The following is a 57,671-nucleotide window of genomic DNA, read 5'->3' as shown; positions in this document are numbered from 1 at the left end:
TCCGGTATCGGGCTCGATCCGGTGTTCTTCCTCGGAGACGGCAACTGGTTTCGCTTCACGGTCGTTGTCAGCGACGTGTGGAAGGAGTTCGGCTTTTCTACGATCATCTATCTAGCCGCGTTGACCGGCATCAACATGTCGCTGTACGAAGCGGCCGAAATCGATGGCGCCACGCGCCTCAAGCAGACGCTGCATGTCACGTTGCCTGCGATCGTTCCCGTTATTCTGGTCGTCGGCACGCTGTCGCTCGGCAATATTTTGAATGCGGGCTTCGACCAAATCTTTAATCTGTACAATCCGCTCGTATACCGCGAAGGAGACATTATCGACACGTTCGTATACCGCGTCGGACTGATGAACGGCTCATTCAGCTTTGCGACAGCCGTCGGTTTGTTCAAATCGGCAGTCAGTTTCGTGCTGATCGTGACGGCATACAGACTGGCCTACCGGTTTGGCAATTATCGCATCTTTTAAGGAAAGGCGGCTTATTCCATGTATCGCAATACGATGGGTTATCGTTGGTTTTCAAGCATCAATACGATGCTGCTGGCTTTGATCGCGGTACTCTGCATCCTGCCGTTGGTTCACGTGGCCGCGGTGTCTTTCAGCTCCAGCTCTGCCGCAACGGCCAACCAAGTGTATTTCTGGCCGGTCGGCTTCTCCGCGGAAGCGTATGCGAGAACGCTCGACAATCCGCTGTTTTTACGCTCGCTGCTGCTGTCCGCGGAAAGGACGTTAGCCGGCACCGCGCTCTCCATGGCGCTGACGGTATCGGCTGCGTTCGTGCTGTCCCGCGCATTTGCCGGCAGAGCGTTCTATTCCTGGTTTTTTGTGTTAACGATGCTATTCAACGGCGGCCTGATCCCGACCTATCTGGTCGTGACGAAGCTCGAATTGACGAATACGCTTTGGGCGCTCATTCTTCCTTCGGCCGTCAACGTGTACAATACGATTTTGATGATGCAGTTTTTCAGGGCCATCCCCAAGGAGCTCGAAGAAGCGGCCTACATCGACGGCGCAGGCTATATGCGCTCTCTGACCAAGATTTACTTGCCGCTATCGCTTCCGTCGCTGGCTACGCTGTCGCTGTTCGCCATGGTATGGCACTGGAATTCCTGGTTCGACGGATTGATCTACATGACCGACTACCGGGAATATCCGCTGGCGACTTTTCTTCAGACGATCATTCAGAGCGGAGACATGCGCAATACGAATATCGATCCGTCCCAATTGCAAATCTTATCCGAGAGAACGGTTCGTTCTTCGCAAATTTTGATCGGAGCGCTCCCGATCCTGCTGGTCTACCCGTTTTTGCAGCGATTTTTCGTGCACGGGTTGACGATGGGCGCCGTTAAAGAATAAAATGGGCAAAAACTCGGGAGCCGAAGCGAATGAGTCATAAAGAACGAAGTCTCTTCTCCAAGCTGGTCGGCTCTCTGATTTTGTTATTGCTGCCTGTCCTGATTTTGTCCGTCTATTCCCACAGCATCAACGAGAAGGTCATTACGTCGCAGATCAAGCAATCGAGCATCGGGCAGCTGTCGACCCTCGCCGCTCAAATGGACAATATTTTCATGCAGCTCGAGACGTTCTCCCGCATTTTGCTGCGAGACCCGAACGTCATCGAATTTCAAGACATGTCTCTGCTCAACTACAGCTACTATGAGCAAATCAGCCGCAAAAAAATTATCCAGGACAAGCTGTACCTGCAGGTCGCTTCAACGGACTGGACGCAGGAGATCACGGTGTATTCGCCGCGCACGGGCCAGACGATCTCGACAGCGCGAGGCCAAACGTACGATCCTTCGCGCCTGCGGAAGCTCTCGGAAGGGAGCTGGAACTTTCCTGCGGCCGACGCCGGGGACGAGGACGTGAATGACTCCCCGCTCCTGTTGGTCACGGTCGAGCCCTATGAAGCGGAAACGGATATGTCCAAGGCCAATTCGATCGTCGAGATCAGCTTCGATCGGAACAATATCGTGCGTATGCTCAATCGGTTCGAAGATCAAGGAGGCGGCGATGTCTTGTTCTATAAGCCCGAGGCGGCTTCGCTCGCGTCAAGCAACTGTCCGCAGGCGCTGTGCGAAGAAGCTGCAGCCGCGCTCGGAGCGAAGCGCTTGCCGCCGCAGGGCGACATGACCCTCTCCTTGGGCGGCATCTCCTATTTGCTGACCTATTCAGAGGTGGCCTCGCTGCAGGGGTACGTAGTCAACGTCGTTCCTTTATCCGATATCCTGACGCCGCTTAGAACGACCAACCGTTTTTCCTATCTCGTGTACGCGTTGTTGCTCGTCGTCGGCATCGCCGTCGCCTGGGTACTGTACCGCAACGTCCAGGTGCCGCTGCGCGAGCTTGTCAAAGGCGTGCAGAAGATCAAGATGGGACAGTACAAGACCCGAATTCCGCTGAAGGTCAAAAACGAATTCCGGCTCATCATCTCCCGGTTCAACGAGATGGCGGGCGAGATTCAGCGGCTCATCGAGAACGTGCTGGAGCAAAAGCTTCATACGCGCGAGGCCGAGCTCAAACAGCTGCAGTCGCAAATCAATCCCCACTTTTTGTATAACAGCTTGTCCTATATCATCGGCATGACCAAGCTGGATCGAAAAGACGCCGTGCTGGAAATGGCTTATCATCTGTCCGATTATTACCGGTATTCGACCCGGGTGCAGAACCAGCAGGTCAAGCTCCGCGACGAGCTTAAAAATGCGGCCGATTACCTGAGCATTCACCGGATGCGCATGAATCGCATCCGCTATGAGATCGATGTCGAAGCGGACATGCTTGAACTTAAAGTTCCCAGGCTTATTCTGCAGCCGATCGTGGAGAACGCGCTGATCCATGGGATCGAATCGCTGGAAGGCATCGGCAAGATTACGATATCGGGGAGACTGGCGGACGGCGCCTGTTCGCTGTCCGTAGACGACAACGGCGGCGCGATGACGCCCGAGTCGCTAAGCCGCCTCAACCGATTGCTCGCGGGTCAGGTCGACGAACGATCGGAGAGCTGCGGACTCGTCAATGTGCATAGGCGTCTTCGGCTTCGTTATGGCGCCGAATCCGGCTTGAAGCTGTCCATCAACGCCGAATCCGGGCTGAGGGCAGAGCTGTATTGGAGGGAGGAGGCGGACGACGGTGAAGCTGTTGATCGTGGACGATGAGGAACATCTGGTGGAGAGCATGACCGAGAGCCTGCCCTGGTCAACGGTCGGCATCACGAGTCTAAGCGCCGCTTATTCCGGCAAGCAGGCGCTGGGGATCATGGAGCAGGAGCCGGCGGATCTCGTCATTACCGACGTCCGCATGCCCGGCATGAGCGGCATCGAACTGATCGGCGAGATCAAGCGCCGTTGGCCGCGAACGGTGTGCATGCTGCTGACCGGCCATGCGGAGTTCGAGTATGCGCAGGAAGGGCTAAAGCACAAGGTATCTCACTATTTGCTCAAGCCCGTTAAGGACGAGGAGCTGCTGGCCAACGTCAAGGAAGCGATCGACGGATGGCTCGCCGAACAGGAGCAGATGCGCACGCTCGTGCAGTCGCAGGCGATGGTTCACCGCAATCGCCCTATCCTGCGTGCCAATCTGCTGAACAATCTGATTCAAGGCCGCCCGTGGCATGATCGCAAGCTTGCAGAGGAGCTGGCGCTGTACGATATTCCGGTTCGCGTCGGCGACGAGACTTCGTTGATGCTCATCCGGATGGAAGACCGCGAGCAGCGATACGGCATATCGGATGTGCCGGTGATGGCCTTTGCCGTCACCAATATTGTGGAGGAATTACTGGGGGACGGTTACGGCAGCTGGAGCTGCGAGGATCTTTACGGTCATCTGCTGTTCGTCGTCGATCATAACCTGGAGAAGGAGCATCCGCAGCGGCAGGAGCTTGAGCGGCTCGCGGACGAAGCGAGGCGGATCGTCAGCCGGCTGCTGCGTCTGACCGTATCCATCGTGGTGTCCCCCGCAGGCGTTTTTCCGGACAGCCTGGAGGAATTGTATCAGCGGTGCGTTGCCACGATCCGGTCGCAGATCGGCGCCGACAGCGATGTCGTCGTTCGGCTGAGCGAGGACCATGAGAAAGCGGCTCCCCATATTGTCGCTTCCTTGTATACGCCGCCATTGTTCGCCCACCTGCTGGAAGCGGGCAACTGGTCGGCTGCGAGAGAGAAGCTTGAAGAAATATTTAGGGAGTGGAGAGCCCAATATAGCGGTTCGGGCGAGCATCTGTCCGAGATCGATTATGCGCTCAAGGCGGCTTTCTCCTATTTCGTGCACAAAAACGGAAGGCTGCTGGCCGACTATCGTCTGAATCAAGCATCGGATTTTAAAGGAATCGGGGAACTCGCGTATTGGGCTTTCGGCATGCTCGACAAGCTGCAGGAAGAGATGAATACGGAGATGTCCGAATCCCGTCATTCGCTGGTCAATCAGATTCAGCGTTTTCTTCAGACGCATTTGTCGGAGGACGTGTCGCTTCAGGCGATCGCCGATCACGTGTACATGCATCCGACGCATGTGTCCAAAGTTTTCAAAAAAGAGACCGGGGAAAATATATCCGAATACGTGCTGCGGCTGCGAATGGACAAAGCCGTTTTTTTGCTGAAGGAAAGCAAATATAAAATTTATGAAGTAGCCGGTCTTCTTGGCTATAAAAATCCGACCTATTTCATCAAGGTGTTCAAGGACCATTTCGGGGTCACTCCGCAAGAGTTCCGGGAGTAAACGCCTGAGCGTGCCGTCAGCGATTCAGTCGGCGGTATGGCTAGGGCGTTTTTTTGTACCGGCCGGCGGAAAGTCGATACGAAGCGGCGTGCCGCTTGACAATGTGGCGGGGGTTGGCTATATCTCAAATATCACTTCCAAATGGAAACGAAGGTGCGGAAAATTGAGCATTCGCGTCATGCTTGTCGACGATGAGCCGCTGGCTCTCGAAAATGTATATGAAGCTGTGTCATGGCAGGAACACGGGTTTGAAGTCGTGGCGCGTGCGACGAATGGAAAAATGGCGCTCGGCCTGTTCGAACGGATGCGGCCGCATATCGTCATAACGGACATCTCGATGTCGCCGATGGACGGACTGGAGCTGGGCAAGCGTATCCGCGAGCTCGGGCCGAATACACGCCTGATTTTCCTTACGGCATATCGGGATTTCGACTATGCCAGGCAGGCGCTCGATTTGAAGGCGGCGCACTACTTGTTGAAGCATGAGATCAGCCGCAATCGGCTTCTCGCGCAATTGTTGAAGCTGCGGGAAGGCATCGAGGCAGAGCAGGAGGAGGAGCGCCATCAGCGTCGTCGCGCGTGGAGAACGTTGTTCGACAGCAAGCAGGATGCGAAGGAGGAGCCCCAGACTCGCGAGAACGCAGGGCAGCCTTCGTTCGCCGCTTCATTGCTTTATTTTGAATTGAATTCTTGCATGAGGCTGGACGGCCTCCGCGAATGCGATCGATTGGAAGACACGGCCCTATTGGACACTTTGGCAGAAGAGACGATACGCGAGACGGAGGAGGCGAGGGAGATTTTGCTGCTGGAGACGGAAGGGGGCGGCTATGCGGCCGTCGTTGGGTTATCCGTGTCCAATAGTCTGCTGATTGCGCAATATGCGCTTCGGCAGGTCTCGCTTGCGCTTCAGCGAAGCTTGCAGCGTCATACCGGACACACGCCTCGCATGATGATCGCGACGAATCTGGAGCGCGATGCGCACCGGCATTGGCAGATGATCCGGCACCTGTACGCGTACTCCTATTTTCTCCCGGCGCGGTCCGTCTTTCTGTTCGAGCAGGCGCTGGCATCGAATGCGAAGCCCCCATCGGGCTCGGAAGAACGCATTCAAGCAGGAATAAAAGACGGCCCTGAATCGTTAACGGTCTGGAAGCGGCTGCTGGATGAAATCGTGGAGCGCGCCGCGACGGACGCGCTGTTGGCGACGGTCGCAGCCGCGGGCGAGAAATGGATCCGAGCGGGTGCCCGACGCCCCGATATGCGTCTGGGTTCCGATGCGCGCGAGATCGTAGCGGCGCTGAACCGCACGGCGGAGGCGATAGTGAACGCAGAGCGTCAGCGCTCGTCTTTTTCCCGATGGGTACAGAAAGCGATGGATCATGTTCGCGATAACTATGCCGATCCCGAGCTATCGCTCGAGACCGTCGCGGAGCACCTGCAGATCAGCGCCGTTCACTTGAGAACGACGTTCAAGAAGGAGACGGGCATATCGCTGCTGGATTACACGACGGAGTACCGAATGGAGATCGCGAAGCAGTTGCTCCTCAAGGAGGAACTGAAAATTTACGAGGTGTCCGAGCAGGTGGGATACCGGACGAGTCAATATTTCAGTCAAGTGTTCAAGAAAGCGACAGGTCTGCACCCCAAGGACTATGTGAGAGCGGAAGCGGAGCGATGAGCATGCGCCGGATTCGAAACAAAATTATGGGAAGCGTCATTCTGATCGTGACCTTCTCCATCACTTTGATCAGCGTGCTGGCGCTCGACCGTTTCTCCTCCATCTTGGAGGACCAGGCGCTGAACGAAGATATCATCCACATCAACCAGATTTCGGACCAGATGGAGCGGTTTATCGAAGATGTCAAGCTGTATGCGGGCAATATGGTCAATGACGAACTGCTGCAGAAGTTCGCAAGCCGGGCCTCCTACCCTTCCGTATACGACGAGATCAAGGCGTATCAGCAGGTCGTCGTTCAACTCACCAAATTCAACGTCCTGCGCAATTATCTGGCGAGCTCGGCGATCGTTCGCAGCGATGGCAAAGTATTCTGGTCGTCGTTGTATATCGATCCTTACTTTGAACAGGAGCTCCAAAAAAATTGGTATCAGGATGCGATAGGCACAGGTCGAAAGAGCGGCTTTACCGCGCCTCACCTCATTAGAGATAATGGCGAACAAAAGGTAATCAGTTTCTACATACGCTTCGCGCCTGAATTTGGAGGCGTGCTCCTGTTGAACATCAAGTTCGAGGCTGTCACCGAATTGTTCGAATCGCTGGCTCCGTCGTTCGAACGCTATGCCTGGACGGAAGACGGAGGGCGCGGCTATCTGTTGAATCAGAACATGACGAACGATATTTCGGCCTATCTTCGGGGCGGCCATGAAGCAGTCGAAGTTCATCGCACGAAGTCCGGGTATTATTTGACGCGCTCGTTCAAGGAGACGGATTGGTCCGTCGTCACGTTCACCTCCAAGAGCCGATTCTATCGGCTGCTAGGCTATGTCGTTCAGTACTGGGCGATCTTCCTGGCACTCTGTCTTGGTCTTTGCGCCCTGTTGTTTTTACCTATTATCTCCAGCATTACCCGTCCGATCTCGCAGATGTCCAGAGCCATGAAGCAGGTGTCGATGGGCAATTACGACGTCCGGCTTCAGTTCCGAAGCAACGACGAACTCGATATTTTGCGGACCGGCTTCCAATCGATGCTCCGCGATATTCAACTGCAGATGGACGAGAAAATCGAGCAGGAAAAGTGGAAAAGGCGCATCTCGACGGAACTGCTGTTCGCGCAGATGAACCCCCACTTTATTTACAATACGTTGAATACCGTCGTCTATTTGTCGCGAAAAGGCAATAACCGGGCGGTTGAGGAAATGGTCGAAGCGTTCATCGGAATCTTGCAGGACGCGGTGAAGCTAGGGGAGAGCGGACTGTACGTCCAAGTCGCGCAGGAGAAGGAATTGATCGAGCACTATGCGCTTATTCAAAAGTACAGGTATGCCGACAAGTTCAATCTTATCTGGCATGCGGAAGCGGACATGGCTTCGATCCTTATCCCGAAGAGCGTGCTGCAGCCGCTTGTAGAGAATGCGATTTTTCATGCATTTTCGGAGCACGAGACGCCCGGGTTGATCGAGGTTACGTTAAAACGGACGGCGGATCGCATCCTGATCGAGGTGAAAGATAACGGAACCGGGATGGATCCGGAGACGGCCTCGCGAATCGCGTCGAATTCGCTTCCGCAGGCCACCCCGCATACAGGCGGGATGAAGCATATCGGCATCGCGAATATCCGCGAGCGCCTTGCTTACTTGTACGGCGATGCGGCGGAATTTCATGTCGATACGCGCGAGGGGGAAGGGACGGCAATCCGGATCGTCCTGCCGTTTAAGCCCGAAATCGCGGATTGAAAGCGATTAAAAGTCGCCATCGTATTTTAAACAAAATCATCGGATCGTCATGTTGTTGCTCCAGGGCACCGAAGGTATCATACGAATTGCAAGACAGACCGGCGGCAGTCGAGCGCCGGCCATGTCCGTCGCAAGCTCAAACAAGGGGGATGCAACAAATGCAACGAAGCTCGCGCAAGAAATCGACCTGGAGCATGATGACCGCACTGGTGCTTGGCTCTGCGCTCACACTGTCCGCGTGCGGATCGAACAATGACGGCAATTCGGGCGCTGCGAGTCCGTCGGCGTCGTCGGCAGGCGGCTCCGCCGCGGCCGAGAGCGGCAAGCTGGTCGAATGGGGATGGGACAAGGGCAGCCATGACAAGCTGATGGCGGAATTCTCGAAAAATCATCCCGACATTCAAGTGGAATACGTCGAGGTTTCGGCAAAAGATTATTTGAAAAAAATCCAGACTTCGATCGCCTCCGGCTCCGATCTGCCCGACATCATCTGGGCAGAAGCCGCGCAGCGCGGCGCGATCTATGAGCTCAACGTGATGGACGATCTCGGCGCGGCGCCATACAGCTTCGACAAGAGCGCGCTCCTTGACTTCGAAGTTCCGCTGCTCACGAACGGCAAGGGCCAATTGGTCGCACTCGACCAGCAGGTCGCGCCGGGTGCCGTCGCCTACAAGCGCGAGCTGGCGAAGCAATATCTCGGTACGGACGATCCCGACCAGCTCGCTTCAATGTTCAAGAGCTGGGACGACTTCGCGCAAAAAGGCAAGGAGGTATTCGATAAGAGCGGCGGCAAAGTCACGATGTTCGCCAGCCTGATGGATGCCTACACCATACTGAGCAATCAGATGACGAAGCCGTTCATCGACGGCGTCAGCGTAAACAAGACGGATATGCTCGGCATATTCGGCCAGTTGCAGAAGCTGCGGGATATGAATAACGAAGCCAAGCTTAGCATGTGGTCGCCTTCGTGGAGCGCTTCCTATTCGCAGAACAACGTCATCTTTTATCCGGCCGCGAATTGGTCCCCCGAGTTCGTCATCAAGCCGAACGACAAGAACAGCAACGGGGCATGGGGACTGACGGTGCCTCCCGGCGGCGGCTTCACTTACGGCGGCACGTCCATCGGCATCTGGAAGGGCAGCAAGCAGAAGGAAGCCGCATGGACCTACCTCAAAGGCATGTACGGCTCCGCCGAAGGCGCCGATGTCAGCTTCAATGGCATGAAGTCCATTCTTCCGCTCAAGTCCGTTTTTGAAGATACATCCAAGCTGGCGTCCGGACCCGACGAATTTTTCGGCGGCCAGGATTTGAACAAGTTCTGGATCGAAAAGGTGTTCCCGAGCATCAAAGCCAAGCCGGTGACCAAATACGATCAGGATGTGTACGCCGCATCGGAAATCGTGCTTCAGACGATGGCGCAGGATCCGAAGTTCGACGCGAACAGCGCGTTCGAAAAGTGGACGGAGGAGCTCAAGAAGAATCATCCTGAGCTCACGATCGAATAACTGAAAAAAGAGAAAAAAGGAAGCGGCGGTCGGTGGTCAAGCCATCGCCCGCCGTTTTCGGATAGGATGTGGCACCCGTGATGAAAACAACCGGCATAAACCGTACGAATAAATGGCCGTACCTGTTCATTGCGCCTTATTTTTTATTTTATGCGGTATTCAGCTTGTTCCCGATTCTCTTTACGCTGTATTTGAGCTTCACGGATTGGGATTTATTCGGCAACAATAACTTTGTCGGATTTTACAATTACGTTCAACTGTTTGCGCATGATAAATTTTTCTGGAAGTCGCTGGGTAACGTGCTCCTGTTCATTGCCTGCTACCTGCCGGCGCTCGTCCTATTCGGCATGCTGATCGCCAGCCTAATCGAGAGCAGGATGATCCGGCGCAAAACCTTCTTTCGCCTGAGCTTTTTCAGCGCCTACATGACGACCCCGGTCGCCATCGGCATCATTTTCGCGCTTCTCTTCGACTGGCAGGGCGGCTTCATCAACAATCTGTTCGTCGAGCTCGGATGGATTCACGAAAAGGTGAATTGGCTCGGCTCGGCCGCCTGGGCGCGCTGGATCGTGATCCTGATGATCTTCTGGAAAAATCTTGGGTACTTTATTATGTTTTATACCGCAGGGATGGCGAGCATCGACACGTCGATTTATGAAGCGGCCCAGATTGACGGCGCCTCCGCCCGAAGCGTCTTCTTCCGCATCACGATTCCGCTGCTCAAGCCGATCAATCTGTTTCTTGTCGTCACATCCATTATCGGCGGACTTCAGCTTGTGGAAGAACCGATGCTGCTCTATAGCGGCTGGGCTTCCGGCACATCGATGACGGGGGGGCCGGACGGCTCCGTGTTCACCCCGATCTGGTACATGTTCGACGCTTCGTTCAGCGGCTCGTCGTTCAAATACGGCAAGGGTGCGGCGATCGCGTATTCGACCTTCCTCTTTATCGCACTATTCTCCCTGATAGGCATCAAATGGCTCAACCGGGACGGTGATTCGAAGTGAAAACGCAAAAAGGACTGCTGATCGCGGCATTAACGATCCTGTCGCTGATTTTCCTTTTTCCTTTCTATATGATGCTGACGATGGGCACCTATTACTCCGAGGATCTGTTCAAAAAGCTGCCCATCCTGCCAAGCGGCTATCTGCTGGAAAATTTTAAAACGATTCTGTCTGCGGACTTTTTGCGCAACTACTGGAACAGTTTCTATGTCTCCGTGTTATTTACCGCCGTGTCGGTGTTCATCAGCGCGCTGACCGGCTTCGCTTTCGGCAAGTACAGCTTCAAGGGGAAGACATGGCTGTACGGCTTCATTCTCGTCACGATGATGATCCCCGGCCAGCTCGGTCTGATTGCCTTCGTCATGGAGATGAAGTGGTTCCACCTGAACAACTCTCATGCCCCGCTCATTATCGCGGGTCTGAACAATGCGTTCGGCGTCTTCTTCATGACGCAGTTCGTACAATCGTCCGTACCGACGGAGGTCGTAGAGAGCGCGCGGATCGACGGCTGCACGGAGCCCGGCATTTTTTTCCGGATCGTGGTTCCCTTCCTCCTCCCGGCAGTCAGTACGCTTGGCCTGATCTGCTTCCTCGGTTCATGGAACAATTATTTGCTGCCGCTGGTCACGATCAACAAGCCGGAGCTGTATACGCTGCCGCTCGGCATCGCCAATCTGTCGACCCGATACCGGACCGACTATGCTGCCAGCATCCTGGGACTTACGCTCGGCACGCTGCCGTTGATCCTTTTGTTTTTGTTCGGGTCCAAGACATTGGTCCGGGGATTGACGGGCGGCGCGGTCAAAGGCTGACTGGAAATCAAGGGAGGACAGCGGCATGCTGAATGAACGAAAAGCATATCGGGGCAGCGACTTCCTGCTCGGCGTCTGCTATTATCCGGAGCATTGGAAGGAAGCGTGCTGGGCGGAGGACTTCCGCCGGATGTCGGAGCTTGGCTTTAATACCGTCCGGATGGGCGAGACCGCTTGGAACGTCATGGAGCCTGAAGAGGGCAAGTACGACTTCTCCCTGTTCGATCGGGCGATCGAGGGGGCAGCCGGCTGCGGTCTGCGCGTTATTCTGGGGACGCCCACCTACGCGCCGCCGGCATGGTTGACGGACAAGTATCCCGAGACGCTGCGCGTCGACTTCGGCGGTCGCAGGATGGCGCACGGGTCTCGCCGACACTACAACTATACGTCCGCAACGTACTTGCGGCTGTGCGACGGGATCGTGTCGGCCATGGCCGACCGGTACAAGGATCATCCCGCCGTCATCGGCTGGCAGATCGACAACGAGCTAAATTGCCACTCCGACGCCAGCTTTGCGCCTAGCGATCACGATGCCTTCCGCGAGTGGTGCCGGACGAGGTACGGTACGCTGCAAACGCTGAACGAAGCGTGGGGGACGGCGTTCTGGGCGCAGACGTACACCGACTGGGGCCAGGTCGCGTTGCCCAAACCTACGGTTACCTATCATAACCCGAGTCATCTGCTCGACTTTTACAGGTTCACGTCCGAATCCGCAATCGCGTTCGCCGAGCGCCAGTACCGCATCCTGAAGGGGGCAGCTCCGCATCAGTTCGCAACCCACAACGGCATGTTCGGCAATATCGACTACAAGCCGTTTACGGAGCGGGCGGTCGATTTCCTGTCGTACGACTCGTACCCTTCCTTTCAGTTGATGCGCAAGGATGTGCCGGTCCGCGAGAAGGACAAGCTGAGCGGCAAGCATCTGAGCCGGATGCGAGGCTATTCCGGAAAATATATGATTCTGGAGCAGCAGGCGGGACCGGGCGGTCAGACGGGCAACGGGCTGAACGACGATCGCGATGATTATCTGCAGGTCTCGCCGAAGCCCGGGCAGATTCGTCTGTGGACCTGGCAGTCGATCGCGCACGGCGCGGACGGCGTGCTTTATTTCCGCTGGCGGACTTGTCCCTACGGCGCGGAGACGCTCTGGCACGGCCTTAACGATTATGGCAACCAGCCGAACCGTCGGCTCGAAGAAGCGCGCGCCGTGGCATTGGAGACCGGGAGATTGTCGAAGCTGATCGTGTCGACCAGCGTTCATGCGACGGCCGCGATCTTAAGCGACTACGACAACGACAGCAACTGCAAGATTGATCGTCATACCGGCTCCGAGTATTGGAGAAGCGAAGAAAATATTTACCTGGCGCTGGCGTCCCGGCACATCGGCACGGATATGCTTGATCTCGGTGCGGCTTCGGAGCCGAATGTCCTGAATCGGTACGAGATCGTGTTCGCGCCGAACGTGAAGCTATTGGACGAGCATGAGCTTGAGCCGCTGCGAAGCTATGCGAGCCAGGGCGGCACGCTCGTGTTCGGTCCGCGCGCCGGATACAAGGATAGAAACAACCATGCGCATATGTTGCCGTTCCCGGGCGTCGTTCGTACGCTCGCGGGCATCGCCGTGGAAGACTTCACGATGGTCGACGGGGATGACGCTGCCCGGATCCGCTTTGGTACGCCGGATAAGGAAACGGCTGCGCCGCTGTTCCACGAGATATTGGAGCCGGAAGCCGACGGGTGTTCCGTTCTTGCCGAATACGTGCGAGATTATTATGCGGGCAGACCGGCGATCGCCGTACGGCCGTACGGACGAGGCCGGATCGTCTACGTCGGCACTTTTTTTACGCTTGATAATACGGAAGCGCTGCTTGACGCGCTCGGTACGACCGATCCTTCGTCGGATTGGGCCGACAATCTGCCCGCGGAGGTGGAGACGGTGTATCGGCGGGAAGGCGAGAAAAGCTATGTTATTCTCCTGAATTATTCCGACGAACCGAAGCGCATTCGTTTAAAGCGTCCGGTCTTGGACGTTCTCAGCCAAACGGAAGTGAAGACCGAGCAAACACTGCCGCCCTACGGCGTGAGCTGGTGGGCGTTGTCTTGACGGATTTCAGGAATCAGGCTGCCGCTTGCGGAACTCATCCGAATGCCGTCAACGATGCAGCCTGCGGAATTGCTCGGGCGTTTTTTGTTCCAGCCGGCGAAAAGTCGATACGAAGTGGCTGGCATCAAGAAAGCCGACCTGGGCAGCGATGGCTTTGATCGTCCGATCGCCCGGGCCGACGAGTTCCTCCTTCGCTTTTTGAATACGCAGATGAATTAGAAACTGGTAGGGACTCATGCCGGTCGCCGTACGGAACAGATGATTCAAATGCTGGGGACTGAGGCCGGCATACCGGGCCATATCCTCCAGTCCGACTGCCGGATCGTGATAAACCTCTTCCAGATAGCGCATCAGCGGCAGCAGCCGCTCATGATAGTGCGACAGCGAACGCATATTGTCGGCACGACCGAATTTTTTTATATCCGTCAGGAAGCGGTACAAGGTGACGGAACTGTCCAAGCCGGCGAACCCGTAGGGGGCGCCGGCTATTTTACTTGCCTTTTTGTGCATGCTTGCTATCGGCGAAGACGGCTCCCAACTGATGACGGTCGACTCGGCCAGGTCGAGCGCGTCCAGGATCGCGCCAATCTGCGCGCCTCCGAAGGTGATATACCAGGTGGACCAGGGATCGGTCAGCGGCGTGTAAAAATGCGGGACGTTCGGTTTCAGCAGAATACCTTCGTTGACCGACAAGGTAATTTTTTTCCCCGAAAAGCGAAATTCTCCGGACCCGGCAGTCGTATGCAGCCAATGATAGCAATGATAGCCGTCGGGACGATCGAACTCGCTCTCGCCGACATTCCATCCGAACGCCTCGACAAACATCGGCAGCTTCTTGTCCAGATGGGTTAGCATGATTTGTTTTCGGTAGTGATCCATCGGAAGGCCTGCCTTCATTATTTTATATGCTGAATCGATTGTATCATATAAGCAATGCTTTGAGCTTGCCTTTTGGCAGAGTACCGGAAATGAATCGGACTGGCAGTCGGCGCTAGACGAGCGCTTTCCCGAGGGCGTCGCCAAGAAGGCGTGGTCCGGCATGGCTTTTCCGATAGACAAGGCGCTTAAATAAACAGGGAAAGGGCTGCCGCTAGGTTTCACCCTTATCAGCGATTCACCTTTAACAACCGCAAGCTTCGCCTCCCTAATGAAATAGTAGTACCTTATTTCCCTATGTACTCTCCAATTCAATTAGGGGGCTTAATAGATTTCATCCATCTTAAAATTTTTTGTATGACATTGAGGGAAAGGGCGTTGCTTAAATTGGGAAAACCGATCTACGATCGTAGAGAGGAAGGGAGCGAAGCAAAGGGAAGTGTATTTTATGCCCAACTCCGCGGTGAAGGCCGCAATCATTGGCATTGTATTTTTCCTTTCCTTAGACATATTATGAGGCCGCCGCATCTCTTCGCAGCGGCCTTTGACAACTAGAAGGAAGTTGCTTTGCGGCATTACTAGCAATCAGATGTTCTGACCGCCCGAGACTTCGATTCTCTGCGCATTAACCCAGCGATTATCGGATCCAAGCAGGCTGGCGACTGCGGGACCGATGTCGTCGGGTACGCCGACACGACCAAGGGCAACCATCGCGGCAAATGCGTCATTGTAAGCAGGCGTGTCGCGTACAGCGCCGCCTAGAAAATCGGTTTCGATTGCACCAGGCGCAATGGTATTGGCGGTGATACCGCGATGACCGAGTTCTTTGGCCATATAGATGGTTAGTACCTCGACCGCTCCCTTCGCCGCAGAGTAAGCGGAGAATCCGGGATAAGATACACGAGTGAGACCTGATGAGAAATTCACAATACGGCCACCGTCTGCAAGAAGAGGTAGAAGGGTCTGAGTCAAGAAAAACACGCCCTTGACGTGCACATTGAACAGGCCGTCGAACTGAGCTTCCGTTGTTTCGACGAAGTCTATCATTTCTCCGTGGCCGGCATTGTTCACCAGATGATCGAAGGTGGCCCTATCCCAAGTAGAATGCAAGGTCGAACGGACTGTCTCGGCAAAGGCCGCAAAGCTGGCGATGTTTCCAACATCGAGTTGCAGAGCGACTGCTTTACGCCCCAGAGCTTCGATTTCGGCAACAACAGACTTTGCTTCTTCAGCTTGGCTACGATAGGTCAGGATGACATCGCCGCCATGACGCGCAATACTGATGGCCGTATTGCGACCAAGTCCGCGGCTGCCGCCCGTAACGATCGAGATAGTTGTCATTGTAACTTCATCCTCTCAAGAATCATTATTAATTACACCGTTATCTTAAAAGATAAAGTTTACTTGAAGTCAAGGTTTTTCTGATGAGATAATAAGCATATAATCGAACCGAAGAATTCTTTGATTTAATCATATTCCCACCATAACTCACAGCAAAAATGCGGCTAATTTAGTTTGAAAAGTCAAGATTTTATTTAAAGTACACTTTAATAGAGGGGGGAGAGTTACTTATGATGACTATAAGAGAAGTAACCGAATTGACAGGAATAGCGGCTCCCACACTTCGATATTACGAAAAGGAGGGGCTGCTTCCACATGTGAAGAGAAATGAAAACGGGAAGCGGTTATACGACGAAGAAGATTTAAGCTGGATACACTTTGTTACTGCACTTCGGGCAACGGGAATGCCTATTGCTCAAATTCAGAAATACGTTTATTTATACAAAGAAGGGGACTCAACAATTTCAGAACGGAAATTGATGATGCTCAATCATAAAAAAGAAATAGAGAGAAGCATAAGGGATCTCTATTTTAACTTGGATAAAATTAATTATAAGCTTGCTCTATATGATGTTTTAGAATCTCAGATTGAACGAACTAGTATTAAAATTTAGGCTCGATCTAACAATGGGCGGTTCCGGTTGCATTGAGGCGCTTATTTTTGACAAGAACCAAATCGGTAACGCATCTTGTTTTTTTGAAAATAAGGAGAGGACGAACAGAACATGAATGTGGAAGTGTATACGTTAAATGCGTTTGCGAAAGGGGAGCGCGGCGGTAATCCGGCAGGCGTTGTCTTGGAGGATGGCCATTCGTTGAATGCTGCCGAAATGCAGCTCATAGCGAAGGAATTGGGCTTTTCGGAGACGGCCTTTATGGAGAAATCCCTGCTTGCGGATTACAAAATCCGTTATTTCACCCCCGCCAGCGAAGTTGATCTGTGCGGACACGCCACGATTGCTGCATTTGGACTAATGTATTCGTTGGGTTTGGCTAAGGAAGGGGCTTCTTATACGATAGAAACCAAGGCAGGAATTTTGGATGTGGATATTAGCTCTGAGGGTCTAGTTTATTTATCGCAGGCTTTACCGCAATTTCTTGAAAGGATATCCAGTGAGGAAATCGCCCCATCTTTGAGGATGAATGCCGAGGAGTTGGAAACCGGATTGCCCATCCAGATTGTTTCGACGGGACTGCGGGACATTTTGATCCCGATCCGCAACAGGAAACTTTTGAATGAGATTCAACCAAATTTTGACGCCATAAGCACCATCAGCGACAAATATAATGTGGTTGGGTATCATCTGTTCACGATGGATACTCCGGACGAAGCTGCTGCGGAATGCCGGAATTTTGCGCCGCTGTACGATATTCCCGAGGAGAGCGCGACAGGTACATCCAACGGGGCCCTGCTCAGCTATTTGTACCAACATGGCCAACGATCTTTGCGAGAAGTGGAGCACGTCGTGTTCAGGCAAGGGTATTCGATGGATTGTCCTTCTGAAATCAAGGCAGGATTGCGCCTGAGCGAGAGCGGTGAAATCAACCAGGTTCGGGTTGGCGGTGCAGTGGCTGGCATTGAAAGAAGGCATATCAAGATATAAGCGGAATCGCAAAGCCTGTTTGCAGCCACCGTACCATAGGGGGCAGACGGGCTTTTTTTTGGCTTTTTTATTGCAAAAGATGCTGTTACAATAGGCACCATGATAGCGCTTACGATCTAGGGGGTCCCGGGATGAGGAAGAGATGGGCGATCGGAGGCAGCGTCCGCTCGCAGATCTTGATCCTGCTGCTGGTGTTCATTATTACGCCGACGACGATTATATCGGCGTTTACGATCGATAAGTTCTCGGAGATGATCGAGCGCAACGGGATCGACATGATGGAGACGGCGCTCGACCACTCCAAGGAGAACGTAACGAGCTTCATGGACGGAGCCGCGGATGCCGCTCTGAGGATCATGACCAACACGGCCATCATTGATCCCCTGCTCGGCACGGACGCTCCCGGGAGCGTGCAGCAGAGGATTACGGCGTCCAACCTGTTGGAGAAGCAATTGTACGAGCTCAAGATCCATGGGGTGCAGGCCAAGGAGATCGCGATCCTGAATACGGCCGGGGATAAAACGTATGCCGGCTCGAACAGCTTCGACTCGCGCTACGTCGACGATGCGGATTGGAGGGAGGAGCTGGACCAGTTGGACGGCAAGTCTTATTGGGGCAGCTATACCCATAATGGCAGTTACATCTTCGTCGCGCGCAAGATTCAGCAATATGTCAAGTCCGAGGATCGTTTTCGCCCGTTAGGGGTCGTGCTGATTGGCTTCGCGGAGCGAGACTTCGCTTCGGTCAATTCGTCCGTCAACCTGGCGAACGGCGCGGAGATTCTGATCGGCGGCGCGGACGGGACGGCGATATCCGGGACGGATCCGGACGCGGTCGGCAAGCGGCTATCCGACAAGGAACTGCCGCTGACAAAAGGGAGAACGCAGCTCGACCTGTCCGGCGTCTACGTGTCCGGCTCGGGCAGCCGGCTGACCGTCTACGACGTCATCCCCGGCAGCGATTGGAGCCTGATCGTCTCCTCGTCGTTCGAGCAGCTGCTGCAGGAGCAGCGCAACATCAAGAAGATCATCGTCCTGTCCACCGGGCTGTGCGTCGTGGGCGCGTTTATGCTGGCCGCGGCGCTGGCGCACCGGATGACGCTGCCGCTCAAGCGCCTCTCCAAGGAGGTCAAGCGGCGCATCGCGAACGGGGACTTCGCGTTCTGGCCGCTTCAGGCGCCTGCGAGGCAGGACGAGATCGCCGGGCTCGGCCAAGGCTTCTACCGGCTCGTCGCCGATCTGAACGAGACGAAGAACCGGATGCACCAAGCGGAGATGATGAAGCGGGAGGCGGAGTTCGATGCCATGAGGAGCAAGATCAAGCCGCACTTCCTGTACAACGCGCTGGAATCGGTTCGCATGCTGGCGGTCGTCAATAAGGACCCCGGCACGGCGGAGATGATCAAGGCGCTGGGACATCTTTTCCGATACATCATCACCGATCAGAAGGGCCATACGACGCTTGGAGACGAATTGGCCTACTTGCATAGCTACATCCAATTGCAGAAGCTCCGATACGAGGACCGGCTGGACGTGCGGATCGACGTTCCGGAGCCGCTTCTGAACATCGCTTTGCTGAAGCTGGTGCTGCAGCCGCTCGTCGAGAACGCGATCGAGCACGGCATTAACCGTCGCAGGGGCGCCAAGCGGATCTCCGTCACCGCTTCCCGGACGGAGACGGGCGAGGACGCGGTCATTCGCGTCTGGGACGAAGGGGCCGGCATCGCCCCGGACCGGCTGGCCGAGATCCAGAGCAGCCTGGACGATCCGAGCACGGATAAGGATCATATCGGGCTGATCAACGTTCACCGCAGGCTACGGCTTCATTTCGGCGAACCGTACGGCTTGACGGTCGACAGCGAACCGGGCAGCCATACGAGCGTATATGTGCGCATTCCTTGTAGTTGGCAAGAAGGGCCAGCCTGACGCCATGCCACGCAGCGCTGCTCAACGCGCGGCAACGCCGTTATCCACCACACTACGCATTCATGGGAGGTAGGCAGATGCACTCCGTTCTCATTATCGACGACGACGCGATGATCGTCAGAGGGCTAGAGCAATTCGTCGATTGGCCGAGCATGGGCTTCCGGATCGTCGGGACGGCGAGAGACGGCGAAGAGGGACTTCAGGCGATACGCGAGCTTCGGCCGGACATCGTGCTGACGGACATCAAGATGCCGTACAAGGACGGCCTGTCGATGATCGAAGATTGTCTGAACGACGGGCTGTCGCCCCATTTTGTCGTGCTGACGGGCTTCGACGAATTCGAATACGCCAGGCGGGCGCTCAAGAGCCGGGTGTCCGACTATCTTCTGAAGCCGGTCGAGGAGAACAAGCTGATCCCCGTCCTGAACGGCATTCGCGAGCAGATTCGCGAAGCCGAACGGAAGCGGGCGGATTGGTCCGCGCTCGAGAGCAGGGCGAAGGAGAACGATGCGCTTATCCGGGAAAAGTTGATCCTGGATCTCGTGTCCGGCCAGCTTCCGCCGGAGTCGATGGACGCGGACAAGCAAACTCTCCATGATATTCGCCTGTCGGGGAGGAGCAACCGCGTTGCGCTTGTCGAAGGAGACCGAACGCTGCTGGTCGATCCGAAGCTGACGGAAATGATGACGGCGGTCTTCGGCAAGCTCGGCGTACATGCGATGATCGCGCGGGCAGGGGACAGCCTGACGCTGCTTCTGAACGGCAAGCCGGACGGCGAGCGGTCGCTCGGAGAAGGGCTGGAGGAGATGATGACGAAGGCATCGGAGTGGCTCGGCCTGTCCCTGACCGTCGGCGTGTCGAACGCGGGGGCGGCGGCCGAGCTGCCCGACTTGTACAAGCAAGCGGAGCTCGCGCTGCAGTACAAGATGTACACCGGCAGCGGGAGCGTGAACATCTACCGCGAGCTGTCGCATGAGGCGGAGCGAATGCCGAACGACCCCCAGGAGCAGGCTCGCCGTCTGCTGGCGGCCGTAAGCGAGAACAACGAGCCGAACCTGCAAGCGGAGCTGGACGAGTTCTTCGGCCGAATCCGCCGGCAGGGCGGTCTCCCGCCGCAGTCCGTCTACCGGATGTGCTCGGAGGTGCTGTACGAGATCCGCAAAGGCTTGAACGAGATCGGCATGCCGGCCGACGATTTCGTCGGGGAGCCCGCCGCGTCCGTCGAAGGCATGGCCCAGCACGGAACGTTGGACGAGCTGAGGCAAGGGTTCGGCGCGATTTTCCAACGAATCGGAGCGTACTTCGACCGGAGTCCCGAGCATGCCGGCGGAGAGCAAATCGACAGCATCCTGCTGTTCATGAGAACCCATTACGCCGAACCGATCGACTTGGACGTGATCTCCCGGACGTTCTTTATCGACCCCAGCTACTTCTGCAAGGTGTTCAAGAAGAGCACGGGCGTGACTTATTTGCACTATTTGACGAAAATCCGCATGGACAAGGCCTGCCAACTGCTGAGCCATCCGGCCAGCAAGGTGTACGAGATCGCCGGCAAGGTCGGATACGAGGATCAGCGGTACTTCAGCCAGGTGTTCCGCAAGCATACCGGCATGACGCCCAGCGACTATCAGAAGAGCAAGACAAAAATTTAAACACGGACGACAGAATTGCCGCATTATCAATTTCCCGCCGAACGTTTAACGTTGAGGTAAGCGATTGCAACCTGATTCGAACCTCCATCGACGGGGGCGGCGGATTGCTCGCGAGCTCATATTCGGAAGGGGAACATAGACATGAAAGCGTCAGCCAAATCGATCCTCGCCCCGCTGGTCATCCTCGGCCTTACGACGTCGCTGATGAGCGGCTGCGGCGGCAACGGCAACGGGAGCTCCAGTGCTTCGCCGTCGAATGGAAGCGGTACCAACGGCGAACCCCAAGTCTCGTTCAAAATCGCCTCCTGGGCCGGCCCTGGCAAGAAGGAAGGCCTCGACCTGGCCATCGCCGAGTACAGGAAGATCAAGCCGAACGTCACCATCGCCTTCGAGGAAGTGGCGCAGTCCAACGCGGACTTCGACGTCTGGATGGCGGCCCAGCTCGCCGGCAACCAGGAGCCGGAAGTCGTCATGGACTTCAGCTACGACAATCCCTACCTCAAGTACAACGACAAGGGCTATAAGGTGCTGGAGATGGACCCGTACCTCGACAAGATCAGCCCTTACACGAACCAGAAGTGGGGCGACAGCTTCCGCGACGTCGACCTTAATCTGATGCGCTCCACGCAGAACGGCAAGCTGAACAACATCGCCACCTCGATGATAACCTTGAAGATCGCGTACAACAAGGACATTTACGACCAACTGGGGCTTCAAGTCCCGAAGACTTTCTCCGAGATGATCGCCAACTTCGATAAGATTCGCGAGGCGAAGATCGGAACGGAGCCGTTCTCCGGCTTCCTGAAGGTTACCTCCGCATGGGACTGGTTCGCGCGCTTCGCCGCTCAGCAGACGCAGGAGCAATACGTGCCGCTCATCGACACGCTGTTCAAGAACAACAAGTACCAGCAGAACGAATACGTCAGAGCGGTCGATCAAGGCATCATCGACTTAAGCAAGCCGGAAGTCCGCGGCGTGTACGAGCTGTTCAAGCAGTTCACGAGCTACTGGGCGCCGGGCGCGATCTCCATGACGATGACGGAAGCCCGCGACATGTGGCTGCAAGGCAAAGCCGTTCACACGTTCACGATCAACAACGACGCGAAGCCGTTCGCAAGCGACATGAAGCCGTCGTTCAACTGGGACACGTTCGAATTCCCGGTCATCACGAAGGATATCGCCCCGACCTCGAACGAAGATCCCGCGGAGTTCGGCGACCTGGCCGACGCGTTCGTCGTCATGCCTTCCGCGATCAAGAAGAACATTCAGGATGAGGTCATGGACTTTATCATGTTCTACACGTCGCCGGACATCGCCAAGCAGCTGGCCGAACTGAACTGGATTACGCCGACGATAACCGGCGTCGAGATGAACGCGAATCTGGAACGCTATCAGGCGAAGTACAGACCGCAGAACCAGATCGACTTGAACTCCCAAGCCATCCTCGGAAGCAACGCCAGGCAGTACGTTCTGCAGCAGATCCAGCGCTACGTGCTGAACGACATCGACACCGATCAACTGATCGACCTTCTGAGCAAGAACATGAAGGAAGAGGCGCAGAAGGCGATGAAGGAGAAGGGCTGGACCAAGGATAACGACTACGGCAACAAGTAATTCGCAATCCGGGAGCCGAACGCCGGATGCTGCCGACAGCGGAGTCCCTTCCTCTGTCGGCGTTGCCGGAGGCAGCGCGTCGGCCCGGTTTGCGGAAAGACGGGAGAGAATTCGCACGTGCACCCATACCGCATCAACGTGTTTCGATCGATTTATCGCTACAAGCACGCTTATCTTTTTCTGCTGCCGCTCCTCGTCCTACTCGGGATCTTCAGCTATTATCCGATCGTCATGGCGCTCAAGATGTCGTTTTATCAATGGAAGGGCGGCAACGAGGCGATCTTCATCGGCCTGGACAACTTCGTCGCGCTGTTCAAGGACAAGACGTTCTATGCGTCGCTTAAGAACGCGTCGTGGTTCATTCTGTTCGACTGCACGGTCGGCGTTCTGATGCCGTTGTTCATCGCCGAGCTGCTGTTCCATCTGAAGAGCGCGAGGGCGCAATACGTATTCCGGACGCTGTTCGTCGCCACGATCACGGTTCCGACCGTCATCGTCATTCTGGTGTGGGTATTCCTCTATAATCCGGTCGTGGGCGGCATGAACAGTCTCGTCTCCTTGTTCGGCATCTCTCCCCAGCTGTGGCTGGGCGGAACGAATACCGCTTTGTTCTCGATTATCTTCTCGGGGTTCCCGTTCATCAATCCGATCTACCTGCTCATCGTGTTCGCGGCTCTTCAGGCCATCCCGAAGTCGCTGATCGAAGCCTCCGTCATGGAAGGCTGCGGCACGTGGCGGCGCATTCGGTCCATCGACATTCCGATGATCGCGGGGCAGCTGAAGCTGATCTTCATTCTGGGCATTCTGCACGGCATGCAATCGTTCTACAAGCAGCTCATCATGACCAACGGCGGACCGGGCGAAGAAACGCTGGTTCCCGGCCTGTACATGTACCAATCCGGCTTCACGTACAACGATTTCGGCTATGCCTCCACGATCGGGTTCGTCATGCTGATTCTGATGCTGGCGCTGACGTTCGTATCCAACAAACTGATCAAATCCGGCAACGAATAGCCGCGAACGGGAGGTTGATTTATCGATGGCTTCAAGGGCAAGCAAGAAGGTGTCGTACGTATTGATCGGACTTTTGTCGCTGTTCGTCTTGTTCAGCTTCTTCCCGCTTTTGATTATGGTATTGACGTCCTTCAAGTCGAAAATGGACGTAAGCCTCGGCGTGTTCCATCTCCCGAATGCGATCCAATGGGACAATTACAGCCGGGCGTTCGAGACGGTCGTTCCGTTCGCGTGGAACTCTATCCTCATCGCAGTCTGCGCGGTCGCCGGAGTGCTGGTCGCCTCCTCTCTGGCCGCTTACGCTTTCGCGAGATACAAATTTCCCGGCCGGGAGATTCTCTACTACTTGGTCATCGCGCTCATGATGGTTCCGACCGTGCTCGTGCTCATCCCGATGTTCAAGCTCGTCGCCGCGCTGGGGATGCTGAACTCCTATGCGGTCGTCATTCTTCCGCAGATCGCGGGCGGCTGCATCATCGCCGTCTTCCTGCTCCGAAGCTTCTTCGCCGGATTGCCGGAGGATCTGTTCGAGAGCTTCCGCATCGACGGAGCCAAGGAGCTCCGCATCTTGAGAAGCCTCGTGCTGCCGCTGTCCAAGCCGATTCTCGGGACGATCGCGGTCCTCAACTTCCACTCCTCCTGGAACGATTACATCTGGCCGCTCGTGACGATCAACGACAAGGCGCTGAAGCCGATCGTCACCGGCATCATGTCGTTCTCGAACGATTATGCGACGGATTACGGTCCGATGATGGCGGCCTACGTGCTCGCTTCGGTACCGTTGATTCTGGTGATCAGCTTCGCGATGAAGTATTTCGTGGACGGCTTGACCAGCGGCGCCGTGAAGGCCTAACCTTGAAGCGTAGCGGTATTACAGGTTAGGAGGAGGAGGAATCTCATATGTCTTCGAAAATACGTTTTGCCCTGATCGGCTGCGGAGCTGTCGCCTCGGCGCACGCCAAGGCGATCGCCGCCCTGCCCGAGGCGGAGCTCGTCGCGGTTGCCGGAAGAACGGGCGATCGGCTGCGGGCCTTCGCCGAGACATGGGGAGGGTTGGACGCCTATCCCGATTATGAGGAGCTGCTGCGGCGCGAGGATATCGACGCCGTCGGCATCTGCACGCCGAGCGGGCTGCACGGGGACATTGCGCTCCGCGTCGCCGAAGCGGGCAAGCACGCCCTTGTCGAGAAGCCGATCGACATTCGGCTGGACAAGGCGGATGCGATGATCGGAGCCTTCCGCAGCCGAGGCCTGAAGCTGGGCATTATCTCGCAGCACCGGTTCGATCCCGATGTCGTCCGGCTCAAGGAACTGCTTGAAGCCGGCGTTCTGGGACGTCCGGTGCTGGCTTCTGCTTCCGTGCACTGGTACCGGAATCAGGCGTATTACGACAGCTCGGATTGGCGCGGGACTTGGGCGGGAGACGGGGGCGGCGTTCTGATCAACCAGAGCATTCACACGGTCGATCTGCTTCAGCACCTGATGGGCACCGTTGCGGAAGTGACCGCCCATGCCGCGACGATGACTCACCGGATGGAGACGGAGGATACGGCGACGGCCGTGCTCCGGTTCGCGAGCGGGGCGCTCGGAACGTTCTCCTGTACGACGTCGGCATATCCTGGCTATGCGAGCCGGATCGAGATTGTCGGCTCGGCCGGCTCGGCGGTGCTGGAGGGCGAAGCGCTGACGCAGCTTTATTTGAACAAGGGCGATGGAACCGGAGAGGTTAATGAAGCGGACGCGCATCGTGCGGCTTCGGACGGAACGAGAGCGGGAGGAGACCCGGCTGCGGGGATGGGCAAGGATGCGTTCATCGCGCAATACGCCGACTTCGCGAGCGCGATTCGGGAAGATCGCGAGCCGTCCGTGAACGGCGAGGCCGGACGGTCGGCGCTCGCCTTCGTGTTGGCGGCCTATCGGTCGTCCGCGGCGGGCGGCGGCAAGGTAACGGTAAACGACTTAAGCATGGACCAGGATACTGCTACTTGAAGGGAAGATGACGGATGAAGCAAGCGGATCGCCGACCGCGGCTAGGCATTCAGGGGCCAACCGTATCTTGGCTGGACCCTTGGGCGGAGGAGCCTTCGGCAGCCATTATGCGCACGGGCACGGGAAGCATCGTTCCGGCGCAGGACCCGACGCCTTCGCCGCGTGAATTTATGGAAGCGATCAAGGAGCTTGGTGCGGATTTCTATGTCCATCACGCGATTCCGGGACTAGAGAGTCACGCCGAGCTGCTCCGCGATGCCGAGGCTCATGGGCTGGACGTCTGCCTCGGCAACGAGTACGGCAACATTAACGGGCCGCATGCGGAAGGCACCAACCGGTTCGACGTGCCGGACGCCGCCGTGCTGGAGGCCGCCTCGAGCGGCCGTCTGATGGGGTTGCTGTACGACGAGCCCGAGCACCTGCAGATCAACGCGTCGCAGTATCGGAAGGACGGCTACTATCCGCATTGGGGAGCGACGGACGGGCTGACGCTGGAACGGAGCGAGCAAGCGGTGGCCGATGCCGCGGCGGCCCGGACGGCGCATGTCCGCAGGCTGTTGGAGGAACGCGGACTGGAAGCCGGCGGGGCTACGCTGGTGACCGAGCACGTATTCCCCGTGATGTTCCATGTATACGCTCGCGCCGGGATGGATCTATGTCCGAAGATCATGAAGGAATCGTTCCAGCCGCTGCAGCTGTCGACGGCTCTCGGAGCAGCGAAGCAGTACGGTCGCAAGCTGTGGATTTGCGCGGATCTGTGGGGGCCGGACGCGGGACCGTGGTTCACCCGAACGTCCGGTTTCCCGGGGCATTCGCCGGAGGAGTACGCTTCAGCGCTTCGGATGGGTTATTGGATGGGGCCTTCGCATCTGTTCGCCGAGAATGTCGACGCGCTGTTGCAGTATGGACAGGGGCGGTGGGCAAGGAAGGGCCAAGAGCAAGGGCAAAGTCAAGGGCAAGAGCAAGGGCGTGCATTCCGCAAGACGGAGTTCGGAGAGGTGTGGGAAGAATTCGCCCGCAAGTACGTGCCGGAGAACCCGCTGCCGTGGGGACACTTGGACGCGGAGCCCGATATCGCGTTCATTCACGCCGACGACAGCAACTACGGGCAGAATGAACGGCTCTACGGGAACCGCGAGCTGACGGCCGGAGAAGAAGGCGCCAGCGTGTTCCACGTCTGGCAACTGCTAAGCCACGGCCGGATTCCGGCGCACGGAAGCTGCCTGCACATCCCGGGCTACGCGTTCCCGCGGCACAAGCTGAAGGCGGATTACCCGCCGGAATCGTTCCCGCTCGTATCGGGCGTGCCGCTGCCGGAGGCGGAGCGGGTGCATCCGCTGTTCCAGCCTATGAACAACGTGCTCGTCTACGACGAGAAGGTCCGCGCCGACCGGCTTGGCCGGCCCAAGCTGATCATAGTCGCGGGAACGCGTATCGCCGAGGAGACGCTGGCGGCGGTACGCCGATGCGCGGACGACGGCGCGACGGTCGTCATCGCGTCGTGGCTGGTACCGGAAGCATGGAGGACGAGCGGCAGGTTAGGCGCGGGTTTCTGGCTGGCGACGGACGATTTTCTCCGCGACGACCGCGTTCGGGAGACGCTGCGACCCTTCAACGGGAGCGGCGACTGCTGGAGACAGCGGTTCGGCGGCGGAGAAGTGCGCATGTACCCCGGCGACTCCGCGGGCTTTACTCTAGAGTTCGAGATCGTGAAGTAGCAAACGACACGACATGCACGGCAACAAGCCGCCTTCCCTCCGAAGGCGGTTTGTTGTGATGATCCTTCCCCCAAACCAAGTCAACCGCCATGAAGCTTCCGATAAGAATCCGGAGTCATTCCTTCCAGGCGCCGAAACGTTGCGACGAAGTGGCTCGCGTCGCGGAACCCTACGGCTTCCCCGATTCGACGGACGGTCCAATCCTGCCGGGAGGGAAGCCATTCCTTCGCTTTCCTGATTCGCAGTTGAATTAAATAGGCATAAGCCGTTAGGCCGTAAAGCTCTCGGAATTTCTCATTCAGCTGCCTTTCGCCGATCTCAAGCAAATGCGACATCTCCGCTAATCCGATGGCGGGATTCGCAAATTCCGTTTCAAGCCAATCCAGCAGAAGCTGTATTCTCTCGAACCTCTTGGACATGGACGGCCGGTTGTCGGTTCTGGCGTTCGTTTTTAAGTGAGTAAGAAACCGATACAGATCCGAGGACGTTCGCCATCCGGAAGGGTCTCCTCCGGCTTCCGCGCGCGTTAGCATATCCGCAAGAATGGCCAAAAGGGAGTCATTGCCGGCTTCCCAATGGAAGCGTTCCGATTCCCGCCACCCGAAGGATTGGACGAAATGGGCCGCCAAGCTTCCGTGGAAAGTGATAAATGCCGTATGCCAAGGACCGGCAATCGCCTCGTAACGATGAGGGATATGCGGAGATAATAGGACTCCGGATCGCTTTGTCATTTTCCAGGTGCGGCCGTTCGCCGTGAACTCGCCTTCCCCTTCCACCGTCTGGAGCCAATGGTAATAGGGATAGCCTTTCGGTCGCACGATTTTCTCCTGTTCGGGACTCACTCCGATAGATTCCAGCTGCAAGGGGAGGGTCTCGGCGGGGGAAGATGGAACGATGCGGCGTTTCATAAGCGACCTCCATATTCTTATATGCTGCATTGATTTTATTATATAGAATCCGCTAATACAAACTCGTAGAATGAAAGAATAAACGGCGGTTTTATCCTATTTGGTTTGGAATTTCGAGCGATAGGAAAGGATGATTCTCTTGACGATTGAAGGGACTCCAAGCGAATTGAAGCAAATCGTCGGGCGCGTGGCGGATTATACGTTCGACATGGACCTCACCTGGGATTGGCCCGGCGGCGTTGCCTATTACGGGGTTAGCCGCGCTTTCGAAGTAACGGGCGAGCAGGCTTATTTGGATCGGATGATCGCTTGGGTGGACGAATATCTGGAAGCCGGGCTCCCGAATTGGACGGTTAACACCTGTGCGATGGGGCACATGCTGCTAACCTTATACGAACACACGAAGGACAAGAAGTACGAGGAGCTTATTTTCAGCAAAATCGACTATTTGGAAAACAAAGCCCTGCGATTCGGGGATCGAGTGCTGCAGCACACGGTGTCGGCCAAGAACGATTTCCCGGAGCAATGCTGGGCGGATACGTTGTTCATGGCAGCCTACTTTATGCTGAGAACCGGAATTGCCTTTAATAAGAAACCGCTCATTGAAGACGCCTTGCATCAATTTTTCTGGCATATTAATTACCTGCAAGACGAGAATGACGCGTTATGGTATCACGGGTATAACCATATTCATAAGGATCATATGTCCGGCATCTACTGGGCGCGGGCCAACGCATGGGCGGCTTATACGATGTCCAGAGCGGCCAAGATCCTGCCGGAGAGTTACTTGTATCCTCCGATGATGCATATCTGGAGCTCCTTGCGCGACCAGCTGGCGGCCATCAAGAAGCTGCAAAAGGACGACGGTCTCTGGGGCACCGTTCTCGATTATCCGGAAGCTTACGGCGAAGTGTCGGCTACGGCGGGCATCGCCGCGGCGATGGTCACCCAAGGCAATCCCTTGCATAAGAAATACGTGCGGAAGGCGCTCGACGGCGTTTTAGCCAATATAGCCGACAATGGACGCGTTCTGAACGTATCGGGCGGCACGGCGGTCATGAACGACATCGCCGGCTACCTGAACATCGACAGGAAATGGGCGCAGGGCTGGGGGCAGGGGCTGGCATTGGCGTTCCTGGCTTCGGTTCTGGAAGAAAAGAACGAACAGTAACTAGCGCAGATAGGTAAATTTAAGGAAAGGCTCGATCTTTAATGGTCGAGCCTTTATCTTTTCTGCTTGTTTTTACGCTGCCTATTCTTTTCTGCCGTTATGATTTTTGCGGTACTGACCGGGCGTGATCCCCTCCAGCTTGCGGAAGTAACGGATGAAGTTCTGCGGATTGTTGTACGTAAGCCGTTCGGCAATTTCCTTAATGGGAAGATCCGTCTCGATCAGCAGCTTCTTCGCTTTGTTCAATCGGTACATCGCCAGGTATTCGCTGAAGGTGACGCCGGTTTCTTTCTTGAAAATAGTGCTTACATAGAACAAGTTGTAGTGCAGTCTGGAAGCACACTCGTCAAGCGTAATATCCCGATCGTATTCGTTCTCTATGATATGGATGATTTGTTCGCTTAACCGATGATAGGTCGATTCTTGGCGTTCGCGGAACACTTCGATAACGGGAGCGATTACTCTTTTCCTAAACCAGACCTCGATCTCCGAACTAATATATAGGTGCAGCAATTGCTCGTAAAGCGACTGTTCCTCGCCGGCCATGCTTCTCGGGGAGATCCCCGCTTCCTGCATGAGAATCATGAACTCGTTCAGAAGGCAGATCAACGAGACCTGGTATTCATGAGGTTCTCTTTCTTTCTCGAATACTTCCGTCAACCATTGACGCAAGGCTTCATGCGCTCGGTTCTCGTCGGCCAGCCGAACCGAATCCATGAGCTCGCTCTCGATTTGTTTGGGATAGAAGACCACCTTGCGGTGATGTCCCGAATTCATGCTGAAATAAGGAATGATGACGCCTTTCCCAAGCTTCATGCGATGCTTTAACGCCTCCATGCCTTCGCGATAGGCACGCGAAGCATGAAGCAGCTGCTGGAATGGCAAGCTGATGCCGATACTGACATCCAAGTCGAGATAGCTTCTTATATTGCGCTGCACTTGTTCCGTCAGCTTATAAACGTGATCATTAAATGTACTCAGGTTTGTTTCCTGGCTGCCTATCAAGAGGACATGCGTCTGTTCAATGATAATCGTCGGCAATCGTTCTTCCGGCGGGACCATCTCTTCGATAATGTTCGTAATGGCGAATAGCAGCAGATCAAGATCCGTTTGTTCGTAGCGGGTATTCTCGAGCAAATCGATCTGAAGAGTGAGCACGCTGCAGTGATTCCAGGCTGACAACCGATCCTCGAGGCCGAATCTCCGAAGCTCGTCCTCGGTCTCGGATTTTTTGTTCGTGCCCAGATAAAGCTTGTGGAGAAAAAGGCTCACGGCCTGCTCGCGATGCCTGCCCAATTCCGTCGTCAAAGTCGAAATGGAAGCGAACATGTCCCGGAAGTGATCGTTGATGACCTGGATTTCGTTCCTTTTGGCTTTATGGCCTTCGGGCGAACGTTGAACCACGTCCTGGAACAGGCGCCGGATCGGCGAATAGACGTTGCGGCTGCCCAACCAGACCATGACGATCGATCCTACGACGATGAACATGCAGACATAAACGGTAAACCAGCCGATCTCGCGGGATTCTTGGGTCAGCTCCGACATCTCGGTAAAGGATACATAAGTCCACTGGTTGAATGGCGCTTTTAAATAGGTAACGGTATGTTGACCGTTCTTCGCGACGAATTGTCCGGAGTCGCCTTCCAGATTGGCAAGCTCGGCGGAATCCAAGTATCCCAGCTCATCGATACGGGCTCCGATCAATTCCTGCTGCGGATGAATAATGACTTGATTCGTTTGATCGAGCACCATAATATCGCTGGCGGACGGTTCGTTGATCAGGTCGGCCATATTGCAGGTCGGGATCGTGACGGCGGCGATTCCTCGTTTCTCCGCGGACAAATAAGGCGTCTTCTTGGCGAGAACGATGGAATATCGGCAGCTAAAGCTCGATTGATAGGTTGAGCTGATGGAATCGGTAGGGACGATCATCCAGGTCGTTACCGTTTTTTTGTTCATCAAATCTACAAGCTGGTCTTTGTATTTAAACGATTCGAACTTTGACAAGCCTTGATTGTTAATGAGCCAATCGGAGACATAGCTGGCCAAGATAACGTCGTCGACTTCCGTTATGGGCGATTTAAGCAAGGCCAGTTCTTGGGTGAGATTATGGAAACGAATGAATTCCCGATAGTTCAGCTCTTGATAAATGGATTCTTGTACGAGCTTGGTATTCACGATATAACTCAAAGTGTAGTCGAGCGATCGCAGCAGCTGTTCCATGCTTCCCCTTAACTGTTGCAGAGAATCGAGCCGGCTTTCGTTTACGTGCCTCTGGATCGATTCCGATGATTTCTGGTAGGAGAAGAAACCAAGCATCAATAACGGGATGATGCTAACGGCGCATCCGAAAATGATCATCTTAGTATGTATGCTGTATCTATTCATTAGGACCGCCTTTCTGCGAATAAGAAAGTGCTTACAATCCCATTGTATCGTCCGATCGCGAAGCGCGACAATAATCACTTTCGAGGCGGTAATCCGTATATTTGATAAGCGCCGGACAAATGATCGGATTATTTACGTAACGAGCCGCCGACCCCAGAATGGGAATTGTTCAAGCTATTCCATATACAAAACGGAGGTCATGATATGAATCGGAAAAGGTTAGCCGTGTTAGTGCCGACAAGCGTTGCATTGGCGCTAATCGTTGGTTGCGGGAATAACGAGGAAACGACGTCTTCTCCATCGCCTGCCGCCAGCGGTTCCGCAAGCGGAACCAAGGAAGCATCGGCCGAAGCTGCAAAACCGACGAAAATAACCATCATGGCGGGGCTTAATTCCGCCGAAGTTCCGACGGACAAAATCGAAAAGCTGATCGAGGAAAAAACGAATACGGAACTCGAGATTCAGTGGGTGCCGGCAACGATCTACAACGACAAGGTGAATGCGGCTTTCGCTACGGATGCCTTGCCGATGGTATTCACCGGGGATCTCAATAAATTCAGCGAGGCGATCGTGGACGGACAGTTCTGGGAGATCGGCCCTTATCTAAGCGAATATGAGAACCTCAGTCATCTGAGCCAGTCCGTCATCGACGTTATGAAGGTAGACGGCAAGCTGTACTCTCTCTATTCGGAGAGGCCGTTCGCGCGCCAAGGCTTGACCTATCGGAAGGACTGGGCCGATAAACTCGGGTTGTCGGCTCCGACAAACCTGGACGAGTTTTATGAAATGCTTAACCAATTCAAGAACAACGATCCGGACGGCAATGGCAAGAACGATACGATCGGACTAACGGACCGCAGCGATTTGATCTTCGGCGCGTTTAAAACGGTCGCCTCTTGGCATGGCACCCCGAACTATTGGGGAGAGAAAGACGGCAAGCTATTGCCTGAGTTCATGTTCCCGGAGTACATGGAGACGATGAAGTTCTTCCAGAAGCTCCATCGAGAAGGATTGATTAACCAGGACTTCCCCGTCACCAGCAAAGAGGATCAACGCGCGTTGTTCATCAATGGCACCGCGGGGGCTTACGTCGGTTCTCTGCAGGATGCAGCCGGGCTTAAGACCGAAGTGACCAAATCCAATCCTAATGCCGTACTGGATGTTCAGAACCGCATTGAAGGACCTAAAGGACCCGGCGTATGGGAGCTTACTCAAGGGGGAGGCACCGTATACCTATTCCCTAAATCCGCCATCAAATCCGAAGAGCAACTCAAGGAAGTGCTCGGCTTCTATGACCGGCTCATGTCTCCGGAGCTTGCGAATCTTCTGCAGTGGGGCGTAGAAGGAGAGCATTACACGGTAGTCGACGGACTCGCGAAGGCCGTTGACGATAAGAAGCTGCTGGATCGCGAAGTGAGTCCGTATCGCACCTCCATCGCAGTGGGCGGGGATATTTCGATCCCGGAACGTCTCAGAGAGAAAGTGGAGGATCCGCTTGCGCAAAAAGCGAATGAGCTGATCCTCGACAACGTTAACTTTATGATCAGCGATCCGACGGCGCCGCTGGAATCGAAAACCTTTGTCGAGATGGGTCCGCGCCTGCAGCAATCGATTAACGATGCGACGTACCAGTTTATTCTTGGGGAGATCGACGAAGCCGGATTCCAGAAGGCCGTGGATAAATGGCTTGCCGACGGAGGACAAAAGATCATCGACGAGTATACCGCTGCTCAGGCGGCCTCTCAATAAGATCGTTATAGAAACCCGGAGACGGGGTTGCCGTATGCAGCCCCGTTCTCTCTTACGGAGCAGGAGAAGGAAGGAGCTGAGGCCGAGCTATGAATTCAGCGAATGCGCAAGCCAAATATCCAGGGCGTCTCTCGGGCCAAGAAAGCTTGGGTAAGAGCATCGTCAAGCATGGCGCTTTGTATTTGATGATCGTTCCCGGGCTGCTGTATTTTATCATATTCAAATACCTTCCGATGTTCGGTTTAGTGATTGCCTTCGAAGATTACAAACCGTACAAAGGGATTTTCGGCAGCGAGTGGGTGGGGTTTGCCCATTTCGAACGTTTGTTTTCCGAGCCTATGTTTTTAACGATCCTGTTCAATACGTTGACTTTGTTTTTTTTGAACCTGATCTTCTGTTTTCCGGTACCGATTCTTTTAGCCCTCATGCTGAATGAAGTCAGGCAGCATCGGTTTAAGCGAGTCATTCAAACGTTGGTCTATATCCCGCATTTCATGTCCTGGGTGATCATCGTCTCGATTTCTTTCGTATTGCTATCGATGGATCGGGGCTTGATCAACGAGCTGTTGGTCGCGGCGGGCTTCGATAAAGTGAACTTCCTCATGAATCCGGATTGGATGCGGCCAACGTACATTTTGCAGATCATCTGGCGCGAGTCCGGCTGGGGAACGATCATTTTTCTCGCGGCTATGGCTTCCATCGACCCTGAGCAATATGAAGCGGCTAGACTCGACGGCGCAGGGCGGTTTCGGCAAATCTGGCACATTACCCTTCCTTCCATTCGAAGCGTCATCGTCGTTCTGCTGCTCCTTAAGATCGGAGACGTGCTGGAGGTAGGGTTCGAACATATCTTCCTGTTGTTGAACGCGATGAACCGGGAAGTCGGCGAAGTATTCGATACTTACGTGTACGTAGCCGGCCTGCAACAGGGTCAATTCAGTTACAGCGCCGCGGTAGGGTTCTTCAAATCGGTAGTAGGACTGATCCTGGTCATGGCGGCGAACTGGCTGTCCAAGAAATTCGGCGAAGAAGGAATTTATTAATCCGTACGATGGAAGGCGGGCAGCGGGATGATTCAAGACAAATCTTGGGGAAGCCGGTTATTCGACGGGGTCAATATCGCCTTGTTGGCCTTAGTGGGGCTTGTTACCGTTCTTCCTTTTGTTCATGTATTGGCCGGCTCTTTCACCACCACGGCAGAGCTTGCCCGGAAGCAATTAGTGCTTATTCCGACCGAATTTTCTTTCGATGCCTACCGATATATTTTCTCGACGAGCACGGTCATTCGATCCATAGGCGTATCCGTTTTTATAACAGTTGCCGGCACCCTCTTCAGCATGCTGCTTACGGTATTGATGGCGTTCGGATTGTCCAAAAAAACGCTGCGCGGGCGACAAACGATTATGTTCCTGGTTGTCTTCACGATGCTGTTCAACGGCGGGTTGATCCCATCCTTCATCGTCGTGAAAAGCTTGGGCCTTATCGATAGCTACGGCGCTTTGATTATCCCTTCCGCGATGAGCGCCTTTAACTTGATCATCATGCGCAACTTCTTCCAGAACTTGCCGGAAGGGTTGGAGGAATCGGCCAAAATCGACGGAGCGGGATACTGGAGCATTCTGTTCCGCATCGTCATTCCGCTATCGATGCCGGCGATCGCGACCATCTCTTTGTTCTATGCGGTCAACTATTGGAACACTTACTTTCAGGCGGTCATGTACATCAACGACGCGGCCAAATGGCCGGTTCAGGTTATCCTGAGACAGATTGTCATCCTGGCCGGAGCCTTAACGGCCGATACGACGGGATGGGCGGCGGAAGATGTTCTTCCGCCTGCGCAAAGCATAAAGATGGCGGTAATCGTAGTCGCCACCGTTCCTATCCTGATCGTGTATCCGTTCCTTCAGAAGCACTTTGCCAAAGGCGCACTGCTCGGAAGCATCAAAGGATAAAGAAAACCTCGATAATCGGACTGGCAGTCGGCGCTAAGCTGGCTGCCAGTTGTTTTATTTATGGCCGTTCCAAAGCTCTGCGCAAGATCGTTGCAGCCCATTCAAGCCTCTTCGCAAGATGTTTTTAATGCAGGCAAGCCAGTCCGGACCTATCCTTTGAAGTAGCCCGGTAAACAAAGGAGAGAGCGGCAGCATGACGATGCTTAGGACGATGAGACGCGACTTGTTTCTGTACCTGTTGGTTCTGCCCGGATTGTTGTTTTTCCTTATCTTTAAATACGTTCCCATGTGGGGCGTCCTGATTTCCTTTCAGAATTATTCCCCTTATTTGGGCCTATGGCATAGCGAGTGGGTCGGCTTCGCCCACTTCGATCGGCTGTTCTCGAATCCGGATTTTTTCCTGTTGCTTCGGAACACCTTGGCCATCAACGCGCTGAACCTGATCTTCTTTTTCCCGCTGCCGATTATGCTGTCGCTTACGATGAACGAGATTCGCACTCGCTGGTTCAAGGGAGCCGTTCAGTCGGTCATCTATCTGCCGCACTTCCTATCTTGGGTTGTCATCGCGGGAATCAGCCTCATCATGCTGTCGGAGTCGGAAGGAATCGTCAACGGGCTGATCGCCGCGGCAGGAGGGGAACGCATCGACTTCCTGACGAATCCCAGGTACTTCTGGGGGGTTCTGACGGTGCAGTCGATCTGGAAGGAGGTCGGGTGGGGCACGGTCATCTTCCTCGCGGCGATCGCCGGCGTCGACGTTCAGCTCTACGAGGCGGCTAAGCTGGACGGAGCGGGCAAGCTGCGCCAGATTTGGCACGTCACGCTTCCGGCTATACGCAACGTCATCATCATTTTGCTCATTCTCCGCATCGGGCACATGATGGACGTCGGCTTCGAGCAGGTTTACCTGATGATGAACGGAACGGTGTCCGAGGTCGCCGAGGTATTCGATACGTACGTGTACCGGGCGGGCATTCTTCAAGGGCAGTTCAGCTTCAGCACGGCCGTCGGCTTGTTCAAGTCCGTCGTCGGGCTCGTCCTGGTCGTCATCGCCAACCGTTTGTCCAAGAAATTCGGGGAGGAGGGACTGTACTGATGAAATCTTCCGTAATGGCAACTCAAGGCGAGCGATGGTTCTCGCGGGTAAACGCTCTTGTTCTGATCCTGGTCGCCTTATTATGCTTATTTCCCTTCTATTACGTCTTCATCGTCTCCTTCGCTTCTCCGGCGGAGGTTCGCCAGAGCGTGCTGCTGCTCTTCCCTAAACAATGGACGGCAGACGCTTACCGGTACCTCTTCTCGACGAGCGCTTTCCCGAGGGCGACGGGCGTCAGCCTGTTTCTGGCCATCGTCGGTACCGCGTGCAGCCTGGTCATTACCTCCATGCTGTCGTACGGGTTATCCCGCAAGCGGCTGAAGGGAAGGCGTGTCCTCCTGCTGATGATTCTGCTGACCACGCTGTTTAACCCCGGCATCATCCCCGGCTACCTCGTCGTGCGGGATCTGGGAATGATCAACAGCGTCTGGTCGCTGATCATTCCCGTGCTGACGAGCGGCTGGTATGTGTTGCTGATGAAGGGCTTCTTCGACTCCATCCCGGCCGCTCTGGAGGAAGCCGCCTTGATCGACGGCTGCAACGACTTCGGCGTCTGGTACCGGATCGTGCTCCCGCTGTCGCTTTCTTCTCTCGCCGCGTTCGGACTATTCTATGCGGTCGCTTATTGGAACACGTTCTTTACCGCCGTTCTCTATATCAACGAGCCGGAGAAGTGGCCTCTGCAGATCTTGCTGCAGAACATGCTGATCGATTCGTCCACCGCGCTCGGCGGCGTAACCGATTCCGCTCTCCAGGACGTGCCGTCGCAATCCAAGAAGATGGCGGCGATCATCGTGTCGACGGTACCGATTCTGCTGGTCTACCCATTCCTTCAGAAGCACTTCGCCAAAGGAGCCATGGTCGGTTCCGTGAAGGAATGATGACAATATATAATGGGACAAAAGGGAGGAAACGAAAGCATGTTCAAACGGAAAAAGGGGATAACGTCATTCGCCGCCTTGGCAGCTTTAGCCGTAATGGTAAGCGCTTGCGGCGGGAACAACGGGAACAACGTGAGCAATGCGAACGAGAGCGCTTCTCCATCCAACGCGGGAACGGCCTCGCCCAGCGGATCCGCCGCCGCGGAGACGAGCGGACCGCCGACGGAGATCAGCATCCTATCGATTTTCTACCAGAAGGAACCGCCGACGGGAGACAACGAAATCTTAAAGGAAGTTGAGAAACGGACGAATACGAAGCTCGACTTCACGTGGGTCACGCCCAATAATTTCGGCGAGAAGATCAACGTCACGCTCGCTTCCGGCGCCATGCCGGATCTGACGCTCGTTCTCGATACCGGCAACGCGGCGTTCCGCGCCATGGCTCAGCAGGGAGCCTTCTGGGATCTGACGGAGCTCATCAAGGAGTATCCGAACCTGATGAAGTTCCCCGAAGGGGCTTTTACAAACAATCTCGTCGACGGTAAACTTTACGGAGTGCCTCGCGTGCGGCCGACGGAAGGCAACGTGCATCCGCTGATTCGCACGGACTGGCTGGAGAAGCTGAATCTGCAGGCTCCGCGAACGACCGATGAGCTGTATGCCGTTATGAAAGCGTTTAAAGAGAACGCGCCGGACGGTCAGGCGAACACGATCGGAATGTCGGGATTCGTCGGCCAGGAGAACATGGGGCAGTTTGCTTTCATCGAAGATACGTTCAACGGCACGGCCGGCAAGTACAAGGTCGTGGACGGCAAGCTGATCGATACCACCTTCGAGCCTACCGAGCGCCAGGCGCTGGAATGGTTCCGGAACGCGTACCGGGACGGGTTGCTTCCGAAGGACTTCGCGCTGCTCAAGTACGATCAGACGAAGGATCTGGTTTATTCGGGCAAGGCGGGCATCTACGCGGATAAGCCGGCCGAGATCGTCAACGCGATCCGGGAATTGAAGAATGCAGGACAGACGGACGTCGATGTCGAATGGCTTCCATATCTGGAGGGGCCAAGCGGCAAATACGCGGCCAAGGGCAGCGGACACTTCGGCATGTTCGTCATTCCGAAGCGCGTTCCGGAGGAGAAAGTGAAGAAGCTGCTCGAGTTTCTCGACTACGGCGCGACCGACGAAGGGAACGAATTGGCGTTCTACGGCCGGTCGGGCATCGATTTCAATCTCGTGGACGGAATCTATGAATTGACGGACAAGGCCCAGAACGATCCGAGCTTCGGCTTTATGCAGAACATCTTCATGAAGTACGACAAATACTCGACCCTCGGCAAGGACTTGCCGCCGGAGAAGCTCGAGAAAGAGCGGAAGCTCATCGACGAAGCGGCGGAGGTGAGCGTCGCGAATCCGATCAATGGCTTAACGTCGGAGACGGCCGCCACGATGGGCAGCGACTACAACAAGAAGATCCAGGATATGAAGACGAAGGTGATCATGGGAGACCGGACCTTGGAGGATTGGGATAAGCTCGTCGCCCAGCTCAAGGCCGACAAGACGTATCTCAAGATCGCGGAGGAGTATAACGCGGCCTATCAAGCACGTCTGGGCGCGAAGTAAACGAACAAGACAAGAGCACCTTGTCCGGCTGCATGCCGCGGCGAGGGCGCTCTTTCTTGCCGTGAAGGGATGAGGAGGCGGCGCTTTGCCCGGAAGGTATCTGAGATGGCAGGACCGGAAGAGAGAGAAAAACGGCAAAGGCCGGTATTTCCGCAGAAGCCTGGCTCTTTTGCTATTGATAGCGAGCGTCCCATCCCTGTTTATCGCGATAAGCAACTATTGGATCGGGGTCCGGCAAATCGAGAGGCAGGCGATCCGCTCCCATCAGCTTCGGACGGAGCAAGTGTCGGAGATGCTCGCCAAGCAGTTCGACCAGATCGGCACGGTGATGAGCCGCTGGTCGACGAATCCCTTGTTCGGCGTCTACCTGGACCGATTCTCGTTCCTGGACAATATCAATCAGTCCAACGAACTGATGCAATCGCTGCTGGTCGTCGGAGGCTCGAATTTGTTTATCCAAGACGCCCGGCTCTACCTGAGTCGGCAGCAATCGCTGGTCTCCACGGACGGTATCGTTCCCTTGTCGGGCGATCGTCTGAGCTCTTACAACCGGTTATTGGAACGGAGCGAAGGGCTCTTCCTGGCGTACGATCTGCCTCTGAACGACAAGGGAGCAAGCGCCCCGGTCTCGATGATCTTCAAGCTGCCTTGGTATTCGGCCAAGCCGTTCGGGGCCTTCGTCCTTAATTTAAGCAGCCAGGAGATCGAAAGCGCGGTCCGGTACCTGCAGAACGGAGATCGCGGGGCGGCGTTCCTCATGCAGAACGGCGGCGAGTGGATTACGAAGCCGGGGACGGGCGAAGCGGAATTGTCCGAATCTCTGAGACGGGTCGTACTGGAGAAGAAAGAGGCGAAGCAGGGATACTTTCGTTTCGATTGGCAAAAGGAAACCTATCAAGTCTCCTATAGCCGCGTTACTTCAGCCGAATGGATCTACGTGACGGCCAGCCCGTTGTCCGAATTGACCGCTCCCGTGCTGCTAACCTCCCGGTGGCTGGCGGCTGCCGGTCTGGTGGGGATAATCGCCAGCCTGATTCTCAGCTGGTTCGCCACCGAGCGGCTGTATCGTCCGATCGGCCGTCTCGTTCGGCTCTTCGGCGGCGGGAATCCGGGCGGCCAGGAAGAGCTGGAGCAGAAGCAGGAGCCTCTGCACGAGATCGAGTATTTGGAACGTCAGTGGACTAGGCTTGGCTTGGAGAGCCGGACGCTGAGAGATAAGCTGGCGAAGGCGGAGCCTTCGCTCAGGCAAGGCTTCTTGCTGCAGCTGGTGCAAGGTCATCTTTACGCGCTCGGCGAGGGAGAACTTCGGGAGCGGATGGAGCATCTGGGCTGGGCCGTGCAGGACAGCCGGTTCTCTCTGCTGCTCATCCAGCTGTCCGGCTTGTCGACCGAGCAGGCCAGGTTTCAGGAGAGCGACCGCCAACTGGTCTCCTTCGCGGCGGCCAACATCGCCGGCGAACTGGCGGAGCGGCACCGTCTGCGGGCGGATCCGGTCAACTTTCACAACCTGTCGGTGGGATTGCTGCACTCGGTGAGCCGTTCCGTCCGTCCGGAACAGGCCAAACAAGAACTGCTGGCGTTCTCCCAAGCCTTGATCGAGACGCTGGCGAACGTTCTTCGCATGCATGTGACGATCATCGTCGGCAGTTCGACGGACCGAATCGGCACCATCCCGGAACTCCTCGAACGTGCCCGCAAGGCCGTCAGCTACCGGGACTTGCAGGAGGTCCATCAAGTCATCGATCTGGACGAATTCGAGAGCGCGGCTTCGTCGTCGGCGGTCCGTTATCCGTCCGAGGAGGAGAGCGAGCTGCTGCACGTCATGAGGCTCGGATTGCCGGAGGAATCGGAGGAGCGGCTTAGGCAGTTCCTGGATTCGGCGGAGCGGATCAGCGACAAGGACGCGGCGTTCCGGCACACGTGCCTGCAGCTGGTGGGCAGCGTGAGAAGGATGCTGATCGAGATCGGCTTCACCCAGCATCCCTTGTTTACGGACGGCCACCTATTCGAAGAAATGCTAGGGTTGCCGGATGCCCGGAAAATTCGCGGTTGGCTGCGGGAGCGGATCGTGAAGCCCTATCTCGACGAGTTCGGCAAAGCGCAGAACATCGGCGCGCGCAGGCTGGTCGAGCAGGCGACGGAATGGATCGGAGAGCGGTATATGGAGGATCTGCCGCTTGAAGCTTGCGCGGAACGGCTGCACACGAGTCCTTATACGCTAAGCCGTTCGTTTAAGCAAGCGATAGGCGTCACCTACGTGGAATACATCCTTCAATTGCGAATGGCCAAGGCGAAGGAGCTGCTCTTGACGACGACGCTACGGATCAACGAAGTGGCCGAAAGCGTCGGCTACCAGCACTCGTACTTCAATAAGCTGTTCAAAGCCGAGACCGGAATGACGCCGACGCAGTATCGGGAGAGCCGGAATCAGGGGAAAGCAAACGAATCCTAGCTTGCTTCCCCGAATCGGTTCGGCGCCTTTCAATAGCTGGCTCAGGCTGCGCTTCAAGCCAAGAAGGCGTGGTTCGGCATGGCTTTTCCGATCGACAAGGCGCTTAAATAAACAGGGAAGTGCTGCCGCTAGGTTTCACCCTTATCGGCGCTTCACCTTTAACAATCGCAAGCTGTTAAGCGTCACGATCAAAGTAGCCCCCATATCGGCCAAAATCGCAAGCCATAAGGTCAGCCATCCGGGAACGATCAGAACGAAAGCCAGCAGCTTGATGCCTAAGGAGAAAATCACGTTTTGTTTGATGACCGAAAGCGTCTTTTGGCTTAGTCGGATCGTGTAAGGCAGCTTGCGCAAGTCGTCCGCCATTAACGCGATATCGGCTGTCTCCAGCGCAGTGTCCGTTCCCGCGCCGCCCATTGCGATTCCGACGGTGGAGGCAGCCAAGGCGGGGGCGTCATTCACTCCGTCACCGACCATGGCGACGCTTGAATAGCTTTCTCTGAGCTTCTTGACGGATTCGAGTTTGTCCTGCGGCAGCAATTCCGCCTTGATCTCGGTTACGCCAAGCTGCTTGCCGATCGCTTCGGCCGCCGCTTGATTGTCTCCGGTAAGCATGATCGTCTTGTTGACTCCGAGGGCACGAAGTTCGTCAATGACGGCTTTGCTTGAATCGCGAACGGAATCTGCCACTGCGATTAGCGCCAGCATTTCTTTTTGCGTCCCTAATCCCATAACGGTTTTCCCTTGCATTTGCTGCGTGACGATTTGCTCGCGTACCGATTCGGCGACCTCGAATTCCAGTTCGTCGAACAGCCTAGGACTGCCTATATAAAATAGTCGGTCTCCTATCGTAGCTTTAATGCCTTTGCCTGTGATCGACTGGACGTCGTCCACCGGAAGAGATAGAGAAGCGCCTGTTTGTTCAGCCTTGCGTACGATCGCCGACGCTAACGGATGTTGGGATCCTTTCTCGATTCCTGCGGCAATGGCCAGCATTTCCGCTTCGTTACGTCCGTCCAAGGCAACGATCTCCGTCACTTCGGGAAACCCTTTGGTTAAGGTCCCCGTTTTATCGAACGCGACAGCCTTGATGCGCCCCGCCTCTTCAAGATGAATCCCGCCTTTGATTAGGACGCCGTTCTTGGCTGCGTTGCCGATCGCCGTAACGATAGAAACGGGAGTGGAGATGACCAACGCGCAAGGACAGCCTACCACAAGCAACGACAGGCCTTGGTAAATCCAATCTCCCCAGTCTGCTCCGAATAGAGGCGGAACGACGGCGACCCCGACAGCCAGCACCATAATCGCGGGCGTGTAATACTTAGCGAAGCGGTCAATAAATGCCTGAGAGGGCGCTTGTTCGGCCTGCGCTTCCTCCACAAGGTGAATGATTTTGGAGAGGGTCGTATCTTCAACGCGTTTGGTCACTTCGACCTCAAGCAGGCCTTCCCCATTCAAAGTACCGGCGAACACCTCGTCATCCCTGGTTTTCGCGACAGGAACGGATTCGCCCGTTATAGCCGCCTGATTGATCGTCGAGATTCCGTTCAATACGACGCCATCCATGGCCAGCTTCTGACCTGGCTTTACGATCATGACGTCGCCGACTTGAATATCGTCTACGTTCACCGTCTGCTCAACCGAACCGCGCTTGATCAGAGCTTCTTGCGGCGCTATGTCCATAAGCGAACGAATCGATTGTCTGGCATTGTGCATAGAGTAGCGTTCGAGCGCTTCGCTAATCGCGAATAGGACGACGACAACGGCGCCTTCGCTCCATTCTCCGATCGCGGCCACGCCTATTATGGCTACGGTCATCAGCGTGCTCATGTCGAACCGGAGCTTGGCAAGATTCTTTATCCCTTTAATAAACAGCTCATATCCGCCGATAAGGATGGCTGCGCCGAAAGCCAAAGCCGAAACGACCGCATCTTCCCCGTAGCCGTAAGCCAGGAAATAACCGGCGGCCATTAACAGAACCGAGAGAAGGACGTTCCGATTTTCTTTCCACAAAGGTTCTTTCTTCTCTATGATTTTCTGTTTATCGGGGGCGAGCTTCAAATTTTCGAAAGCGCCCGCCTTTTCCAGCTCCGCCATCGTTGCATGTCCGATGACGGTAATCTTGGCCGCGCCGAAGTTAACCTGGGCGTCCGTAACGCCGGGAAGGCTTTTTACATTCCTTTCGAACATACCCGCGCAATTGGCGCACGTAAAACCTTGGACGCGATAAACTTGTTTCTCGTTGGTTCCTTCATGGGGCTGCAAGTGCATTCAGCTCCTTGCCGGGCATTGAAGCCAGATGAATGAAATGCCGAACATGCTCATCCTGCAAGGAGTAAAAAGCCAATTTGCCTTCCTTGCGGAATTTGGCCAAACCAAGCTGCTTGAGCGACCTCAGATGATGCGATGCAGTAGCCAAGGAGGAACCGATAATATTCGCCACATCGCACACGCAGAGCTCCTCTTCTTCGCACAGAGCGAATGCGATCTTCATCCGCGTCTCATCCGCGAGCGCCTTAAACATCCTGGTCATTCCTTGAATATCTTGCCGCTGAAGCGCAACCTGCACCTTCCGCACTTTAGGTTCGTCGTAACAGTAAATTTCGCAGCTGTCCTTCACGGCGCACCTCCTCAATCAAATGAATGTTTGATTATAGTCAGCATAACGTTTTTGAAATGATCAGTCAAACATATGTTTGAATATATAAACCTTTAATTGGATTGCTTATCAATAGAGTAGTCCATTTTCAGTTGTGTTTTTGTTGCAAATGCAACATAATTGCGGTATAGTTGCTCAAAAAGGAGTGGACGGCTAAGAGATGACTACAACCATTAGAAAATGCACTCTAGAGGATTTAAGCGTTCTGCAAGACGTTAGCATCGAAACTTACAGGGAGACCTTCGAACCTCATAACTCAGCCGAGAATATGAAGGCCTATTTAGACAAGGCTTTTCATATAGGACAATTGCAAAAAGAACTATCCAACCCTAATTCGGAGTTTTATTTTATTGAAATGGATTCGGAAGTCGCCGGTTATTTAAAGATAAACGCCGACGAGGCTCAATCGGAACCGATGGGCAGGGATTCGCTTGAAGTCGAGAGGATCTATATCCGTAATAAGTTTCAAAAGAAGGGGCTTGGCCAACATCTAATCGATAAAGCGATCGGAATCGCAAGAGACCGGGGCAAAAAGAAAGTCTGGCTGGGCGTTTGGGAGAACAACGGGAACGCGATTGCTTTTTATAGGAAAAACGGGTTTGAGCAGACGGGGGTTCACTCCTTCTATATGGGCGATGATGAGCAACTGGATTTTATCCTGACGAAAACGCTGGTGTTTGAATGAGAGAGATCCTTCGTGAAATCGGCATGATCGCCCGGGCGTTGGATTCGATAAGCAATGTGGAGTTCAAGGAGATCGACCTTACCAAAGGGCAGTATTTATATCTGGTGCGAATCCGCGAGAATCCGGGAATCATCCAGGAGAAGCTTGCGGAGATGATTAAAGTGGATCGGACAACCGCGGCGCGAGCGATCCAGAAGCTTGAAGCGCAAGGCTTTATCGAGAAGAAGGACGACGAAACGAACAAAAAAATCAAAAAGCTGTTTACCACGGAGAAAGGCGACCATGCCTACTCGTTTCTAAAGAGAGAAGCGGATCACTCCGATAAGGTCGCATTAGCGGGATTCACCCAAGAAGAAACGGAAGCGCTGCTCCGCTATCTTCAACGGGTCAGACAAAATGTCGAGGTCGACTGGGAATTCGTGAAGAAGGGGAATAAGAGAGAATACTGACAGTCGAGGCAATATCCCTCTATTTACCGGGCAGTTGGATGCCGCTCCAACCGCTTACCTCGCATTGGCCGTATTCATTATCGCCGACAGCGACCACCGTGCCATCCGATTTAAGGCCGAGAGTATGAGCGCAGCCCGCCGCAACCGCCACGATATCTCGCCAGCCGCTTACCCTGCATTGGCCATGCTCGTTCCTACCCGCAGCGACCGCCGTACCGTCCGATTTAAGGCCGATGGTATGATAGCTCCCCGCCGCTATCGCCACCATTCCGCGCCAGTCGCGTATCTCGCATTGACCATGCTTATTCAAACCTACGGCGGCCACCGAGCCGTCCGATTTAAGCCCGACGGTATGAAGGTAGCCTGCCGCAACCGCTACCATGTCTCGCCAGCCGCTTACCTCGCATTGGCCATACCGATTATTGCCCGCGCCCGTCGCCGTGCCGTTCGATTTAATCCCGACGGTATGCCAGTCCCCCGCCGCAATCGCCACGATATCGCGCCAACCGCGGACATTGCATTGCCCCTCATTATTTCGACCTACAGCCACTACCGAGCCGTCCGATTTAAGCCCGACGGTACGACGCCAGCCCGTCGCAACCGCCACGATATCGCGCCAGCCGCGCACCTCGCATTGACCATGCAAATTCCAACCGACAGCCGCCACCGTGCCGTCCGATTTAAGCCCGACGGTACGACGCCAGCCCGTCGCAACCGCCACGATATCGCGCCAGCCGCGCACCTCGCATTGACCATGCAAATTCCAACCGACAGCCGCCACCGTGCCGTCCGATTTAAGTCCCACGGTATGGGAACCGCCCGTGTTCGTCGCCATATGAACATTCCCGGCCGCGACCGCCACCATGCCGCTCCAGCCGCTTACCTTGCATTGGCCGTTTTTATTATCGCCTACGGCCGTCACCGTGCCATCGGATTTAAGGCCGACGGAGTGACGGCGACCCGCCGCTAGGGTCACTTTCGGTGCTTTGTCATTCATGGCTTACCTCTGAGAGATTTAATTTCAAAGCGGGACGCACGCCGTAACCGTTTATGCTGTTATTCCCGTAGCTGCGAATAGTGCAACCGATCCCTACAAAAAACGCGCGCGTAGGCTTGTTTCCTTGCGTTCTCAGCCACCACCAGGAACAGCCGACATTTTCGCCGTCTACGAGGATATAGCTGTCTTTGTTCGTTTTATCATATACATATAAGCTGCATCCGTCGGGCTTTATCGTCTTGGCAAAATCGGTTCCGACGGCGCGCCTCAAGTCCTTGCCGTGGATCTCGGATAGCTCTTTAATTTCGGCAGCGCTCAGCAGGAAGACTTTGTCCTCCGTATCCGGGCAGTCCTCTCCATTGTCCGTGCAGAGAGTTGTCTTAATGAGCGGCTTTTCGGCGGCATGGAATGCGGCGTTATAGAATTCATCATTCAGCCACTTGCGCAAATCGCAGTCTCGCCACGTCATCTCCATGCAATCACGCCACATTAGATCCGCGCTCTTGCCATGATACCTCTTGCAATCCAAAAGATACTCGCTCAAAACTAACAGCTCGCTGCCCGAGTTTCGAAGAACGCGCCATTTAATCTCCAGTTCTTTACCGTCCGCAGTCTGCGGATACGTGCCGAACGTAATGAAATCGCCGGGCTTCAGGTTCCGGTAGAGCAAAGCGGAATGTGCCTTATCCATTAAGTTTCCTCCTTGATCTTGTCGTTCTGCCTACGATCTTACAACATTCATGCAAGATTTCGTTTGATAGACCTGGGATCCTTGTGCGGAAGGCCATTGTCTCATAAAATATTGTTGCCGTACTTTAGAGTTTGACTTTAAGGAAGGTGTCGCAGCTGAACAATTCCTTTACGCCGAAACAGGTGGCCGAGAAACTCCAATTGAGTACAACCACTTTGCGAAGATATGAAGATCTCGATTTGATCCCCGACGTGCCTCGGACGGCTAGCAACAGAAGATACTACTCGGCGGTTCATGTTCAAGCCTTCATCGCTTTACGCGCCTTGGTGCATGGATTCGATATACCGGTCGCCTACGAGGTCATGAACTTGTTAAAGAAAGGCCGTGTCGAACAAGCGCTTTGGATGATCAACAGCCGACAGTACGACATTCAGGTCGAGAAGCAACGAGTCGAGGAGGTCATGCGCCTTATTCATCAAACCGATTTCTCCATGTATCGGAACATTAAAGTCACGGATGAATTGCGAATCGGGGAGGTAGCCGTTATCGCCGGCGTAAACCCGTCCGCTATTCGACATTGGGAAAAGGAAGGGCTAATTCGCGCTAAACGGAATCCGGAAAACGGATATAGAGTCTTTACGTCGAGGGATTTAAAAAAGATTATCGTGCTGAGCAGCTTAAGGAAAACCGTCTTTTTCATCGAAAGCATGAAACAGCTGCTTGAAGCTTTAGAGACGCATGATCTGACTACGATTGAGCGCTCCTTCACAGTGGCTCTTCAGAAGCTGAACGAGCGATTGGAAAAGCAAATGAACGGCATAGCGGAAATGATGAGGTATAAACAACTTTGCATAGAAAAACAGGCCGTTCCCCCTGCATAAGGCAGAACGGCCTGTTTTGGCATCAATCTCGAACTCCGGCGGCGAACGAACGAATGTAGTTAAATGCCATGTCGAGCGCCGCCCGCAGCGGTTCGGTATCCCGCCTTACCTGCGTGAGCAGCAGCCCGCCCTGCAGCGAGGCGAGGAGTCCGAGCGCGAGCCGGTCGGGATCCGCCTCCGCGGCAAGCTCGCCGCGTTCCTGCATCGATCGCAGGCCGGTTCGGATGCTCCTCTCCCACCGCGCGAAGCCCTCGGCCAGCTCGACGCGGGCCTCCGGCTCCTGCTCCGACAGCTCGCTAGCAAGCGAGCCGATCGGACATCCGCCTTTGCATTGCCGCATGCGCTGCAGCTCGATTATGGCGTCGCACCAGGCTCGCAGCGCTTCGAAGCTGTCGAGTTCTTCGAGCAGCTGCTGCTGCGCCTGAAGGACCGCTTCGGTCTGGTACGCAATGACGGCGAGCACGAGCTCCCGCTTCTCCTTGAAGTAATGGTACAGTTGCGACGCGCTGACCTTCGCCGCCTTCTGCACATCCTCGACGCTCGTCCCCGCGACGCCCCGATCGAACATGAGCTCCGCCGCCGCGGCGACGATGCGCGCTCTTGTTTCTTTACCTTTGGACGTCAGCCGCGACCGTTTTTCCGTTTCTGCATGTGAATTTTCCATAGCCTCATCATATCAAAAATGGAGTTGACAATCCAGAATTTGCGAATTATGATTACTTCACGGATAAAAATGGAGTAAACAATCCAAAATCGGAACGGAGAATGGCGATGAGTTTAAATCAGGAATTGACGCAGATGAAGCAGGCATTCGAGGCGAATTCGCCGCTCGAAGCGCAGACCGCCCTATACCGGCATATCCGGGAGCAGCAGGAGTCGGCCGATCCGTTCGGCTTGCAGGTCGGACAGAAGGCCAGGGATTTTACTCTTACGGATGCGCTCGGAAGGGAAATTAATCTGTACGACGAATTGGCTCACGGGCCGGTCGTCTTAACCTTCTACCGCGGAGGCTGGTGCCCGTATTGCAGCCGCCAACTCAAGGCTTATCAGCAAGTACTGCCGGAGATCGAAGCGCTCGGCGCCCAATTGATCGCGATCAGCCCGCAGAGTCCCGACGAGACTCTGTCGCATACGGAGAAAGACGAGCTGCGCTTCAAGGTTCTCAGCGACCGGCACGGTCTGGTTGCGGCGAGCTACCGGATCCTATATGACGTGCCGGAGTACATTCAGGACGTCCTTCAACAAGGCTTCGGCCTCGACCTGGCCGAATATAACGCGACGAACCGCTGGATTTTGCCCGTGCCCTCGACTTTCATGATCGACGAAAGCGGCATCGTCCGTTCGGCATACGTCAATCCGGACTTCATGCAGCGGTTCGAGCCCGAAGAGATTTTGAACGAGCTTAGAAAGCTGTGAAGTCTAATTAAGCCCGCCTTTCACTCCGCGATCAGCGAAGCTTGGGAGGCGGGTTTATCTTGTGATACGTACGAATACGATAATGCCGGTCGACTGGTTCAAGTAATCGATCCGATCAACGTTAGCGTTAAGTATAACTACGACTTAGTCGGTAACAAGCTGGACATGACGGATGGGAAAGGCAAAGTAACGCTTTATCGTTATGGAGCGTTCGGATTGCTGCTCGAAACTGTCAATGCGGCGAACCAATCCACTTCTTATCGGTATGACCAGGCTCTTAATTTGTTCGAGATGACCGATGGAAACGGTTATCACACTCGCTATGCTTATGACAGCCGTAACCTTCTTCTGGAGAAAAAAGTTGTCGAGACTGGAGACCTCGTCGGTTACACGTATGACGAGAATGGTAATCGCTCTTCCATGACCGATGAGAGCGGGAAAACTGAATACACCTACGACAAGAACGATCGCTTGACCCGCATTATCAAGAATGGCGCTGAACAGCTTGCCTACACCTATGATGCCATCGGCAACGTCGAGACGGTTACGGACAAGACTGGTTTTATTACGCGATACACTTATGATAAGTCGAGTCGGATGGAGACGGTAACCGTAGCCGGCAAGACCACGACTTATGCTTATGACAAGAACGGCAATCGGGAGTCGATTAGCTACGCAGGCGGAGTCAAGGAGACGTATTCGTACGATCGGAACAACCAACTGCTTAAGCTACGGAACGTCAAGCCAGGCGGTACGCTCCTCTCGGAGTTTTCTTATACCTATGATGGAGCAGGTAGACAGACTTCCAAGACGGACAGTTATGGGAAGACAAGCTACTTCTACGATGATGCCGGCAGGATTCGGAAGGTTGAGGCTCCGGGCAAATCAACCGTTTATACGTACGATAAGAACGGCAACCGGGAATCTCTTCATGAGACGTACACCTCTGAACAAGTGAGCGGATTCATAGATCCGAGCAACAATAAAGAGGTTAAGTACATGATCAAGAAGAGCGAGTATTTCTACTCCAATGCGGGAGAGTTGATGAAGCTCGTCGAGAAGCTGGAGAACGCCGACGGAATCGAAGTGCTGGAGAAGACGACAGCCTATCTCTACGATGACAATGGCAACGAGGTTCGTCAGCAGATCAGTTATCTCCGTTCTCATACTCGGGATATGAGGCAAGTTACCGGCGCCGATCCTTACGGAGAGGAGATGTCAGGCGACTTAAATACGTTGCTGGAGAAAGTGAGCAACACGTTCGACGGCTTTAACCGGCTGAAGAAAACGGAGAGAGTCAAAGCAGGGGATCGTAACACGGTCGAGTACACGTACGACGGCGACGACCTGCGTACGAAGAAGGTTGCCCGCAGCTCCAATGACAGTTATGCAACTCATGTGACCAACTATGTCTATGATCGTCAGTATGTGGTCCTGGAGACCGACGCATCCGATAAGATGGCCGTACGTTACGTACATGGCCTCAACTACATTGCGCGAATCGATGCTTCGCAGAAGCTGTCTTACTATCTGTTCAACGGCCATGGCGATGTCGTGCAAACCGTCAGCGAAGCGGGAGTCGTGGAGAACCAGTACGACTAGGATATCTTCGGCAACCCGATTCTGGTCGTGGAGCAATATTCCAGCTCGATTCGCTATTCGGGCGAGTTCTTCGACGCCGAAGTAGGTTTATACTATCTTCGCGCAAGGTATTACGATCCGTATGTCGGGCGGTTTATTTCGAGGGATAGCTACGAAGGGCAAGCTGACGATCCGATGTCGTTGAACCGATATACCTATACCCATAACAACCCGTTAATCTTCTGGGATCCAACTGGGCATTGGGTTGCTTCGGATAATAATTTAAATGTTGAAGATCAAGCCAAGATTGTTGCATTGACTAGCGCTTACTATAAAGCGACATCCGCGGCAGAGAGAACGGCGATTTCTCAACAAGCTAATGATATCCGTAATGCAGCTAAGGATTCCCGTAAGCTGAATATGTATCCTGAAGATGTTATTACTCCGTTGGTATTCCAAGCGGATACGATCTCATCTGTTGTTAGTACGGCAGTATCTCATCGTGGATATATGACTGAGAAGGAATGGACTCAAGTCACGTCTAGCGTGGGAATTTCAATTACCTCTCAGCAGTCCGTTAATGTAAGCAAGGGCGATACCATGACTAAAACAACAACTACCATCGGAAGAACAAATATCACTGTGACATCTCAAAATGTTGTTACAGCGGTTACGGCGATGGAGTTAAAGTCTAAAGCGTCGTCAAGCATTAGTTTTTCGTATAATTTATCTGCGAATGAAGCGAAGTTTGTTTCTTCAGTAGCTGACCCAAGTATATCTTTAGAACAAACGCTAGTTGTGTTGGACACCTTGCAAAGGAATAATGGAAATATAACCAAAAAGCAACTAGAAGACATTAATGTTAAAGTTTATTCTGGACTTAAATTATTTGGGTTCGATTTGGGTGGCGGTACAATTGATGGCTTAGAAATGGCTTATGATTTTAGCACAAAAGGATATACAGTCGCCGAAGCCGCAATTGAATACCAGCTGCAATATGGTCCGAATATTGGCGAGGTTTTTGGAGTTGCAGCAATGGGAATTGGTGGCGGGGGCCTTCGAGTTTACTCTGGTAAACCGGCCATAAAGAGCAGTACATTAGTTTCCAAAAACTTCAAGAGTGGGACGGTTAACAAAGATAGTAACCCGGGAAGCGCAGGTGAGAATGGGAATCTTGAAGGATCGACGTATGCAGGTGCGGCGGCATCTAGGAATGCTGCTTCAAAGGGGACTGGAAAATCTCTAGTTAAAGATACTGGTAGCATTTCCGAAAACACTGCTAACTTAAGAGCTTGGGCAGAACAAAATGGTTGGGTGAGACAAGATACTGCTGGTGGTGTCGAACAATGGGGAGTAAGGGATGCCAATGGGAAATTTAGTTGGAGATTAAAGTTGAAACCCGAAGTAAGTACAAGGGAAGGGCTAGGAACAGGAAGTAACCAACCCCGTTTCGATGTTAGATTAGACGATAAAGGAACATCAACATCATACATTAATCCGTTTACAGGGGAACGGGGCGGTAAGAGTGTCGGTACTCATATTCCATTAGGGAAGTGAAATCTATGAAAAAGGAAAAACTTTTGGAAATATTGAAAGATCCAACTGCATCAGATGCAGAAAAAGATGACGCAGTAATTGAATTAGGAATCAATTTTCAAGATGCTGAGACAGTGGACATTTTAGTACAATTGTCCAATGACAGTAACTATGATGAGATGATTGTAGCTAGCTGCGGTGAGTATTTAGGTCATATTTGGTTAACAACGAAGCAAATAAATTATGAAAAGTTATCACATCTAAAAGGCATTGCCTTGACAGAGGCTCTTTCCCAAATTAAAGCGCAACGCCCTGATTGGTACGAAACATATATGGAATTGTATCCTCAATCAAAGTAGCTTGAGTCTATTGCCCTAAAGTTCAATTCTTTAGGGCTTTCTTTTTGTTGAGGCTATCCAGTGCCGAATGAACCTATTATTTAACCAACAACACTTATAACTCATGTAATACCCGTAAAAGGATTTCTACATTTCGGTTGTACGCCGCACATTAAATGCTTTAATTATATCACCTAAATAACGCTATTCCGTTATATTGAATAGGTTAATTATGGTCAGATGCCACTATGATTAACCTATTTTTTGTTATCTTCGCTTATTTGCAGTTTGTTGAAATTAATCGAAACTTAGAATATGCCACCCGATAGGCGATGCCGGTTGATGCCATCCACGGAGGAAAATTTTCGAGATCGAGATCACTAATAGTTTGTGCCGCCTGAACAGAGACTACTTGGAGCTCGATATGAGGGCTCGATATGAGGAAAACGACCAGAGAGAGTCATACTATTATGTAACGGGATCGCAAGTGTCACATAGCCGCCGATAGAACAGATTATCTTTTGAAATTTAGCCTCTCATAAACCACCGCCAACCCAACTCAGCAGGAATTCCCCCGCTCCAGTCGAATATATCCACGATTCCCCTTAACATTTACTATGCTTTTCCGCCATATGCCTTTTACACGCCTATATGCCCTTTACACGCTTACATGCCTCTACACGCCAACATGCCTTTGCACGCACTCCCCGCGAAGGAGGATAGCTGCATGTCCGACCGCTTCCGCAAGCTCGCTTCCCGGCTCCGGCTTCGCAAGGTCCGAAGCCGGTTCTTCGTCTCCATGATCCTGCTCTCCTTGTTGCCGCTCTGCCTACTGGGCTACGTCTCCTTCAACATCGCCAAGAACACCCTGACCGAGAACAACGCAAGCACGTTCGCCGGCCACCTTCAGACGTCAAGCGAGGTGGCGGACCTGCTGTTCCGCAACATCATAAACCTAAACCGGTTCATCGTTCTGAACGAAGAGCTGCGAGACGATCTGAGAGACAGCGAGATCAAGAGCAGTCAAGAGCAGAGCGAGATGAACGACCGGACGATCAACCGGCTGCAGCGGATCATCAACAGCAATTCCTTCGATACGAGGTACATGGACTCTCTTTGCCTCTTCGACCTTCACTACCGGACTTACTGTCTGGGGAGGTCGGACGACGCCGGCTATTACGAGGTCGCGGACAAGAAACGGGCGATCGAGAGAACGGAATGGTATAACGCGGCGTTCGAGGACCAAGGGAAGGTCGTTTTTTTCAGCTACAACGTCATCGAGGACAAGCCCGGCACCTTTTCTTCGGTCAAGCTGTTCCGCGATTCCTCCGACCCGAAAGGCGAGCCCATCGGCTTTATCGTCACGAATCTATCGACCTCCATGTTTGAAAGCGTATTCGGCAGCAACGCCGATAACGGAAGTTTTCTAGCGATCGACGCTAGCCGCGCTTATGCGAGAGTCGTCTACCCGGAAGCCGCTGCCATGGAAGCCGCACAAACCCCGGGGTCGCGCGAAGAGCTGCTAAGCAGCCTCCGGAATCAGGGCTATCTGATCAGCGAGTTTCGCAACCGGACGACCGAGTGGAGCTTCGTTCATATCATCAAGGAGAGCCAGCTGCTGAAGGATTCGAACCGGATCGGCACCGCTACGGCTCTGATCGCTTTAGCGATTTTCCTCGTCGCTCTCGTCATTTCCTACATCGTGTCGGGGAGCATCACGCGGCCGCTGCTGCGGTTGAAGAGAATGATGGTCGACTGGAACAAGGGCTCCCGAGAATTCGAAGCCCCCTTCCGGGACGACGAGATCGGCGCGATCGGGGAGACGTTCAAGAGAATGGTTTTGGAAAATGAGGAGTTAGGCGCCAAGCTTACCCATTCGAAGCTGAAGGAACGGGAGGCGGAGCTACGCGCGTTGCAGGCTCAGATCAAGCCGCATTTTCTGTACAATACGCTCGATTCGATCTACCTGATGGCCCGGCTGCGGCAGACGGACAAGGCGGCCACGATGGCGCTCGCGTTATCCGAGAGCTTCAAGCTCAGCCTGAACAAGGGCAAGGAGACGATCCCTCTGTTCATGGAGCTTCAGCATATCGAGCACTACATGACGATCCAGAACATCCGTTACGACGACCGGTTCCGCTTCGAGGTCGACGTCGACCCGGGCATCCTCGGCATGGAGATTCTGAAGCTTATCCTGCAGCCGCTCGTCGAGAACGCGATCTATCACGGCTTGGAGCCGAAGGTGGGCAAAGGAAGCGTTCGGGTGCTGGGCCAAAGGGACGGGGACGCGCTCCTGTTCACGGTGGAGGACGACGGGGTGGGCATGGAGGACGCCGAACGGATGGAGAAAGGGTACGGCCTCCGCAATGTTCGCGAGCGCTTGCTGCTTTACTACGGTGCTTCGAGCGCTTTTCAAATAACGAGCAAGCCGGGGGAAGGGACCCGGATCCGCTTCCGAATCAAGCCATTTCCCGAAGAGGTGAGAGCCCATGCTTAAAGCGTTGCTGTTCGACGACGAGTATATCGTGCTGGAGGCGCTTAGCGGATTAGTCGACTGGAGGGGGATGGGGATCGAGCTCGCGGGAACGGCCGGCGACGGCCTCTCGGCTCTGGCGTTGTTCAAGGAGATTCGTCCCGACATCGTTCTGACCGATATTCGCATGCCGGGCAAGGACGGCCTCCAGCTGATCGAGGAGATTTTGGAGGAAGCCCCGGACACTTGTTGCATCGTGTTCAGCGGGTTCAACGAATTCGAGTACGTGAAGCGGGCCATCCGCCTCGGCGTCGTCGATTACGTGGAGAAGCCGATCACGGAGACGAGCATCGAGCGGGCGCTGCGGCAGGGCTTGCGGCAGATCGGCAAGAGAGAGGAGCTGCGGTCCCTGGAGCGCAGATGGGAAGACAGCCGCAAGGAGCTGCTCGAGAAATCCGTCTGGGAGCTGCTGCAAGGCGGCAAGCAAGCGGTGCCCAAGTGGATGGCGAGCTTCGGGGCGGAAGCCCGGAACGTAACCGGCGTCACGGCGATGGCCTCGAACGATTCCTTCGAGCTGCCGCACAACCCGGCGTATCGCGCCGTCTATCTTCGGAGCGAGCGGGAGACGCTGGCGGTCGTCTTCCACTTCGTCGATCTGCCGTTCGCCTACTGGGACGATTTCGCGAACGAACTCGATTCGGCCGGCATCGCTCTGGGCATCGGCGACACCTATAGCGAGATCGGCGACGTTGTCTTGAGCGGGAACGAAGCCCGGCGAGCGTTGAAGTCGGCCTTGTTCCTCGGAACGAAGGGCGCGGTTTATTCCTGCGAGCTGGACGTTCGCAAGCTGCGGCAGGGGGAGCTGACGGAGCGGGAGGAAGCGATCGTTCTGAGCATGCAGGCTGGCAACAAAGCGCTGCTCATGGAACAGGTGGAGCTGTTCCTCGAGCAGATCCGCTCCGAGAGGGTGGACGCGGAATTCGCCGAGCGAGAGATGCTGAAGCTGATCTACCTGACGACGGAAGCCGCGGCGGAGAACCGAGCGGACTCGGCCGCCAATCCAGCCGCTTTATCCTCCGCATTGCCGCATGTCGAGATTCGGGCCGCGAGCGAGCAAGGAATGCTGTCCGTATGGTTCCGCCGCCAGATGGAGAGCATCGCGGATGCCGGGATGAAGGCGCGCGAGCAGGACAAGCACGCCGCGGTCAAGAAAGCGAGAGATTACATCGAGCGGAACGTCTCCCGGGAGGTCTGCCTCCAGGAGGTGGCCGAGCACGTCGGCCTTAACGCGGCTTATCTGAGCGTGTTGTTCAAGGAAGAGATCGGCGAGACGTTCATCAAATATTTGACCCGGTGCCGGATGGAGCTCGCCAAGACGCTGCTGCGCAAAGGGCTTAAGGTTCAAGAGGTGAGCGAGAGGATCGGCTATTTAACGCACCGCCACTTCATCGAGGTGTTCAAGAAGCATACCGGCGTCACCCCCGGCCAATTCAAGGAGGGGTGAATCCCGCGCCCCGAGCCCGCGCCGGACCGAATCCAAAAAATAAGGAACTCGAATCCAAACGATGTGGCAATGCGAGCTGAATGCGCTTCCAATTACAATGGATACAAAGGGAGCCCGGGCCCTTCACCCAATCCAATCGAATTGTCAGGGGGACCAAACGAATGAGACAGACCCGACCATGGCTAGCCTCGGCGGCAAGCGCCGCCCTGATAGCCGGCCTTCTCGCCGGCTGCGGCGGCAACAACGACTCGAACGAGGAGAATACCGCCTCGCCTTCCGCGAGTACTTCTCCGTCCGCCAGCGAATCTCCATCCGCTAGCGCTTCTCCTTCTGCCTCCGAGAAGCCCAAAGAGAACGTGACGATCACCCTGCTGACAGACAACACGCAGGATGGCGTGGCGGGAGCGAAGGCGCTGATCGAGGCCTTCGAGGCGATCCACCCGAATATCAAGATCGAGCACGAGACGAGGCCGCAGGGCAGCGAGGGCGACAACTTCGTGAAGACCCGGCTCGCTACGGGAGACATGAACGACGTCTTTTTCTACAACTCCGGTTCCTTGATGCAGGCGCTCAATCCCGAGCAGAATCTGATGGACCTGTCGAACGAGCCGTTCGAAGCGAACATCCTGGATTCCTTCAAGCCGACGGTCACGTTCGGCGGCAAGCAATACGGAGCCCCGGTCGGATCGACGATGGGCGGGGGCTGGTTCTACAGCAAGAAGATCTATAGCGACCTCGGCCTGACGGTGCCGAAGACGTGGTCGGAGCTGATGGCGAACAACGACAAGATCAAGGAAGCGGGCCTCACGCCGATCATCGGCTCCTACAAGGAGACGTGGACCTCGCAGCTCATCGTGCTCGCGGATTATTACAACGTCCAAGCGGCGGCGCCTAATTTCGCGGCAGATTACACGGCGAACAAGGCGAAGTACGCGACAACCCCCGCCGCCCTTCGC

General features: G+C 54.8%; 46 protein-coding genes (2 of these 46 cut by a window edge). 37 read left to right on the top strand and 9 right to left on the bottom strand.

Annotation, left to right across the window (positions count from 1 at the left end; genetic code table 11):
* The 10 genes from H7B67_RS01885 to H7B67_RS01840 all read left to right on the top strand — a co-directional run.
* Positions 1-474: the 3' portion of an ABC transporter permease gene (locus H7B67_RS01885; RefSeq protein ID WP_185118100.1), read on the top strand. The gene continues 438 nt to the left of window position 1, outside the view; 474 of the gene's 912 nt are visible here — the last part of the coding sequence; its start codon lies beyond the left edge, outside the window; the stop codon is at positions 472-474.
* 18 nt (positions 475-492) lie between these two features.
* The gene (locus H7B67_RS01880) at positions 493-1,362 is read left to right on the top strand and encodes a carbohydrate ABC transporter permease (protein ID WP_185118099.1); all 870 of its coding nucleotides are present in this window, start codon (positions 493-495) and stop codon (positions 1,360-1,362) included.
* Between the two features lie 29 nt (positions 1,363-1,391).
* Complete coding sequence (locus tag H7B67_RS01875) at positions 1,392-3,161, top strand: sensor histidine kinase (RefSeq protein ID WP_185118098.1); 1,770 nt, start codon at positions 1,392-1,394, stop codon at positions 3,159-3,161.
* Positions 3,136-4,719, top strand: a complete 1,584-nt coding sequence (locus H7B67_RS01870; protein WP_185118097.1) for a response regulator — start codon at positions 3,136-3,138, stop codon at positions 4,717-4,719. Before H7B67_RS01875 ends, H7B67_RS01870 begins: the two co-directional genes overlap by 26 nt.
* Before the next feature lie 163 nt (positions 4,720-4,882).
* Positions 4,883-6,397 carry a response regulator gene (locus tag H7B67_RS01865; protein WP_185118096.1) on the top strand — a complete coding sequence of 505 codons (1,515 nt, stop codon included), beginning with the start codon at positions 4,883-4,885 and terminating at the stop codon, positions 6,395-6,397.
* 2 nt (positions 6,398-6,399) lie between these two features.
* On the top strand, positions 6,400-8,130 hold the full coding sequence (locus H7B67_RS01860; RefSeq protein WP_185118095.1) for a cache domain-containing sensor histidine kinase: 1,731 nt from the start codon (positions 6,400-6,402) through the stop codon (positions 8,128-8,130).
* Positions 8,131-8,288: 158 nt separating this feature from the next.
* Positions 8,289-9,635 (top strand): extracellular solute-binding protein, encoded by a 1,347-nt coding sequence (locus tag H7B67_RS01855; protein WP_185118094.1) that lies wholly within the window; start codon positions 8,289-8,291, stop codon positions 9,633-9,635.
* 80 nt (positions 9,636-9,715) lie between these two features.
* Positions 9,716-10,642 (top strand): carbohydrate ABC transporter permease, encoded by a 927-nt coding sequence (locus H7B67_RS01850; protein ID WP_185118184.1) that lies wholly within the window; start codon positions 9,716-9,718, stop codon positions 10,640-10,642.
* Positions 10,639-11,451: a carbohydrate ABC transporter permease gene (locus H7B67_RS01845; protein ID WP_342592567.1), complete on the top strand. Its 813-nt coding sequence runs from the start codon at positions 10,639-10,641 to the stop codon at positions 11,449-11,451. Before H7B67_RS01850 ends, H7B67_RS01845 begins: the two co-directional genes overlap by 4 nt.
* A gap of 25 nt (positions 11,452-11,476) precedes the next feature.
* Positions 11,477-13,555 (top strand): beta-galactosidase, encoded by a 2,079-nt coding sequence (locus tag H7B67_RS01840; protein ID WP_185118093.1) that lies wholly within the window; start codon positions 11,477-11,479, stop codon positions 13,553-13,555.
* A 48-nt stretch (positions 13,556-13,603) separates the two neighbouring features.
* Here H7B67_RS01840 and H7B67_RS01835 read toward each other — a convergent pair whose 3' ends face one another.
* Both H7B67_RS01835 and H7B67_RS01830 read right to left on the bottom strand, forming a co-directional pair.
* Positions 13,604-14,434 (bottom strand): helix-turn-helix domain-containing protein, encoded by an 831-nt coding sequence (locus H7B67_RS01835; RefSeq protein ID WP_185118092.1) that lies wholly within the window; start codon positions 14,432-14,434, stop codon positions 13,604-13,606.
* Between the two features lie 582 nt (positions 14,435-15,016).
* Positions 15,017-15,772: an SDR family NAD(P)-dependent oxidoreductase gene (locus tag H7B67_RS01830; protein ID WP_185118091.1), complete on the bottom strand. Its 756-nt coding sequence runs from the start codon at positions 15,770-15,772 to the stop codon at positions 15,017-15,019.
* Positions 15,773-16,002: 230 nt separating this feature from the next.
* Between H7B67_RS01830 and H7B67_RS01825 the strand changes: the two genes are divergently transcribed.
* The 9 genes from H7B67_RS01825 (at position 16,003) to H7B67_RS01785 (ending at position 27,288) form a co-directional block, all read left to right on the top strand.
* A complete protein-coding gene (locus tag H7B67_RS01825) occupies positions 16,003-16,386 on the top strand; it encodes a MerR family transcriptional regulator (RefSeq protein WP_185118090.1) in 384 nt (127 codons plus the stop codon).
* Between the two features lie 111 nt (positions 16,387-16,497).
* Entirely contained in the window at positions 16,498-17,376 is an 879-nt protein-coding gene (locus H7B67_RS01820) for a PhzF family phenazine biosynthesis protein (RefSeq protein ID WP_185118089.1), read from the top strand.
* A 131-nt stretch (positions 17,377-17,507) separates the two neighbouring features.
* Positions 17,508-19,301 carry a cache domain-containing sensor histidine kinase gene (locus H7B67_RS01815; protein ID WP_185118088.1) on the top strand — a complete coding sequence of 598 codons (1,794 nt, stop codon included), beginning with the start codon at positions 17,508-17,510 and terminating at the stop codon, positions 19,299-19,301.
* A gap of 77 nt (positions 19,302-19,378) precedes the next feature.
* Positions 19,379-20,953 (top strand): response regulator, encoded by a 1,575-nt coding sequence (locus H7B67_RS01810; RefSeq protein WP_185118087.1) that lies wholly within the window; start codon positions 19,379-19,381, stop codon positions 20,951-20,953.
* Between the two features lie 141 nt (positions 20,954-21,094).
* Positions 21,095-22,567, top strand: coding sequence for an ABC transporter substrate-binding protein (locus H7B67_RS01805; RefSeq protein WP_185118086.1), 1,473 nt, complete (start codon positions 21,095-21,097; stop codon positions 22,565-22,567).
* Between the two features lie 117 nt (positions 22,568-22,684).
* Positions 22,685-23,581 carry an ABC transporter permease subunit gene (locus H7B67_RS01800; protein WP_185118085.1) on the top strand — a complete coding sequence of 299 codons (897 nt, stop codon included), beginning with the start codon at positions 22,685-22,687 and terminating at the stop codon, positions 23,579-23,581.
* Positions 23,582-23,606: 25 nt separating this feature from the next.
* Positions 23,607-24,434: a carbohydrate ABC transporter permease gene (locus H7B67_RS01795; protein WP_185118084.1), complete on the top strand. Its 828-nt coding sequence runs from the start codon at positions 23,607-23,609 to the stop codon at positions 24,432-24,434.
* Between the two features lie 47 nt (positions 24,435-24,481).
* Entirely contained in the window at positions 24,482-25,570 is a 1,089-nt protein-coding gene (locus H7B67_RS01790; RefSeq protein ID WP_185118083.1) for a Gfo/Idh/MocA family protein, read from the top strand.
* Positions 25,571-25,584: 14 nt separating this feature from the next.
* Positions 25,585-27,288, top strand: coding sequence for a hypothetical protein (locus H7B67_RS01785; protein ID WP_185118082.1), 1,704 nt, complete (start codon positions 25,585-25,587; stop codon positions 27,286-27,288).
* Between the two features lie 80 nt (positions 27,289-27,368).
* On the opposite strand, the gene H7B67_RS01780 is transcribed toward H7B67_RS01785, so the two are convergent.
* Positions 27,369-28,196 (bottom strand): AraC family transcriptional regulator, encoded by an 828-nt coding sequence (locus tag H7B67_RS01780; protein ID WP_185118081.1) that lies wholly within the window; start codon positions 28,194-28,196, stop codon positions 27,369-27,371.
* Between the two features lie 130 nt (positions 28,197-28,326).
* Here H7B67_RS01780 and H7B67_RS01775 point away from each other — a divergent pair, with 130 nt between their 5' ends.
* Positions 28,327-29,367: a glycoside hydrolase family 88/105 protein gene (locus H7B67_RS01775; protein ID WP_185118080.1), complete on the top strand. Its 1,041-nt coding sequence runs from the start codon at positions 28,327-28,329 to the stop codon at positions 29,365-29,367.
* 81 nt (positions 29,368-29,448) lie between these two features.
* On the opposite strand, the gene H7B67_RS01770 is transcribed toward H7B67_RS01775, so the two are convergent.
* Positions 29,449-31,590: a helix-turn-helix domain-containing protein gene (locus H7B67_RS01770; protein WP_342592569.1), complete on the bottom strand. Its 2,142-nt coding sequence runs from the start codon at positions 31,588-31,590 to the stop codon at positions 29,449-29,451.
* A 369-nt stretch (positions 31,591-31,959) separates the two neighbouring features.
* Here H7B67_RS01770 and H7B67_RS01765 point away from each other — a divergent pair, with 369 nt between their 5' ends.
* The 7 genes from H7B67_RS01765 to H7B67_RS01735 all read left to right on the top strand — a co-directional run bounded on the left by H7B67_RS01765 (position 31,960) and on the right by H7B67_RS01735 (position 41,505).
* On the top strand, positions 31,960-33,504 hold the full coding sequence (locus H7B67_RS01765; protein ID WP_185118078.1) for an extracellular solute-binding protein: 1,545 nt from the start codon (positions 31,960-31,962) through the stop codon (positions 33,502-33,504).
* 89 nt (positions 33,505-33,593) lie between these two features.
* On the top strand, positions 33,594-34,547 hold the full coding sequence (locus tag H7B67_RS01760; RefSeq protein ID WP_185118077.1) for an ABC transporter permease: 954 nt from the start codon (positions 33,594-33,596) through the stop codon (positions 34,545-34,547).
* A 27-nt stretch (positions 34,548-34,574) separates the two neighbouring features.
* The gene (locus tag H7B67_RS01755; protein WP_185118076.1) at positions 34,575-35,456 is read left to right on the top strand and encodes a carbohydrate ABC transporter permease; all 882 of its coding nucleotides are present in this window, start codon (positions 34,575-34,577) and stop codon (positions 35,454-35,456) included.
* Positions 35,457-35,649: 193 nt separating this feature from the next.
* Positions 35,650-36,552, top strand: a complete 903-nt coding sequence (locus H7B67_RS01750; RefSeq protein WP_245363763.1) for an ABC transporter permease — start codon at positions 35,650-35,652, stop codon at positions 36,550-36,552.
* Positions 36,552-37,433 (top strand): carbohydrate ABC transporter permease, encoded by an 882-nt coding sequence (locus H7B67_RS01745; RefSeq protein WP_185118075.1) that lies wholly within the window; start codon positions 36,552-36,554, stop codon positions 37,431-37,433. Before H7B67_RS01750 ends, H7B67_RS01745 begins: the two co-directional genes overlap by 1 nt.
* Before the next feature lie 39 nt (positions 37,434-37,472).
* Complete coding sequence (locus H7B67_RS01740) at positions 37,473-39,053, top strand: extracellular solute-binding protein (protein WP_185118074.1); 1,581 nt, start codon at positions 37,473-37,475, stop codon at positions 39,051-39,053.
* Positions 39,054-39,138: 85 nt separating this feature from the next.
* Entirely contained in the window at positions 39,139-41,505 is a 2,367-nt protein-coding gene (locus H7B67_RS01735; protein WP_185118073.1) for an AraC family transcriptional regulator, read from the top strand.
* Between the two features lie 141 nt (positions 41,506-41,646).
* Here H7B67_RS01735 and H7B67_RS01730 read toward each other — a convergent pair whose 3' ends face one another.
* Positions 41,647-43,770: a heavy metal translocating P-type ATPase gene (locus tag H7B67_RS01730; RefSeq protein WP_281067864.1), complete on the bottom strand. Its 2,124-nt coding sequence runs from the start codon at positions 43,768-43,770 to the stop codon at positions 41,647-41,649.
* Positions 43,757-44,125 (bottom strand): metalloregulator ArsR/SmtB family transcription factor, encoded by a 369-nt coding sequence (locus H7B67_RS01725; RefSeq protein WP_185118071.1) that lies wholly within the window; start codon positions 44,123-44,125, stop codon positions 43,757-43,759. The genes H7B67_RS01730 and H7B67_RS01725 overlap by 14 nt, the downstream gene beginning before the upstream one ends.
* Before the next feature lie 199 nt (positions 44,126-44,324).
* Here H7B67_RS01725 and paiA point away from each other — a divergent pair, with 199 nt between their 5' ends.
* Positions 44,325-44,849 carry a spermidine/spermine N(1)-acetyltransferase gene (gene paiA / locus H7B67_RS01720; protein WP_185118070.1) on the top strand — a complete coding sequence of 175 codons (525 nt, stop codon included), beginning with the start codon at positions 44,325-44,327 and terminating at the stop codon, positions 44,847-44,849.
* Entirely contained in the window at positions 44,846-45,298 is a 453-nt protein-coding gene (locus tag H7B67_RS01715; RefSeq protein ID WP_185118069.1) for a MarR family winged helix-turn-helix transcriptional regulator, read from the top strand. Before paiA ends, H7B67_RS01715 begins: the two co-directional genes overlap by 4 nt.
* A gap of 19 nt (positions 45,299-45,317) precedes the next feature.
* On the opposite strand, the gene H7B67_RS01710 is transcribed toward H7B67_RS01715, so the two are convergent.
* Together H7B67_RS01710 and H7B67_RS01705 are read right to left on the bottom strand one after the other, a co-directional pair.
* Entirely contained in the window at positions 45,318-46,295 is a 978-nt protein-coding gene (locus H7B67_RS01710) for an RCC1 domain-containing protein (RefSeq protein WP_185118068.1), read from the bottom strand.
* Positions 46,288-46,986, bottom strand: coding sequence for a DUF6273 domain-containing protein (locus H7B67_RS01705; protein WP_185118067.1), 699 nt, complete (start codon positions 46,984-46,986; stop codon positions 46,288-46,290). The genes H7B67_RS01710 and H7B67_RS01705 overlap by 8 nt, the downstream gene beginning before the upstream one ends.
* Positions 46,987-47,141: 155 nt before the next feature.
* Here H7B67_RS01705 and H7B67_RS01700 point away from each other — a divergent pair, with 155 nt between their 5' ends.
* Positions 47,142-47,867, top strand: coding sequence for a MerR family DNA-binding transcriptional regulator (locus H7B67_RS01700; protein ID WP_185118181.1), 726 nt, complete (start codon positions 47,142-47,144; stop codon positions 47,865-47,867).
* Between the two features lie 22 nt (positions 47,868-47,889).
* Here the strand turns inward: H7B67_RS01700 and H7B67_RS01695 are convergent, their stop codons facing one another.
* Entirely contained in the window at positions 47,890-48,531 is a 642-nt protein-coding gene (locus tag H7B67_RS01695; protein ID WP_185118066.1) for a TetR/AcrR family transcriptional regulator, read from the bottom strand.
* A 107-nt stretch (positions 48,532-48,638) separates the two neighbouring features.
* Here H7B67_RS01695 and H7B67_RS01690 point away from each other — a divergent pair, with 107 nt between their 5' ends.
* The 7 genes from H7B67_RS01690 to H7B67_RS01655 form a co-directional block, all read left to right on the top strand.
* A complete protein-coding gene (locus H7B67_RS01690; protein WP_185118065.1) occupies positions 48,639-49,283 on the top strand; it encodes a peroxiredoxin-like family protein in 645 nt (214 codons plus the stop codon).
* A 216-nt stretch (positions 49,284-49,499) separates the two neighbouring features.
* A complete protein-coding gene (locus H7B67_RS01680) occupies positions 49,500-50,885 on the top strand; it encodes an RHS repeat protein (RefSeq protein ID WP_185118064.1) in 1,386 nt (461 codons plus the stop codon).
* Between the two features lie 3 nt (positions 50,886-50,888).
* Positions 50,889-52,421: an RHS repeat-associated core domain-containing protein gene (locus H7B67_RS01675; RefSeq protein WP_343069194.1), complete on the top strand. Its 1,533-nt coding sequence runs from the start codon at positions 50,889-50,891 to the stop codon at positions 52,419-52,421.
* A gap of 5 nt (positions 52,422-52,426) precedes the next feature.
* The gene (locus H7B67_RS01670; RefSeq protein ID WP_185118062.1) at positions 52,427-52,759 is read left to right on the top strand and encodes a hypothetical protein; all 333 of its coding nucleotides are present in this window, start codon (positions 52,427-52,429) and stop codon (positions 52,757-52,759) included.
* A gap of 706 nt (positions 52,760-53,465) precedes the next feature.
* Positions 53,466-55,235 (top strand): sensor histidine kinase, encoded by a 1,770-nt coding sequence (locus H7B67_RS01665; RefSeq protein WP_185118061.1) that lies wholly within the window; start codon positions 53,466-53,468, stop codon positions 55,233-55,235.
* Positions 55,228-56,715, top strand: coding sequence for a response regulator transcription factor (locus tag H7B67_RS01660; protein ID WP_185118060.1), 1,488 nt, complete (start codon positions 55,228-55,230; stop codon positions 56,713-56,715). Before H7B67_RS01665 ends, H7B67_RS01660 begins: the two co-directional genes overlap by 8 nt.
* Positions 56,716-56,876: 161 nt before the next feature.
* Positions 56,877-57,671: the 5' portion of an ABC transporter substrate-binding protein gene (locus tag H7B67_RS01655; RefSeq protein ID WP_185118059.1), read on the top strand. The gene runs 594 nt beyond the window's last position; the window shows 795 of its 1,389 coding nt (coding positions 1-795); the start codon lies at positions 56,877-56,879; its stop codon lies beyond the right edge, outside the window.

Origin of the sequence: Cohnella thailandensis, from assembly GCF_014212135.1 — a bacterium.
GTDB classification, from domain to species: Bacteria; Bacillota; Bacilli; order Paenibacillales; family Paenibacillaceae; genus Cohnella; species Cohnella thailandensis.
The sequence above is the reverse complement of the archived record's forward strand: the minus strand, read 5'-3'. Positions and strand labels throughout refer to the sequence as shown.

What these genes read in the sequence shown, in the direction of transcription:
- H7B67_RS01880 (WP_185118099.1), top strand. Translation starts at nt 493, where the DNA reads ATGTATCGCAATACGATGGGTTATCGTTGGTTTTCAAGCATCAATACG.
- H7B67_RS01875 (WP_185118098.1), top strand. Translation starts at nt 1,392, where the DNA reads ATGAGTCATAAAGAACGAAGTCTCTTCTCCAAGCTGGTCGGCTCTCTG.
- H7B67_RS01860 (WP_185118095.1), top strand. Translation starts at nt 6,400, where the DNA reads ATGCGCCGGATTCGAAACAAAATTATGGGAAGCGTCATTCTGATCGTG.
- H7B67_RS01855 (WP_185118094.1), top strand. Translation starts at nt 8,289, where the DNA reads ATGCAACGAAGCTCGCGCAAGAAATCGACCTGGAGCATGATGACCGCA.
- H7B67_RS01850 (WP_185118184.1), top strand. Translation starts at nt 9,716, where the DNA reads ATGAAAACAACCGGCATAAACCGTACGAATAAATGGCCGTACCTGTTC.
- H7B67_RS01840 (WP_185118093.1), top strand. Translation starts at nt 11,477, where the DNA reads ATGCTGAATGAACGAAAAGCATATCGGGGCAGCGACTTCCTGCTCGGC.
- H7B67_RS01835 (WP_185118092.1), bottom strand. Translation starts at nt 14,434, where the DNA reads ATGGATCACTACCGAAAACAAATCATGCTAACCCATCTGGACAAGAAG.
- H7B67_RS01830 (WP_185118091.1), bottom strand. Translation starts at nt 15,772, where the DNA reads ATGACAACTATCTCGATCGTTACGGGCGGCAGCCGCGGACTTGGTCGC.
- H7B67_RS01825 (WP_185118090.1), top strand. Translation starts at nt 16,003, where the DNA reads ATGATGACTATAAGAGAAGTAACCGAATTGACAGGAATAGCGGCTCCC.
- H7B67_RS01820 (WP_185118089.1), top strand. Translation starts at nt 16,498, where the DNA reads ATGAATGTGGAAGTGTATACGTTAAATGCGTTTGCGAAAGGGGAGCGC.
- H7B67_RS01815 (WP_185118088.1), top strand. Translation starts at nt 17,508, where the DNA reads ATGAGGAAGAGATGGGCGATCGGAGGCAGCGTCCGCTCGCAGATCTTG.
- H7B67_RS01810 (WP_185118087.1), top strand. Translation starts at nt 19,379, where the DNA reads ATGCACTCCGTTCTCATTATCGACGACGACGCGATGATCGTCAGAGGG.
- H7B67_RS01805 (WP_185118086.1), top strand. Translation starts at nt 21,095, where the DNA reads ATGAAAGCGTCAGCCAAATCGATCCTCGCCCCGCTGGTCATCCTCGGC.
- H7B67_RS01795 (WP_185118084.1), top strand. Translation starts at nt 23,607, where the DNA reads ATGGCTTCAAGGGCAAGCAAGAAGGTGTCGTACGTATTGATCGGACTT.
- H7B67_RS01790 (WP_185118083.1), top strand. Translation starts at nt 24,482, where the DNA reads ATGTCTTCGAAAATACGTTTTGCCCTGATCGGCTGCGGAGCTGTCGCC.
- H7B67_RS01785 (WP_185118082.1), top strand. Translation starts at nt 25,585, where the DNA reads ATGAAGCAAGCGGATCGCCGACCGCGGCTAGGCATTCAGGGGCCAACC.
- H7B67_RS01780 (WP_185118081.1), bottom strand. Translation starts at nt 28,196, where the DNA reads ATGAAACGCCGCATCGTTCCATCTTCCCCCGCCGAGACCCTCCCCTTG.
- H7B67_RS01775 (WP_185118080.1), top strand. Translation starts at nt 28,327, where the DNA reads ATGATTCTCTTGACGATTGAAGGGACTCCAAGCGAATTGAAGCAAATC.
- H7B67_RS01770 (WP_342592569.1), bottom strand. Translation starts at nt 31,590, where the DNA reads ATGGAACAGCTGCTGCGATCGCTCGACTACACTTTGAGTTATATCGTG.
- H7B67_RS01765 (WP_185118078.1), top strand. Translation starts at nt 31,960, where the DNA reads ATGAATCGGAAAAGGTTAGCCGTGTTAGTGCCGACAAGCGTTGCATTG.
- H7B67_RS01760 (WP_185118077.1), top strand. Translation starts at nt 33,594, where the DNA reads ATGAATTCAGCGAATGCGCAAGCCAAATATCCAGGGCGTCTCTCGGGC.
- H7B67_RS01755 (WP_185118076.1), top strand. Translation starts at nt 34,575, where the DNA reads ATGATTCAAGACAAATCTTGGGGAAGCCGGTTATTCGACGGGGTCAAT.
- H7B67_RS01750 (WP_245363763.1), top strand. Translation starts at nt 35,650, where the DNA reads ATGACGATGCTTAGGACGATGAGACGCGACTTGTTTCTGTACCTGTTG.
- H7B67_RS01745 (WP_185118075.1), top strand. Translation starts at nt 36,552, where the DNA reads ATGAAATCTTCCGTAATGGCAACTCAAGGCGAGCGATGGTTCTCGCGG.
- H7B67_RS01740 (WP_185118074.1), top strand. Translation starts at nt 37,473, where the DNA reads ATGTTCAAACGGAAAAAGGGGATAACGTCATTCGCCGCCTTGGCAGCT.
- paiA (WP_185118070.1), top strand. Translation starts at nt 44,325, where the DNA reads ATGACTACAACCATTAGAAAATGCACTCTAGAGGATTTAAGCGTTCTG.
- H7B67_RS01715 (WP_185118069.1), top strand. Translation starts at nt 44,846, where the DNA reads ATGAGAGAGATCCTTCGTGAAATCGGCATGATCGCCCGGGCGTTGGAT.
- H7B67_RS01710 (WP_185118068.1), bottom strand. Translation starts at nt 46,295, where the DNA reads ATGAATGACAAAGCACCGAAAGTGACCCTAGCGGCGGGTCGCCGTCAC.
- H7B67_RS01705 (WP_185118067.1), bottom strand. Translation starts at nt 46,986, where the DNA reads ATGGATAAGGCACATTCCGCTTTGCTCTACCGGAACCTGAAGCCCGGC.
- H7B67_RS01695 (WP_185118066.1), bottom strand. Translation starts at nt 48,531, where the DNA reads ATGGAAAATTCACATGCAGAAACGGAAAAACGGTCGCGGCTGACGTCC.
- H7B67_RS01690 (WP_185118065.1), top strand. Translation starts at nt 48,639, where the DNA reads ATGAGTTTAAATCAGGAATTGACGCAGATGAAGCAGGCATTCGAGGCG.
- H7B67_RS01670 (WP_185118062.1), top strand. Translation starts at nt 52,427, where the DNA reads ATGAAAAAGGAAAAACTTTTGGAAATATTGAAAGATCCAACTGCATCA.
- H7B67_RS01665 (WP_185118061.1), top strand. Translation starts at nt 53,466, where the DNA reads ATGTCCGACCGCTTCCGCAAGCTCGCTTCCCGGCTCCGGCTTCGCAAG.
- H7B67_RS01660 (WP_185118060.1), top strand. Translation starts at nt 55,228, where the DNA reads ATGCTTAAAGCGTTGCTGTTCGACGACGAGTATATCGTGCTGGAGGCG.